Raw genomic sequence first — 56051 nt, 5'->3', positions numbered from 1 at the left:
AAGCTGCCAACCGCATCATGACCGCCATGGAACAGGCCACCGCGCAAGGCATCGGCACCGTGCCGGGGCAGAACAAGACCGATGAAATCACCCGTGCCGTGATGGCAGCGCTGGATTGAGGATAAAGCTATGACAATTGCAATCTCTGACCTTCTGCCCGGTCTCAAGGATGCAGACCTGTTCCGCCAGCAGAGCGTGATCGGCGGCGTCTGGTGTGATGCCTCGACGGGCAAGACCATCGACGTCAGCAACCCGGCCACCGGCAAGGTCATCGGCACCGTGCCGGACATGTCGGCAGAGGACACCCGCCGCGCCATCGAGGCCGCAGACACAGCTTTCCGCGCCTGGCGCAAGGTGCCCAATGGCGAGCGCGCCGCCAGGCTGGAGCGCTGGTTCGACCTGATGGAGGAGCATGCGGATGACCTCGCGCTCATCCTGACGCTGGAGCAGGGCAAGCCGCTCAGCGAGGCCAGGGGCGAAATCACCTACGGCGCCTCCTTCGTGAAGTGGTTTGCCGAGGAAGCGCGGCGCATCGAGGGCGGCATCATCCCGGCCCCCACCAATGACCGCAAGATCCTGGCGCTGAAGGAGCCGGTGGGCGTTTCGGCCATCATCACGCCGTGGAACTTCCCCAACGCGATGATTACCCGCAAGGTCGGCCCGGCGCTCGCCGCCGGCTGCACCGTGGTGATCAAGCCGTCCGACTTCACCCCCTATTCGGCTCTGGCGCTGGCCGTTCTGGCCGAGCGGGCCGGCATTCCGGCGGGTGTCATCAACATCCTCACCGGCCAGCCGGCGGAGATCGGCGCGGAGCTGACCTCCAGTCCGGTGGTGCGCAAGCTGTCCTTCACCGGCTCCACCCGCGTTGGCTCCCTGCTGATGGCCCAGTGCGCCCCGACGGTGAAGCGGCTCAGCCTCGAGCTGGGCGGCAATGCGCCCTTCCTCGTCTTTGACGATGCGGATCTGGACGCCGCCGTGGAAGGCGCCATCGCCTCCAAGTTCCGCAACGGCGGCCAGACCTGCGTCTGCTCCAACCGCATCCTCGTCCAGTCCGGCATCTATGACGCCTTTGCTGCAAAGCTTTCCGAACGGGTGGCAGCGATGAAGGTCGGCGAGGGCCTTGAAGCGGGTGTTGCCATCGGCCCGATGATCAACCGCGCCGCCGTGGAAAAGATCGAGCGCCACGTGGCCGACGCCGTTGCCAAGGGCGCAAAGGTCGCCGCCAGGGCCGCAACGCCGGAAGGCAGCCAGTTCGCCGCCCCGGTGGTGCTGACCGGCTGCACCACGGACATGCAGCTGGCGAGCGAGGAAACCTTCGGCCCCGTCGCCCCGCTCTTCCGCTTCGAGACGGAAGAAGAGGCCGTGCGGATCGCCAACGACACCCCCTTCGGCCTTGCCGCCTATTTCTACACCCGTGACATGGCCCGCGCCTGGCGGGTGGGCGAAGCACTGGAATCGGGCATGGTCGGCCTCAACACCGGCGCCATCTCCATGGCCGTCTCCCCCTTCGGCGGCGTCAAGCAATCCGGCCTCGGCCGCGAAGGCGCCCGCGACGGCATCGAGGAATACCTCGAAACCAAATCCTTCCACATGTGCGGGCTTTGACAAGACCGGAGCGGGCCAACGGCCCGCTCCTTTGGTTTTCAGGGGCGACGAATGCAGCACTACCCTCCGCATTCGTCATGCCATGACTTGATCATGGCATCCATTCCCTGACGCTTCAGACCGGGAAAGGTGCAAGGAAATACAGCAACTACATCAAACGCCACACCGTCATGAAAGGCAACGGCGTGGATGCCATGGTCAAGCCATGGCATGACGGAGAGAGATGGGAGGGCGCTTGAGCAGCACCAATGCGCGCCACATGGGCATTGAAAACCCAGGTCTCAGCTGACCGTTCCGCCGCGATCCGGCCTGGCGAATTCGATCAGATCCCACCGGTTATCCCAAGGGTCGTTCCAGACGGCAATCCTGCCATAGGGTTCATCACGCGGCCCGGCTTCAAACTGCACGCCTTCGGCCAGCATTCGGGTGTAGTCGGCTTCAAAGTTCTCTGTTTCAAGAAACAGCCACACACGTCCGCCCCCTTGTTCTCCTATGGCAGCCGACTGCCTGTCACCCACGGCGCGGGCGAGCAGGATTTCCGTCTCGCCGCCGGAAGGAGCAATCCGGACCCAGCGTTTTCCATTACCCAGATCGGTATCTTCGCGGCATTCGAAGCCTATCCGGAGAAAGAAATTCAGAGCTTCGTCATAATCGGGAACGAGCAAGGAGAAGAGCGCAATACGTCTTGGCATGAAGACAGCCCGTCATTGAGTGATCAAATCTGTCTGCCGATGATTGTCCGAGTCGGCGATTGCCCAAAGACGTTTCTGACGCTGCCAGCACTTCCGTCATTCGCCCCTCTACTCTTTCGTCCTGCCATGACTTGATCACGGCATCCATTCCCTGACGTTTCAGACCGGAAAAGCGAAAGAAAATACAGATAGTTACAGAAAAATCACGCAGCCATGAAAGGCAATGGCATGGATGCCATGGTGAAGCCATGGCAAGACAGAGAGAGACGGTGGGGCACCCGCCCATTACACAGCCGTCACGCAGCCACCGCTGCCGCCATGCGGCGCAACTCTGGCAGCATGGCGGGTTCGTCGGGTTCGACGATTTCAGAGGTGATATCCGCCACGATGGACTTGATGAGGGTGGTCCGGTTCAGCGCAGTCTCTCTGGCAAGTTTATCCAGTTCATCTCGCATTCGGCTGCTGACCTTCATGGAGATGCGTTTCACCGGCTCGTCACGCCAGCTTTTCCAGATTTCCCGCTGCGTTTGCGCATATCCGCACAGCCGCGCCAGAACCTCTGCGTCACTGGCAGCCCGGCGCAGGAAGTAAGTGATCAGCGGCTTGCGCAGGGACACGCCAGCTGCTGGATCAATCCGGTAAGCAGCCAGATCCAGCGCGTCGAGGAACGGTGCGGGCACCATCACCTCCAGAGGCTCGGTGGCAAGGTCCCGCGCATCACGGATGGCAGGCGTGGACTGCGGCGGGATGGCCACGACGGTGCCGCAGCTGTCGCAGGTGGCCGCCATGATCTGCCGCGCCACACCGTGCCCGCTCTCAAAGGGCACGTCATGATAACCGAAGGTCGTTGTCACGATCTGCCGGCAGTGCTCGCACACTGCCTTGCCCTTGTCTCCCGCATGCCAGATCTTCATGTTGGTTACTCCGACAGATGCACGCTGATGAAAACCGTATCGGGGTCGACGAAATAGAACTTCACGTACCAGCCATCGCGCTTGAAGATATGGACCTCAAGTCCGCCGATCTCATGATGTACTGACCTGTGATGGTGCGCTCCGTTACATCTCTCGATGATCCGGATCAGTTGCTCCGGCGATATGCCACCGGTCAGCAGCGCATTCTTGTCCTCGATACGCCCACGGGCCGCGTGCAGATATGTCCCCTCGTGCAAGGCTTTGATAACGCGATGCTTGACCTCCCTGAACTCCATCGCAACCTCAATATACGAGAATTATCGTAAAAAATCAATCCGTATCATTCCCCCCCGGAGAAGATGGGGCACGTCCGTCTGCGAAGCCGGAGAAGACTATAAAAGCAATCAAAGCGTGTATTTCAATTAAATTACCATCCGGCCAAAACCTGACCTGAACGCTCTTCACCACCCCCCTCCGTATTCGTCATGCCATGACTTGATCCTTCAGACCGGAAAAGCGAATGAAAATACAGATAGTTACAGAAAAATCATGCGGCCATGAAAGGCAACGGCGTGGATGCCATGGTCAAGCCATGGCATGACGGAGAGAGATGGAGAGCCGCGAGCAAGCAGGCCTTGGCACAATAAAAAAAGGCAGGCTCGGCGCCTGCCCTTTTCAGTGTCCTGCTTCCCGCCTGCCCCTCACCCGATCATGTCCTTGAACTTGTAGTAAGCCCCGACGAGCGGCAGGAACCAGGGTTGGCCGAGGTGGCCGGGGATGGCGGGCCAGGGGAGGCTGGCCCAGGGGTTGGTGCGGGCGCGGCCGAGGATCTGGTCCGCGATGATCTCGCCCATGTGGGTGGCGATCTGCGCGCCGTGGCCGGAATAGCCCATGGCGAAATATACGCCATCCGCCTCGCCGGCGCGGGGGAAGCGGTCCTTGGTCATGTCGACGAGGCCGCCCCAGCAGTAATCCACCTCGACATCCCCCAGCTGCGGGAAGATGCCTTTGAGCGCGTCCTTGAGGATGCGGCCGCTCTTTTCGTCCGAGGTCTGGTTGGAGGTGGCGGAAAAGCGGGCGCGGCCACCGAAGATCAGGCGGTTGTCCGGTGCCAGGCGGAAGTAGTTGCCCACATTCAGCGAGGTGACGCAGGTGCGGTTGCCCGGCATCACCGACTGCACTTCCGTGTCCGTCAGCGGGCGGGTGGCCAGCAGGAAACTGCCGACGGGCACGATGCGGCGGCGGAAGAAGCCGAAGGTCTTGGGCGTATAGGCACCAGTCGCCAGCACCACCTTGGCTGCACGCACGGTGCCTTTCGGCGTTTCCAGCTCGTGGCCGGCAGCCGTCTGGCGGCGGCCGGTGACAGGCGTGTTCTCGTGGATCTCCGCCCCATGCCGGGCGGCGGCTTCCGCAAGGCCCACGGCAAAGCGGCCCATGTGCATCATGGCGCTCTTCTTCTGCAGCATGCCGCCGTGGAAGATGTCCGAGCCGATTTCCCCGGCAAGCTCGGCTTTGCTCAGCATCGCCGTTTCGGGATCAACCGTGCGGTTGATGGCTTCGAGGTTACGGGCCAGCACCTCGTAATGCTGCGGCTTGGAGGCGAGCTTCAGCTTGCCCGCGCGGCGGAAATTGCAGTTGATGCCCTCCTCCGCGATGATGCGTTCGATGGTCTCGATGCCATCGTCAAAGGCCTTGTACATGGCCTTGGCGGTCTCCACCCCATAGGTGGAAATGGCGCCGGTGAAGCTGTGAGCCACCCCGTTGTTGAGGTGGCCGCCATTGCGGCCCGAGGCTCCGAAGCCGACCGTTGCCGCCTCCAGCACGATGACCCGGCGGCCCTCCATGGCCAGACGGCGTGCCGCGCCGAGGCCGGTAAACCCGGCCCCGATCACCGCAACATCATAGAGGCCCGAAGGGGCGGCCGTGGCGCCGCCGGTGAAGGCGGGCGCCGTATCCTGCCAGTAGGATGCAAATTTCATGGGTCAGCTCCCGGAGCTTGCGCGGATCACAGCCGGATTTCAGATGCCGAACACGCCCGGCAGGTCATAAACACCCTTGATTTCGGTGTATTCGTAGAAGGGGTTGGCCGGCTCGTGCTGGCGGTTGACCCAGACCTTGGACTTGATGCCCAGATCATAGGCGGTCATCAGGTCATAGCGGAAGGAGGACGACACATGGGTGATGTCTTCCGGGCCGCAGCCGAGCACGTCGAACATATATTCGAAGCCGTTCATCTGCGGCTTGTAGCTGCCGGCTTGTTCTGCCGTGATCACCTTGTGGAAGGGCGCGCCGAGCTTCTCCACGTTGGACATGATCTGGCTGTTCATGGCGTTGGAGAGGATGACGAGCGGGATTTCCTTGGCCAGTTTGGCAAGGCCTTCCGGAACATCGGGATGCGGGCCCCAAGTCGGCACTTCATTATAGATGCGCAGTGCGTCTTCCTCGCGGAAGGTGACGCCATTGCGCTTGCAGGTGCGCTTGAGGGAGTTGTGCACCACATCCGCATAGGGCTTCCAGGCGCCCAGCACCTCATCCAGCCGGTAAGCGGAGAAGTCGCGGATGAAGACGTTCATCTTCGCTTCGTCGAGCATTTCGCCATAGATGCGGCGCGCGGCGCCTGCCATGTCGAAGTTGATCAATGTGCCGTAGCAGTCGAAGGTCACGAATTTCGGGCGGAAGGTCATTTGGGTCCCCGTGCTGAAAGTGCCGGAAGGAAGAAGGCTGAGGCAGGTCATCGCTTGCCTGCTGATCTATCCTAGACAGCCTGCAAAAAAGCCCTCGCCGCTTTCGCGCCGTCCCAAAGCACATTCCGCCGTATCACAAGGGCTCCACGGCACCTTATTGCGCAACGGCCATCTGGCGCCCCGGGCCGCCTCCCTCCTCTTCCCGCCTCCGTGGCAGATCATGCTTTTAAGCACCCGGCGAACAGCGGAAGATACCGCCAGCACAGAGGCCAAGGGCGGCAAGTTTGCCCGGATGGGACATAGGCTGAGAACATCACCAGTCTTCCAGCGCAGGTTCACATGCTGACCGATGACACACTGACCATCCAGCCGATGGAACCGGACCACCTCGCCGGGGCACTGCGCCTGTCGCAGGCCGAAAAGTGGCCTCACCGGGCTGAGGATTGGAGCCTCTTCCACAGCCTGTCGAAAGGCGCCGTCGCCATCGAGAATGGCGAGGTCGTCGCAACGGCCCTGACAACGCTCTTCGGCGATGCGGCAACCATCAACATGATCATCGTCGATGGGCGCATGCGCGGGCGCGGCCTTGGCCGCAAGATGATGACCAGCGTCATGAGCCTGATCCAGCCGAAGCAATGGCGGCTGGTGGCAACGAAGGACGGCCTGCCGCTTTATGAAAAGCTCGGCTTCCGTGCAGTGGGCGAAATCTTCCAGCATCAGGGCATCGCCCAGGCACCGGAAAATGCACCGGAAAATGCTCCGGCCCTTGCTGCAGAAGGCGCTGACGGGCTGCATCCCGCCGGTCCTGAAGATGCGTCTGTTCTGGCCCAGCTCGACAAGGCCGCAACCGGCATGGACCGGACCGCGCTGATCAGCGAGCTGTTCCGTCTCGGCCGGATCTTCGTCATCCGCGAGAACGGCCAGATCACCGCCTATGCCGCGCTGCGCCCGTTCGGGCGCGGCGAGGTGGCCGGTCCCGTCATCGCGCGCGATGCGGATCAGGCGCGGCTGCTGTTGTCCCATATCCTGAAGGAATGCGAAGGCCGCTTCCTTCGGGTGGACACGGGCGCCGAGACCGGCCTTGCCCCCTGGCTGGCAAAGCATGGCCTGGCCCATGCGGGCGGAGGGATCCCCATGCGCCTTGGGGCCACCAGCGAAGCTGCCGGCCCGGTTCACACATTTGCCCTCGCCGCACAGGCGCTCGGCTGAACGGACAGTCCGGTGGCCTAAGAGCCGGCCGGAGCAGAAAGGACATTCCCATGCTTGCCAACTCGCTGGTCGAACTCGACCGTGCCCATCTCATCCATCCGGTTGCCAGCTGGCGCGGCCACGAGGCCGCCGGTGTCCGCGTGCTGAAATCCGCCAAGGGCGCCACGGTGACCGACGCCAGCGGCCGCACCCTGCTGGATGGCTTTGCCGGCCTGTGGTGCGTCAATGCCGGTTACGGGCATGAAAGCATCATCGAGGCCGCCACGAAGCAGCTGCGCGAGCTGCCCTATGCCACCGGCTACTTCGGCCTCGGCTCGGAACCGGCAATCCGCCTTGCCTCCCGTCTTGCCGAACATGCGCCGGGCGATCTCAGCCATGTCTATTTCACGCTCGGCGGCTCGGATGCGGTGGACACCACGGTCCGCTTCGTACGCTACTACTGGCAGGCCAAGGGCCAGCCGCAGAAGGAGCATTTCATCTCCGTCGAGCAGGGCTATCACGGCTCCACCACCGTTGGCTCCGGCCTCACCGCCCTGCCCGCCTTCCATGCCGGTTTCGGCGTGCCCTACACCTGGCAGCACAAGATCCCCTCGCACTACAGTTACCGCAATCCGGAGGGTGACAGCCCTGAGGCGATCATCGCGGCCTCACTTGATGCCCTGAAGGCCAAGGTCGCGGAACTGGGCGGCGCAGAGAAGGTCGCGGCCTTCTATCTGGAGCCGATCCAGGGCTCGGGCGGCGTCATCGTGCCGCCAAAGGGCTGGGTCAAGGCCATGCGCGATGCATGCAAGGAGATGGGCATCCTGTTCATCGCCGACGAGGTGATCACCGGTTTCGGCCGCACCGGCCCCATCTTCGCCTGCCTCGAGGAAGGCATCGTGCCGGACATGATGACCACCGCCAAGGGCCTCACCTCCGGCTATGTGCCGATGGGCGCAGTGTTCCTGTCCGACCACATGTATCAGGTGATGGCGGATGCGGCAGGCGCTGCCGCCATCGGCCACGGCTTCACCTATTCCGCCCATCCGGTCAGCGCGGCGGTCGGCCTTGCGGTGCTGGATCTTTATGAAAACGGCCTGTTCGACAACGGTGTGAAGATGGGCAACCTGCTGCAGCAGGGCCTTGCCTCGCTGGCAGACCACCCTCTGGTGGGCGAGGTGCGTGGGCGCGGCATGCTGGCGGCCGTGGAACTCGTCACCGACAAGGCGAAGAAGACGCCGCTCCCCGCCGCCGCCAAGCCTGCCACCCGCATCTTTGACCGGGCGTGGGAGAACGGTCTCGTCATCCGCGCCTTTGCGCAGGGCGTGCTCGGCTACGCCCCGCCGCTGTGCTGCACGGAAGACGAGATTGCCCAGATCGTCGAGCGCACAAAGCTGACGCTGGACCAGACCCTGGCGGACCCGGACGTCCGCGCGGCGATGGCCTGACCCGGTGGCGGTCCTCTACACCTCAGAGGCAAAGCGCGGCGAGATATTCGCCGCGCATTTTGCCGCCGAACTGCCCGCCCTGCCCTTCCACCGCGACAAAGCCCCCGATCCGGCGGCGGTGGAATATCTCGTCGCCTGGACGGCGCCGCAGGATGTCGGCACCCTCTATCCCAATCTCAAGCTGCTGTTTTCGGTGGGCGCGGGCGTCGACCAGCTGAACCTTGCCGGCCTGCCGCCGCAGGTGGGCGTGGTGCGCATGCTGGAGCCCGGCCTTGCCGAGCAGATGAAGGAATATGTGACGCTCGCCGTCCTTGGCCTGCACCGGGACCTGCCGCGCTACATCAGCCAGAAATCCGCCGGCCTCTGGCAAGCGGGACGCAACGTCCCGGCACGAGAGCGGCGGGTGGGCGTCATGGGCCTTGGCCAGTTGGGCAAGGCAGTGCTGGAAGCCCTTGCCCCCTTCGGCTTTCCGCTGGCCGGGTGGAGCCGCAGCCCGCAGGATATTCCGGGCGTCGACACCTTCACGGACCTTCCCGCCTTTCTCGCCCGCACGGATATTCTCATCTGCCTGCTGCCGTTGACGGCCGAGACAACGGGTCTTCTGGATGCCCAGCTTTTCGCGCAGCTGCCGCGCGGTGCGGCGCTGGTTCATGCCGGACGCGGGCGCCAGCTGGATCACGATGCCCTGCTGGACGCACTCGCCAGCGGCCAGCTCTCCAATGCCTGGGTCGACGTGACGGACCCGGAACCGCTGCCCGCAGAGCATCCCTTCTGGCAGCACCAGCAGATTGTGCTGACACCGCATGTCGCCTGCCAGACGCGCGCGGATGATGGTGCAAGGCATGTGATCGCCGGAATCCGGGCGCATCGGGCGGGATTGCCGGTGCCGGGACTGATCGACCGCGCCAGAGGCTACTGAAGCTCCATGCACGGCAAAATGCCATAAAACAGCAGATTGTGCCGAAGCACGATTGGATTCGGAGCATATGCCGCGCAAAAGACCCGCAAACTGATCTGCAGAAATCAAGGCAAAGCATACAAAATGCGAGCCAAGCCCGCAAAACAGACCGGGCCAACAAATTGGCAGAAAATGCCGGAAACCAACCAGAGGACGCCGCAGCTTCTGCGGCAATACGGGACTCAGAATGACGGCACAGCCTCTCGCGTCGTTCCGCTATATGACATTTGATGTCGTCGGGACGCTCATCGACTTTGAAGGCGGCTTAATCTCCGCCCTTTCGCAGATTGCGGCAGATCAGGGCGTCAGCCTCGACGGAGAGGAGGCCCTCGCCCACTACCGCGCTGCCCGCTACATGCCGGAAGCGCAGCTCTTCCCGGATGATCTCGCCCGCGTCTACACGGTCATCGCGCCCAAGCTGGGCCTGGATCCGGACCCTTCGCATGGCGAACGCCTGCGGCAAGCAGTGGCGGACTGGCAGCCCTTTGCCGACAGCGTTGCAGCACTGGCGGAGCTCAAGAAGACCTATCGCCTGATCGCCATGACCAATGCGCAGCGGTGGGCCTTCGAGCATTTCAACGAAAAGCTCGGCTATCCCTTCCATGCGGCTTTCACCACCGATGACACGGGATCGGAAAAGCCGGACCCGGCCTTCTTCGAGCAGGTTTTCCGCTTTGTGGAGCAGGAAGGCGCGGACAAGAACGCGATCCTGCACGTGGCCCAGAGCCAGTATCACGATATCGGCGTCTCCCGCAGCCTTGGCATGACCAACTGCTGGATCGAGCGCAGGCACGCCCAGCCGGGATACGGCGGCACCATCGAGCCCGCGCAGTTCACGAAGCCCGATTACCACTTCACCTCCATGGCCGGGCTCGCCGCGGCCGCGGAGGCCGGACCCTCCTGACAGCCGGCAGGCAGGTTCGCGGCAATAAAAACAAAAAGCCGGGCATATCTACGACAAGGGGAACACTGATGAGCAAATCTGAAATCAACAACTGGACCCGCAACGACGATGCGATGGTCGAGGACGCAATCCGCCGCGGCGCCAGCCGCCGCGACATCATGCGCATGTTCCTTGCCGGCGGCATCGGCCTTGCGGCCGGCGGCTCGCTCTTTGCCCGCGCCACCTCGGCGCTCGCTGCAACCCCGGTCAAGGGCGGCCACTTCAAGGCTGCCGGCTGGTCCTCGTCCACCTCGGACACGCTGGACCCGGCCAAGGCCTCGCTCTCGACCGACTATGTGCGCTGCTGTTCGCTCTACAACCGCCTCACCTTCCTCAACGATGGCGGCACGCTGAGCATGGAACTGGCCGACAGCATCGAAAGCTCGGATGCCAAGGTCTGGATCGTCAAGCTGAAGTCCGGCGTCACCTTCCATGACGGCAAGTCCCTCACCTCGGCCGACGTGGTGTTCTCGCTGATGCGCCACCTCGACAAGGAGACCGGCTCCAAGGTCAATGCCATCGCCAAGCAGATTACGGGCGTCAAGGCCGTTGACCCGCTGACGGTCGAAATCACGCTGGAAGCTCCCAACGCCGATCTTCCGACCATCCTGGCCATGCATCACTTCATGATCGTGCAGGACGGCACCACCGACTTCAGCAAGGGCATCGGCACCGGCGCCTTCAAGCTGGAAAGCTTCGAGCCGGGCGTGCGCTCGCTGATGAGCCGCAACGAAAACTACTTCAAGCCGGGTGGTCCGAACGTCGACAGCTTCGAGTATTTCGCCATCCCCGACGAAATGGCCCGCGTCAGCGCCGTCATCTCCGGCGACATTCACCTCGGCGCTTCCATCAAGCCGCAGTCCATGCGCCTCCTCGAAAGCGCCAGCGGCGTTGATCTGGTGAAGTCCACCGCCGGTAACTACACCAACCTGAACTTCCGCATGGACATGGAGCCAGGCAGCAAGTTCGACCTGATCGAGGGCGTGAAGTACCTGTTCGACCGCGAACTGATCCAGATGGCAGTGATGCGGGGCCTCGCCGAAGTCGCCAACGATCAGCCGATTTCTGCGATGAATGCCTATCACAACGCTGACCTGAAGCCGCGTGCCTTCGACCCGGAAAAGGCCAAGCATCACTTCGAGAAGGCAGGTCTTCTGGGCCAGACGATCCCGGTCGTTGCCTCCGATGCCGCAACCGCCTCCGTCGAAATGGCCACGGTGCTGCAGCAGGCTGGCAGCAAGATCGGCATGAACTTCGACATTCAGCGCGTGCCCTCCGATGGCTACTGGTCCAACTACTGGCTCAAGGCCCCGGTCCACTTCGGCAACATCAACCCGCGCCCGACGCCGGACATCCTGTTCTCGCTGCTCTATGCTTCCAATGCCCCCTGGAACGAGAGCCAGTACAAGTCGGAGAAGTTCGACAGCATGCTGGCCGAAGCCCGCGGCGAACTGGACAACGAGAAGCGCAAGACGATCTACGGCGAAATGCAGGTGATGGTGGCCAACGAAGCAGGCACGGTCATCCCGGCTTACCTCTCCAACGTGGATGCGAAGCAGACCAAGCTGAAGGGCCTGGAGCCGAACCCGCTGGGCGGCCAGATGGGCTATGCCATGGCCGAATACGTCTGGCTCGAAGCCTGACAGTCTGCCAGCATCGAACCGGAGGCGCTTGCCGCCTCCGGTCTCATCTTTCCCTATCTGCAGAGGCTGCCTGAATGTCGGGGCAAATCGCTTTCCTGGTTCTTGGACGGCTCGGCGTGACTATGCTCACGCTGCTGATCGTGTCCTTCGTCGTCTTCGGCGCTACCCTCCTGCTGCCGGGCGATGTGGCGGAGATCCTGCTGGGTCAGGCCGCCACGCCCGAAGCCGTTGCCGGGCTGCGCGAGGCCATGCATCTCGATTCCCCGGCGCTCATCCGCTACGGCCAGTGGCTTCTGGGTATGGTTCAGGGCGATTTCGGCGTCTCCTATGCCAACAACATGCCGATTGGCGACATGATCGGCACCCGTCTTGCCAACACCCTGCGCCTGGCTGCCGTCACCACCACCATCGCCGTGCCGCTGGCCCTGTTTCTCGGCATCACCATGGCCGTCTACAAGGGCTCGCTCTATGACCGGGCCGTCACGACCACCGTGGTTTCCGTCATCTCCGTTCCCGAATTCATGATCGCCACCTTCGCCGTGCTGGTCTTTGCCGTTTGGCTGCGCTGGCTGCCCGCCCTGTCGCTGGCCAATGACGTGAGCAGCTTCAGCCAGCTCCTGAAGGTCTTTGCCATGCCGGTGATCACGCTGACCTGCGTCATCTCGGCCCAGATGATCCGCATGACCCGTGCCGCCGTGATCGACGCGCTGAAGATGCCCTATGTGGAAATGGCGCTTCTTAAAGGTGCATCTCGCAGCCGCATGGTGATGCGCCACGCCCTGCCCAATGCCATCGGCCCGATCGCCAATGCGGTTGCCCTGTCCCTGTCCTACCTGCTGGGCGGCGTGATCATCGTTGAGACGATCTTCAACTATCCGGGCATTGCCAAGCTGATGGTGGATGCAGTTTCCACCCGTGACCTGCCGCTCATCCAGAGCTGCGCCATGATCTTCTGCTTCGGCTTCCTGCTGCTGATCACCATCGCAGACATCATCGCCATTCTCTCCAACCCGAGGCTGCGCAAATGAGCCAGATGCCCGTTTCCTCGCCCCGCTTCGGTTTCCGGATCAACACCACCGGCATCGTTGCTGGACTGATCATCCTGTTCTGGGCGCTCGTGGCCATCGCCGGCCCCTCGGTTGCCCCTTACGCTCCCGGCGATATCGTCGATTTCGATTTCTACGGACCCATCTCGGAAAAGCTGTGGCTGGGCTCGGACTATCTCGGCCGGGACATTTTCTCCCGCATCCTGCTGGGCACGCGCTACACCGTCGGCATTTCTTTTGCCGCCGTCTGTATCGCCTGTTTCTCCGGCGTGGTTCTCGGCATGACGGCGGCCGTCACCGGCGGCTGGTTCGACACGGTGCTGAGCCGCGTGCTGGATGCACTCAACTCGATCCCGTCCAAGCTCTTCGGGCTCGTCATGGTCGCGGCCATCGGCTCGTCCATTCCGGTGCTGATCATCCTGCTGGCCGTCATCTATACCCCCGGCTCCTACCGCTTTGCCCGGGCCCTGGCGGTCAATTGCAACACGATGGATTACGTCACCGTGGCGCGGGCGCGCGGCGAGCGGACGCTGTATCTCATCTTCCAGGAGATCCTGCCCAACATCACCGGCCCGGTGCTGGCTGACCTTGGCCTGCGCTTTGTCTTCATCGTGCTGCTGCTGTCCGGCCTTTCCTTCCTGGGCCTCGGCGTGCAGCCGCCCAATGCGGACTGGGGCTCCCTCGTAAAGGAAAACCTCGGTGGCCTGCCCTTCGGCGCCCCCGCCGTGATTGCACCATGCCTTGCCATCGCCAGCCTGACGATCAGCGTCAACCTTCTGATCGACAACCTGCCAGTCAAGATCCGGGACCGCGCCTGATGACCAAACCTCTTGCCGAAATCCAGGACCTGCACGTCGAAGCCCGCACCGACTCGGGCCGCCGGGTGGAGATCATCAAGGGCGTCAGCCTGACCATCAATCCGGGCGAGATCGTCGCGCTCATCGGCGAAAGCGGGTCGGGCAAGACCACCATCGCCCTCACCCTGATGGGCTACACCCGTGCCGGCTGCAAGATCAGCGGCGGCAAGGTCCTGCTCGGCGGCCAGGATCTGGTGACGATGAGCGAAGCCTCGCGCCAGAAGCTGCGCGGCACGGATGTGGCCTATGTGCCGCAAAGTGCAGCCGCCGCCTTCAATCCGTCCCACCGGCTGATCGATCAGGTCGTCGAGGTAGCCAGCATCCACAAGCTGATGAGCCGGACGGAAGCCCGCGCCAAGGCCGTGGAACTGTTCCGCGCCCTCGCCCTGCCCGATCCGGAAACCATCGGCGAGCGCTATCCGCATCAGGTCTCCGGCGGCCAGCTGCAGCGCCTTGCCGCTGCCATGGCTCTCATCGGCGGCCCGCAACTCGTCATCTTCGACGAGCCCACCACCGCGCTGGACGTCACCACCCAGATCGAGGTGCTGCGCGCCTTCAAGTCCGTCATGCGCAAAGGCGGCATGGCCGGGGTCTATGTCTCCCACGACCTTGCCGTCGTCGCGCAGATTGCGGACCGGATCATCGTGCTCAAGGGCGGTGAGATCCAGGAGGAAGGCTCGACACAGCAGATCCTGCATGCGGCCACCCACCCTTATACGAAAGAGCTTCTGGCCGCGTTCCAGCCGGTGCCCTTCGCCGCTCCTGCGGAGGCTGAGGTGGACATGCCCGTCAAGCGGCCCATCCTCGAAGTCAGCGGCGTTTACGCAGGCTATGGCCCGATCGAACCGACCGGCCTGCCCTTCAAGACCGTGCTGAAGAACGTCAGCTGCAAGCTGGAGCGCGGGCATAATCTCGGCGTCATCGGCGAAAGCGGCTCGGGCAAATCCACCCTCGCCCGCGTCATCGCCGGTTTGCTGCCGCCGGTTCGCGGCCATGTGCAGCTGGATGGCCACGAGGTCGATCCGCGCGCAAGACAGCGCAGCAAGGAAGAACTGCGGCGCATGCAGATCGTCTTCCAGCTTGCCGACACGGCGTTGAACCCGTCCCGCTCCGTCTCCGACATCCTTGGCCGTCCGCTTGCCTTCTACCATGGGCAGAAAGGCGCTGCGCAGGAGGCCCGTGTCAACGAGCTTCTGGACATGGTGCAACTGCCCCGCGCCCTGCGCCACCGCATGCCGGGCGAACTTTCCGGCGGCCAGAAGCAGCGCGTCAACTTCGCCAGAGCCCTTGCCGCCAAACCGGACATCATCCTGTGCGACGAGATCACCTCTGCCCTCGACACGGTCGTCGCGGCAGCCGTGATCGAGCTTCTGAAGGAGCTGCAGCGGGAGCTGGGCCTCTCCTACGTCTTCATCAGCCACGACCTCTCCACCGTCCAGTCGATCTGTGATCAGGTGATGGTGATGCAGCACGGCGAGATGGTGGAGCTTCTGGCCAATGACCAGCTGCCGGGCGGCGCCACGCACCCCTATTCCAAACTGCTTTTTTCCTCCGTGCCGAAACTCGACACCGGCTGGCTCGACAGCCTGCCCGAGAATTTCGCCAGCACGGCGGCCTGAGAGGCTGGGCTTTGGGGAGTACAAGTTCTCGCCGGAACAACTCCGGCGGGAGCGTCCGCACGCTCCTTTCCATCGTCACCCCGGATCGCGCAAGTGCGTCCGGGATGAGTGCGGAGAAGCACAACCAGCGATCTGATCGCCCCTCACATCGGGAAAATCGTCTTCAGCGGCAGGTGGGATTTCACGAAAGGCGACTTCATCACCACGAAGCTGAAATACTTGTCGATACCGACATCCATGTCGATCATCCGCTCCATGATCGCCTGATAATCGCCGATGCTGCCGGTGACGAATTTCAGCAGGTAGTCATAGCCGCCGGAGATCAGGTGGCATTCGATGATCTCCTCCACCTTTTCCGCCGCCTGCTGGAAGCGGTCGAAGTCCATCTTGCGGTGGTTCTTCAAGGTGATTTCGGTGAAAACCGTCAGCGTCGGGCCGAGTTTGGCAAGATCGATCTGCGCCGCATAGCCGGTGATATAGCCCGCCTGTTGCAGCTTTTTCACCCGCATCAGACAGGGGCTGGGCGACAGGTGCACAAGCTCGGCCAGCTCCACATTGGTGATGCGGCCATTTTTCTGCAGCTCGTGCAGAATGCGGATGTCGATCCGGTCCAGCTTCATCATGCCCTCTCGCAATCAGCCGAGAGTAAGCAGAAAATGCCGGATAGGCAATCAGCCAAATTTCCCTGAATACAAAAAGATTTCTCCACGGGACGAACACCTCCCGCCGCCCACGCATCCAGTTTCAGCAGAAAATGCCGCATCATGGCATCACTGCAGTAGCCATGCCTGACAGGCCGCCGCTAGGCTGCAAGTCAAAGGAGCCTTCCATGCGCGTACCTCTACTAACAATCGAAACCGCCGATGACATGCCAGCCGAAGCCGATGTCGTGATCATCGGCGCCGGCATTGTGGGCACCTGCGCAGCCTATTACCTCGCAAAGCGCGGGGTGAAGGTGGTGCTGGTGGAAAAGGGCCGCGCTGGCGCCGAGCAATCCAGCCGCAACTGGGGCTGGTGCCGCCAGCAGAACCGCGATGAACGCGAACTCCCGATGGCGACCCGCAGCCTCGCACTGTGGGATGAGCTTGCCGCCGAAATCGGCCCCGGCATTGGCTTCCGCCGCTCCGGCCTGCTGTATTTGTCCAACAACGAGGCCGAGATCGAGGGCTGGGCGCGCTGGCGCGATTTCGCCCGTACGCAGAATGTCATCACCCACATGCTCACCGCCGAAGAGGCCGCCGAGCGCGGGCGGGCAACGGGCAAGAGCTGGAAGGGCGGCGTCTTCTCCCCGACCGATGGCATTGCCGATCCGGCCAGCGCCGTGCCGCTGATTGCGAAGGCCGCCGAGACCCATGGCGGCCGCGTGCTGCAGAACTGCGCCGTGCGCGGGCTGGAACTCTCCGGCGGCCGTGTCAGCGGCGTCGTGACCGAGCGCGGCACCATCCGCACAAAGACTGCCGTCATGGCGGGCGGTGCCTGGGCCTCCAGCTTCTGCCGCCAGCTCGGCATCCGTTTTCCGCAGGCCTCCGTCCGCGCCTCGATCCTCGCCGTCAGCGAGGCAGCAGGCATTCCGGATGCACTGCACACGGCACGCGTGTCTCTGACCGCACGCAAGGGCGGGCACACGCTCGCCATTTCCGGCCGCGCCCGTGTTGACCCGACCGCGCAGATGCTGCGCTTCGGCACCACCTTCGTTCCGATGTTCCTGAAGCGGCACAAGTCCCTCGCCGTCGGCGGACTTGAGGGCCTGCGCAGCGGCCACGAGAGCCTGTCGCGCTGGCGGCTCGACCGGGAAACGCCGATGGAGCATATGCGCATCCTCGATCCGAAGCCTGATCCGTCGCAGATCCGCGACACGCTGGCCCGTGCCCGCGAGTTGATCCCGGCCCTCAAGGAAAGCCAGGTCACCGCTGCCTGGGCCGGCTATATCGACAGCACGCCGGACGGCGTTCCGGCCATTGGCGAAACGCAGGTCCCCGGCTTCGTGCTTGCCGCCGGCTTCAGCGGCCACGGCTTCGGCATCGGCACAGGCGCGGGCGACATGATCGCCGATATCGTTATGGGCAAGGAGCCGGCGCTCGACGCCAAGCCCTATCATCCCTCCCGCTTCAGCGAGAGTTCCTGGGGCAAGGTTGCCGATTTCTAAGACAGGGCCTGCCTGCCAGAATGGACAGAGCCCGGCGCACAGGCCTGGCCAGTCCGCATCTCTCAGTCTGCGTCATCCCAAGGCGTGATTGACAAGACCGAAGGTGGTGACCGGGCCGCATTCAGGCACGTTGCCCAGGGTCATGGTCGTCACCGTATCGAAAACGCCAAGTCCGGCTTCCTGCAGGAAACGGCGCAGCGGACCGTCTTCAGCTCTCGTGTCCATGCGCAGGAACACACCCTGATGAGCTGCCACATGCGGACGGATGAGGGCAATCGCATCCTCTTCGGTCTCTGCCACGACAGGCCCGATCACACGCCCGCGGCCAAACTCCCGGCTCAGCGCAAAACCGGCCACTTTGCCTTCGCGCAGGATGACCGTGCCCTCGGAGAGCTCGAAGAGCCGCTCGAACACCTGACTGCGGTCTGCGCCATAAGCACTGGCATCAAGAGCAACGATCTCCGAAGCATGCTCGGGGAGCATCGGCACCGCGGTTTCAGGCCCATCAGGCACTTTTACCGCCATGCCCTGATGCTGATAGACGGTCGCCCGGGGAATGAAGCCCAGCGACAGATACAGCCGGTAGGCTGCCTTGGTGGCATTGAGCACCTTGCCACGGTCGGCCGTATCGGCCAGCACGTGCTGCATCAGCCAGGCCCCTGCCCCATGCTCCTGCAGGCGCGGTGACGTGATGACCATGCCGATGGTCGCAAGCTCAGCACCAATGGGAAACCACATGGCAGAGCCCAGCACGCGGCCGATCTCGTCGCGGGCGACATAGCCATGGCCGAGACCGATGGCGAGTTCCCAGTCCTTGGGACGGTGCGGCCAGTTGACGCCAATCGACAGCTCATGCAACCGGGGAATGTCATCCGGCAGCATGTCCGTGCGGGTCACCTCGTAGGTGTCGAGCGTCTTGGTCAGACCGGCCTGCACGCGCTTGCTCCCTCAAGTTGCGGTCAGGACGAGTCTAACAGCTGACGGCGGAATTTCGTGCTATTTCCGGGTGTTATGAAGCAGATTCTGCCACAGCCCGTTCCCTGCCCCAGTCCGGCAACAGCGGACGCGTGGTGTTGCCCTCGATAATGCGCAATCCGATCTCCTGACCCGGACCGGGTGCACTCCTGCGGCAAAGCTGGAGGAGGCAGCAGGCCGCATCGCGCCCAAGCTGCAGGCGCGGCAGATCCAGCGTGGTCAGCCGCGTGCGGATGGAAAAGGCATGCGCGGTGCCGTTGAAGCCGATGACCGACACCTGCCCCGGCACATCGATCCCCGCCTCGAAGAGATAGCGCAGGCCGCCTGCCGCCATCGCATCATTGAGGAAGTGGATCCCTTCCACATCCGGCACGCTTCCCAGCAGCTGCTGGACCAGCAGGTTGCCGCTTTCCACCTGCCGCGGCAAAGTGCCGCCATCCAGAACGGTCAGGCGTGCACCGGCGGCCGACACCTCCGCCGCAAATCCCTTGAAGCGCTCGCGGGCGCATAGATCGGCCTCCAGCTGCGAGCCGACATAGGCAAGGCGCCGGAGGCCCGCATCCAGCAGCCGCCGTGCCGCCATGCGCCCAGCCCCGGCGTGATCAACCCCCACCGCCGCATCAAGACCGGCATTGCGCTGATCCCACATCTGCACCGCCGGCACCTGCCGCCGCTCCAGCAGCACCCCCGCCTTTTCCGTGCGCTGGATCCCGCCCGACACCAGCAATCCTGCGGGCTTCAGCGACAGCATGGTCCGCAGCAGGCTCTCTTCCAGCTCGGGGTCGAAGAAGGTCTCGCCAATGAAGGTCTGCAGCCCCTCCGGCCGCAGCACCCCGTGAATGCCGCCCAGAACCTCCGCATAGACATGATCGCTGATCGAGGGGATGAGAACCGCCACAAGCTTGCTGGTGCGTGAACTGAGCGCACCGGCAAGCGAGTTGGGCACATAGCCCAGTTCGTCGGCCAGCTGCTTGATTCGCGCCCGTGTCCCGGCACTCAGCCGCCCGGTATCCCTGAGCGCCTTCGACACGGTCATCGGGCTGACCCCTGCCCGCACCGCCAGATCGGAAATGGTCACGGGACGCTCTTCCGGAAGAGCTTGACGCTCAAATTTGTTATCGATATCATCCATGGTGGGTTAACGATAACCCAAACGCACAGCCCGTGCAATTTGAAGCATTCCAACTTCTGGGAGGAGGACGGATGCACAGCATAATCCGCCTCATCTGGCGCTCGATCGATCTCATCATGGCGGCGCTTCTGACCGCAATGATTGCCATCGTCTTTGCCAATGTCGTCCTGCGCTATGGTTTCTCCTCCGGCATCCGCGTTTCGGTGGAACTCTCGCGCCTGTGGTTCGTCTGGGTGGTCATGCTCGGTGCTGCGGTCACCCTGCGCCGGGGCGAGCATCTGGCATTGGCTGAATTCGCCGAAGCTGCCTTCCCGAAATACATCGGCCTCCTGCGCCGCGCCTGCTGGCTGGTGATCCTCGTCACCGTGCTGATGCTGTTCTGGGGCTGCATGAAGCAGGCCATGATGAACATGGCCAACATCTCGCCGCTGACAGGCCTACCCTCAGGCCTCTTCTATCTGGCGGGCGTCGTGTCCTCGGTGCTCATGACGGCCATTGCGGTGGTCCGCATCATCAATCCTGACAGCGTGAAGCAAGTCCTTGCGGAGGATGGCGCGGAATGACCCTCATTCTCTTTCTGACCGTTCTGATCGGCGCAATCCTGCTTGGCCTGCCGGTTGCCTTTGCCCTGCTGCTCGCCTCCATGGCCTTGATGCTGCAGATGGATATGCTCAGCACCGACATTCTGGCGCAGAACCTCATCAACGGCGTCGACAACTTCCCGCTGCTGGCCATCCCCTTCTTCCTGGTTGCCGGTGAAGTCATGTCGCGCGGCGGATTGTCCACGCGCATCGTGCGTCTCGCCTCCTCGCTCGTCGGCCACCGCAAGGGCGGGCTTGGCTATGTGGCGATCATGACCTCCATCGTGCTCGCGGGCCTGTCCGGCTCGGCCGTGGCCGATGCAGCCGCGCTCGTCTCGATCCTTTATCCGATGATGCGCGACGGCAATTATCCCGAAGGGCGCAGCCTTGGCCTGCTGGCCGCCGGCGGCATCATCGCGCCGATCATCCCGCCCTCGTTGCCGCTGATCCTGCTGGGCGTTGCGGGCAATATCTCCATCGCCAAGCTGTTCCTCGCCGGTATCGCTCCCGGTCTGATGATGGGCCTGACGCTGGTGCTGGTCTGGAGCTTCATGATCCGCAAGGAAAACCTGGAAGTCCTGCCCAAGGCCTCGGGAGCGGAGCGCTGGAAGGCCTTGAAGGAAGGCATCTGGGCGCTGCTTTTGCCTGTCATCATCATCGGCGGCATCCGCACCGGTGCCTTCACGGCGACGGAAGCGGCAGTGGTTGCGGCGGTCTATGCGATCCTCGTCTCCACGCTTGTCTACCGCGAGCTGACATTCCGCGACTTCCTGCAGGTTCTGATCAGCGCGGGCCGCTCCACGGCCATGGTGATGTTCCTGGTTGGCGCTGCAATGGTCGCCGCCTGGCTCATCACGGTTGCCCAGCTGCCGCAGCAGCTCGCGGCCCTGCTGCAGCCACTGATCGACAGCCCGCGCCTGCTGATGCTGGTCATCATGCTGATCGTGCTGGCAGTAGGCATGGTCATGGATCTTTCACCAACAGTTCTGATTCTCGTGCCGCTGTTCATGCCCGTTATCAAAATGGCAGGGATCGATCCCGTGTACTTCGGGCTCATGTTCATCATGAACTGCTCCATCGGCCTCATCACTCCGCCGGTCGGAACTGTTCTGAACGTCATCTGCGGCGTGGGCCGCGTCCCGATGAGCCGTGCCGTCAAAGGCGTCTGGCCTTTCGTGATCGCCTACGCCCTTCTGCTCGGCCTGTTCATCCTGGTGCCCGAGCTGATCACCGTTCCGGCCCGTTTCATGGGCGGATAACCGTTACCCTGGCTCAACGCCATCATTCTGGGAGGAGTACAGCATGAAGAAAGTCCTGAAAGCCCTTGGCCTTGCCACGGCCCTGACCCTTGCCGCCGTCAGCGCACAGGCACAGACCACGCTGAAGCTGGCGCATGCCGCGCCGGAAACCGATCTGCAGCAGAACCTTTCCGTGTTCTTCAAGGAACAGGTCGAGGCCCGCACCAACGGTTCGGTCAAGGTCAACATTTTCCCGCAAGGCCAGCTTGGCAATGATGCGGCCATGATCGACGGCACCCGTTCGGGCATCATCGACATCGCCATGTCGGGCCTCAACAACTTCACCGGCCTCGTCAAGGAAGCCGGCGTGGTCGAGCTGCCCTTCATGTTCCCGAACCGCGAAATCGCCTACAAGGTTCTGGATGGTGAAATCGGCCAGGGCATCGCCGCCAAGTTCGAGCCGCTGGGCATGAAGGTGCTCGGCTTCCCGGAAAACGGCTACCGCAACATGACCAACAGCCGCGGCCCGATCAAGACCCCGGCTGACCTTGCGGGCCTGCGCATGCGCGTCAACAACTCCAAGGCTCTGAACGACATGTTCACCCTGCTGAGCGCAAACCCGCAGCAGCTGCCGGTGGCCGAACTCTACACCGCGCTGGAAACCGGCGTTGTGGACGCCCAGGACCATCCGATCGGCATCGTTCTGTCCTTCAAGTTCTATGAAGTGCAGAAGTACCTGTCGATCACCCAGCACGCCTACTCCAACCTGGCCCTCGTCATGAACAATGACAAGTTCAACAGCCTCACCGCTGACGAGCAGAAGGTCATCACCGAAGTGGCTGCCGAAGCCGTCGCCATGCAGCGCAAGCTGGCCCAGGAAAAGGAAGCGGCAATGATCGCCGAACTGACCTCTGCCGGCATGACCGTCAACAGCGACATTGACGCCGCCGCCTTCCAGGAAATCGTCCGCCCGGTGTGGGACAATTTCATTGCCGAGAACGGCGACACCCTCGTCAACGCCATCGTCGCCCTGCAGAAGTAATCCGCAGCGCATGAGTGTTCAGAAGGGCGGTCCGGCAACGGACCGCCCTTTTGTATTCGGTGGGAGCCCTGAACTCATCTGTTTTCGTCCTGCCATGGCTCGACCATGGCATCCATGCCGCTCCCCATCCGCACGGCACAGCCTCGAAGGCCAGCACCTTCACGGAGCCCCAATCACACGCACACACTGCTGAGGCGACAGGGAATGGATGCCATGATCAGGTCATGGCATGACGGAGGATGGGGCGAACGCAACAGGAAAAGCAGAAAACCCATTAAAATCAAACCCTTTTGTCATGCCATGGCTCGACCATGGCATCCACGCCGTTCCCCATCCGCACGGCACAGCCTCGAAACCCCGCACCGTCATACAGCCCAATCTCATGCACAACGCGCTGAGACGAAAGGGAAGGGATGCCATGATCAAGTCATGGCATGACGGAGGATGGGGCGGGCGCAGGAGCACAAAAGAAGAAAACCCATTAAAATCAGAATCTTTCGTCATGCCATGGCTCGACCATGGCAGGACGGAGTGTGGGGGCGCCCCAATGCCTTAAACGCTGCTGCCGCGGATCTGCAGGACGGGGGCGATGGCGATGGTCTGACGGGAGATGGTCTTGCCGCCGAGGGCCTCGATGATGATGCCTGCCGCCCGCTCGCCGATCTGGCGCGGATGCGGGTTGATCGTGGTCAACGAGGGCACGGAAATGCCGGCAATTTCATAGTCACCGAAGCCAGCGATGGAAATGCGCTCCGGCACCGGCACGCCCCGGCGCTGGCATTCGGTCAGCGCACCGAAGGCCGACAGGTCCGACACGCAGATGACCGCTTCCGTATCAGGCATTTCTTCCAGCAGGCGGCCCATGGCATTGGCCCCTTCCCGCATGGAAATGGGCGGCACACCGGCGGCAATCAGCCGGCCTGTGTCCAGCCCATAGGCCTTCATGGCCAAGATGAACCCGTTGCGGCGGTCGGTGCCGCGGGTGTCGCGGTCCGCATCCCCGCCGATGAAGGCGATCTTGCTGAGGCCGCGCGCCACGAAATGCTCCACCATGGCCCGCACGGCAGCCTCGTTGGAAAAGCCCACCACATGGCCGATGGGCGCGCGTGGCAGATCCCAGGTTTCGACAACCGGGATCGCGGCGTTTTCCAGCAGCTTGCGGGCACGCGGCGTGTGCCTGCCGCCGGTGACGACGATCGCCTCGGGGCGCCGTTGCAGCAGCTGCTCGATCAGCTGTTCCTCGGCGTGAATGTCGTAATTGGTGTAGCCCAAAAGGATCTGGAGGCCATGATCCTTCAACGTGTCGGAGAGGCCGCCGACCGTTTCGGCAAAGTTGGCGTTATTCAGCGAGGGAATGCTGACGGCGACGAAGCCCGTGCGCTGCGAGCGCAGGTTGGAGGCCGTGCTGTCGAAGACATATCCCAGCTCCTCGGCCGCCTGATGGATCGCCGTGCGCGTTGCCTCCGAGACCGAACTGCCGTCCTTGAAGGCCCGGCTGACGGTCATGGGTGAGACGCCCGCGACGCGGGCGACATCAGCCATCGTGGGCGGTTTGCGGGTCTGGCGCATCGGGGGCCGTGGAGCTGGGGTTACAGTTACCTTCCGGAGTATCCGAAGGGCAGTCCGGCTGGCAAGTCAGCCAGCCAGAACGTGGTCATGTGCCGTGGTGATGTGGTGATGGATGCGGCCCGTGAAGAAGCGTTCCAGCACGGACTCGGTCGCAGCACGCGCCTCGGCCCGGATCGGGCTGGCAAGAGCGGCTTCAACCGTGGCGGGGTCCGGATAGCTGATGGCGAGGATCATCGGATATTCCGGTGCGCCCTCGTCGCGGCTTTCCGCAAAGGTGACACGCACGGCCAGCGCGCCGGGGAAGCCCTTCCACTTCGGCAGGATTTCCGACAGCACGGCCTCACGGAAAGCTGCGTCCTGGCCTTCATGAACCTTGCCCTCGAACAGGGCGTAACGGGTGATCATTCAAAGTTCTCCTGGTTGGGCCCCTTGAAAAACTCCATCAAGGCGGCCTGATCTTCGCCGCCAAGGCCCGCTGCGGTCAGCATGCGGTGCACCTCGGCGCAAATGGCGGTCAGCGGCATGGCGGTGTGGGTCAGGCGGGCGAGATCCTGCGCGCCGTTGAGGTCCTTCACCATGTTGTCGATGCGCCCCGTGCGGCGGTAGTCGCGCGCGGCAAAGCGGGGCATGTATTCCTGCAGGATTGCGCTGTCGGCGCGCCCGCCCTTGAGCGCCTGCGGAATGCGGGTCACCTCCACACCGGCAGCTTCCGCCAGCGCGGTTGCCTCGGCCACGGCCAGGAAGCCAAGGCCGCAGAGCACCTGATTGATCAGCTTGGTGGTCTGGCCTGCGCCCGCCGGGCCCATGTGGGTCTGGTTGCTGGCAACGCTGGAAAGCACCTGCTGCGCTTCCTTCACGTCGGCCTCTGCCCCGCCCTGCATCAGGGTGAGCTGGCCGATGGCCGCCTTCGGAATGCCGCCGGACAGCGGGCTGTCCACCCAGCGCAGGCCCTTTTCAGCCGCATCCGCCGCAAGCTGGCGCGTCGCTTCCGGATCGATCGACGACATGTCGATGATCAGCGTGCCAGATGCCGCCCCTTCCGCCACGCCGCCTGCGCCGAACACAGCGGCCCGGACGATGCGCGGAGCATTGAGGCTGAGGATGACGGCCTTCGCACCAGATGCAGCTTCCGCGGCACTGGCAGAGGCCACAGCGCCCTTGGCCACGAGCACATCCACCTTGGCGGTGTCCAGATCGAACACCTTCAGCGGCGTGCCGGTTTCAACGAGGCGGGCGCCGATGGCACCGCCCATGGCGCCTGCGCCAATCAGCGCAACATGTCCAGTCATGCCTTGATCTCCTCCAGATTCAGCCCCTTGACGATGCCATCCACCAGCGCATCGAGCGGCTGGCTGATGTCGGCGGTCAGCGCGCCCTCGTCCGGCTGCGGCAGTTCCAGCGCCGCAAACTGGCTGTCCAGCAGCGACAGGGGCATGTAGTGCCCCGTACGCTGCGCCATGCGCCCGGCGATGAGATCGCGCGAGCCGGCCAGATGCACGAAGGTCACCGGCCCGCCTGCCAGCGCCCGGATGCGGTCGCGGTAGACCCGCTTCAGCGCCGAGCAGCCGATGATGAGCGGTGCCTTGCCCGCAAGCTCCCGGCCCACCTGATCAAGCCAGGGCCAGCGGTCCTCGTCGGTCAGGGGAATGCCAGCGCGCATCTTCTCGACGTTCGCCGCCGGATGCAGATCATCACCGTCCCGGTAGGCAATGCCGGTGCGGGCGCTGATGGCCTCACCCACGCTCGACTTGCCGCAACCGGCAACGCCCATGAGAATGATGCGGGTGCTCATCACAGCGAGGCCGTGATGCCGCCGTCAACGAACAGCACGTGGCCGTTGACGAAAGAGGCTGCTTCCGAAGACAGGAACACGCAGGCGCCAACCAGCTCCTCGACCTTGCCCCAGCGGCCCGCAGGCGTGCGCTTTTCCAGCCATGCGGAGAAGGCCGGATCGGCCACCAGCGCGGCGTTGAGCGGCGTGTCGAAATAGCCCGGCGCGATGGCGTTGCAGTTGATGCCATACTTGGCCCAGTCGGTCGCCATGCCCTTGGTCAGGTTGCCGACAGCGCCCTTGGTGGCGGTGTAGGGGGCGATGGACGGGCGGGCGAGCGCGGTCTGAACGCTGGCGATGTTGATGATCTTGCCCTTGCCGCGCTTGATCATGTGGCGGGCAACGGCCTGACCCACATGGAAGACGCTGGCAATGTTGGTCTGCAGCAGGCGCTCGAAGGCATCCGCCGGAAAGTCTTCCAGCGGGGCGCGGTGCTGCATGCCGGCGTTGTTCACAAGAATGTCGATGGCGCCATTCTTCGCCTCGAAAGCATCGACGGCAGCGCGCACGCCTTCGTGATCCGTCACGTCAAAGGCGAGGGTTTCCGCACCCGGAATCTGGGCCGCAGCTTCGGCAAGACGCGCCGCATCCCGGCCATTCAGGACCACCTGCGCACCCGCTGCTGCAAGCCCCTTGGCAAGCGCAAGACCGATACCCTGCGAGGAACCGGTTACCAGTGCACGGCGTCCGGTCAGGTCAAATAGCTGAAGGCTCACTCTCTTCCCCTTTGTCAGAAAACCACTCGACAAGTTCGTCTGACCCCGTTTATGTTATCGATAACATTTGATGTCAAGCACGAAGCTTACGGAGACAAGAATGAGCAAGCCCCACCTCCTCCAGGTTGGACCCTACCCGGAGTGGGACCAGATCCCCCTTGATGAAGCCTTCACCGTGCACCGCTATTTCGAGGCGGCGGACAAGGCGGCTTTCCTTGCTGAAGTGGGTCCGCAAATCCGCGGCATCGCCACGCGCGGCGAGCTGGGCGCCAATGCGGAGATGATCGCTGCCTGCCCGAATCTCGAAGTCATCAGCGTCTATGGCGTCGGCTATGATGCGGTGGATCTGAACGCTGCCAAGGCCCGCGGCATCCGCGTGACCAACACCCCGGACGTGCTGACCAATGACGTGGCCGACCTTGGCGTTGCCATGATGCTGGTGCAGTCGCGCGGCATGATCGGCGCGGAAACCTGGGTCAAGGACGGCTCCTGGGCCGCCAAGGGACTTTATCCGTTGAAGCGCCGCGTCTGGGGCCGCAAGGCCGGCGTGCTGGGCCTTGGCCGCATCGGCTACGAAGTGGCCAAGCGCCTTGCCGGCTTCGACATGGAAATCGCCTATTCGGACGTGTCCGCCAAGGACTACGCCTCGCAGTGGGAGTTCATTCAGGACCCGGTCGCCCTGGCTGCCCGTTCCGATTTCCTGTTCGTCACTCTCGCCGCATCGGCTGCCACGCGGCACATCGTCGGCCCGAAGGTGATCGAGGCCCTGGGGCCGGAAGGCATGCTGATCAACATCAGCCGCGCCTCCAACATTGACGAAGAGGCGCTTCTCAACGCACTGGAGAGCGGCAAGCTCGGTTCGGCCGCGCTTGACGTGTTCGAAGGCGAGCCGAAGCTCAACCCGCGCTTCCTCAAGCTCGACAACGTGCTGCTGCAGCCGCACCATGCCTCGGGCACCATCGAAACCCGCAAGGCCATGGGTCAGCTGCTGCGCGACAACCTGACCGCCCATTTCGCCGGCAAGCCCCTGCCGACACCGGTTCTGTAAGGATCACACCCATGCGTGCCATCGTCATTCACGCCGCCAAGGATCTGCGCGTCGAAGAGCGCCCCGAGGAAACCCCTGGCGAGGGCCAGCTGCGCCTGCGCCTTGCCACCGGCGGCGTCTGCGGCTCGGACCTGCATTACTACAACCACGGCGGCTTCGGCACCGTGCGCCTGCGCGAGCCGATGATTCTCGGTCACGAAGTCTCCGCCTATGTGGAGAGCGTCGGACCCGGCGTCACCGGATACACCGAAGGCCAGCTTGTGGCCGTGTCCCCGTCCCGCCCCTGCCGCGCTTGTAAGTACTGCCTGGAAGGCCTGCCGAACCAGTGCCTCAACATGCGCTTCTACGGCTCGGCCATGCCCTTCCCGCACATTCAGGGCGCCTTCCGCGAAGTGCTGGTGGCTGACCAGTTCCAGTGCGTCGACGCAACCGGCCTGACGCCGGGCGAAGCTGCCATGGCTGAGCCGCTGGCCGTGACCCTGCACGCCACCCGCCGCGCGGGCGACATGCTGGGCAAGCGCGTGCTGGTGACCGGCTGCGGCCCCATCGGCATCCTGTCGATCCTTGCCGCCCGCCGCTCGGGCGCGCAGGAAATCGTGGCGACGGACCTCTCCGGCTTCACGCTGGCGCTGGCCCGCAAGGTGGGTGCCGACCGCACCATCAACATGGCGAGCGAACCGGATGCGCTAGCCGCCTACAACGCCGACAAGGGCTATTTCGACGTGCTCTACGAGTGCTCGGGTGCGGCCCCGGCGCTGGCTGGCGGCATCGCGGCCCTGCGCCCGCGCGGCATCATCCTGCAGCTTGGCCTTGGCGGTGACATGAGCGTGCCGATGATGGCCATCACGGCCAAGGAACTGGATCTGCGCGGCTCGTTCCGCTTCCATCCGGAATTCGCCGTGGGCGTCAGCCTGATGCAGAAGGGCCTCATCGACGTGAAGCCGCTGATCACCCACACGGTCGGCCTCGACAAGGCAGAGGAGGCCTTCCTGCTGGCCTCCGACCGCAGCCAGGCCATGAAGGCACAGATCGCCTTTTCCTGACGGGTTCTCCATCCAGCTGCCGCGCCCGGCACCCCACTGGCCCGCAAGGGCCGCCGGGCGCGGTCTCATCTCAACTCAGAACCGCCTCGTCGCGTAAACGCCTTTCTCGCCCACGCCTCAGGTGGTAACGCTACCTGCAATCAGGCCGGACCAACGGCCCGCAGGGACAGGGAGGTTTCATGTCGTTTTTCGAGGTCATTGACCCGGTTTTCCAGACCTACGTCCTCGGCAATGCGCCGGTGAAGCGGATCGCCGCCGGCTTTGACTGGGTGGAAGGCCCGGTCTGGTTCGGCGATGCCGGGCACCTGCTCTTCTCCGACATTCCCAACAACCGCATCATGCGCTGGACGCCGGACGGGGTGACCACCTACCGCGCGCCCTCCAACTATGCCAATGGCCACACCCGTGACCGGCAGGGGCGGCTGATCTCCTGCGAACACGGCACGCGCCGCGTCACCCGCACCGAATGGGACGGCTCGATTACCGTGATCGCCGGCCAGTTCGAGGGCAAGCGCCTGAATTCTCCCAATGATGTCATCGTCTCGCGCGATGGCGCCATCTGGTTCTCCGATCCCCATTACGGGATCATGACCGATTACGAAGGCTTCAAGTCCGAGCAGGAACTGCCCTGCGCGGTCTACCGGGTTGACCCCGACGGCACCATTGACAAAGTGATCGATGATATGGCCTGTCCCAACGGACTGGCATTCAGCCCGGATGAGAGCCTGCTCTATGTTGCCGATACCGGCCGCATGTTCGGTAGCGATCCCCAGCACATCCGGGCCTATGTCATGAAAAACGGCAGACCCAGCGAGGGGCGTGTGTTCCACACGATCCAGCCAGGCTGTGCCGATGGATTCCGGGTGGACGAGGACGGCAATCTGTGGTCCTCGGCTGCCGATGGCGTCCACTGCATCGCCCCGGAGGGCCACCTCATGGGCAAGATCCTTGTGCCGGAACTGGTGTCCAACCTCTGTTTCGGCGGCAGGGCGAAACATCAGCTCTTCATCACGGCGACGACCAGCGTCTACTCCGTGATCCTGAACCGGAAAGGACTACAATGGCCATGACTTCGGCAGAGATCGGGCTCATCGGACTTGGCACGATGGGTGCCGCACTGGCGCTGAACATCGCCGAAAAAGGCTTTCGCATTGCCGTGTGGAACCGCACCACGGATGTGACCCGCCGCTTCCATGCGGAAGCCGGCGATCTGGCCGCAAACGTGGTTCCCACCGAAAGCCTGAAGGATCTGGTGGCGGCCATCAAGCCGCCGCGCGCCATCATCCTCATGGTCCCGGCCGGCAAGGCCGTGGATGACCAGATCGAGGCTCTGGCTCCGCTGCTCGGCAAGGACGATCTGATCATCGACGCGGGCAACGCCAACTTCCACGACACCAACCGCCGCGCCGCCGCAGACCTTGGCGTCCGCTTCATGGGCATCGGCGTGTCCGGCGGCGAGGAAGGGGCGCGTCACGGCCCCTCGATCATGGCTGGCGGCAACCCGGCCGATTTCGAGCGGGTGAAGCCAGTTCTCACCGCCATTGCCGCCCGTCACGGCGACACGCCCTGCGCCACCTGGATGGGCGAAGCAGGCGCGGGCCACTTCGTCAAGGCCGTGCACAACGGCATCGAATATGCCGACATGCAGATGATCGCCGAAGTCTACGGCATCATGCGCGACGGCATGGGCCTTGGCGCCGCCGATGCAGCCGCCATCTTCCAGAAGTGGAACGAAGGCACCCTGCGCTCCTATCTGGTGGAAATCTCCGGCGCCGTCGCCGCCGCCACCGATCCTCTGACCGGCCAGCCGATGCTGGACGTCATTCTGGATGCTGCCGGGCAGAAGGGCACGGGCCGCTGGACCGTCATCGAAGCCCAGCATCTGGGCGCTCCGGTGCCGGTGATCGAGGCCGCCGTGATGGCGCGCAACGTCTCGTCCCGCGTGGACGAGCGCAAGGCCGGTGAAGCGCTCTATGGCGCGGCCCCGCAGAAGCTCGCCGACGCGCCTTCCGCTGACGAGCTGGAGCAGGCGCTCATCGCAGGCAAGATCCTGTGCTATGCGCAGGGCTTCACCATGATGACCGCAGCCTCAGCCACCTTCGGCTGGAACCTGCCGCTGCCGAACATCGCCCGCGTGTGGCGAGCCGGCTGCATCATCCGCTCGGACATGCTGAACGACATGGCCAGTGCCCTGACGGAAGACGCAACGCGCAACCTGATCATGGCGCCGGACTTTGCCCGCCGCATCGAGGCAGCGCTCCCGGCCCTGCGCAAGATCGTCGCCCTCGGCGCGCTCAACGGCCTGCCGGTTCCGGCTCTGGCCTCGGGCCTTGCCTGGTTCGACCTGATGCGCACCGCACGCGGCACCGCCAACATGATCCAGGCCCAGCGCGACTTCTTCGGCGCCCACGGCTTCGACCGCCTCGACGGCAAGGACGCCCACCACGGCCCCTGGGGCCTCTCGGCGTCCTGACAACAAAACTGAACACTGCCCCTCCTTCAGGGGATGGGGCAGTGTTTGACGCCCTTTACAGCTTGGGAGCGCCGCCATTTCGCCATCAAGGCACGGCGGTGCAGCCCCCCTCCCCCTGGTGGCTACTGCATGCACACATCGTGCTTTGAGCCGGAGAGGGTGTGGAGACAGCCAGCAGTCAGGTTGCTCTGGCACAACGTTTCAGCCCCCCTCCCCCTCGTGGGGAGGGGTGAGGGGTGGGGGGAAAGGCCTTTCAGTCCGGCAGAGTATCCATTGCTTCCAGACAGCCGTTCTTCTTGATGTCTCTCCAGGCATCTATCTGTCTTTCATATAGTTTTCAGCTCAGAGCCCCCCACCCCTACCCCCTCCCCACCAGGGGGAGGGGGGCGGCAGGCGTCCTCCCGAAAAGCAAACGCCTCATTGCGGGCAGTTTCCGAACCGGATGTGTGAATCCGGTAGCCCCCACGAGGCGGGAGGAAGCGGATAGCCTCTGCTAAAGACCAGCAGATCCACCCTAACAAGAAGCACGCCCCCCTACGCCGTCTCCCCCGGAACCAGCCGCGTCGGGACAACGGTGATGTCCTGCCCCGGTTCGCCGCGCAGGCGGGCGACGAGGGCTTCGGCGGCGGATTTGCCGATGGCGGTGGCGGGAACAACCGTGGTCGTCAGGCGGCGCGGCAGGACGGAAGCCGCTTCCATGCCGCCCCAGCCGGCAATGCCCAGATCCTCCGGCACGCGGATGCCCCGCGCCTCGCAATAGGCAAGGCCGCCGATGGCCATTTCGTCATTGTGAAAATAGACCGCATCAAGGTCCGGTTCACGCGCGAGCAGGGTTTCGAGCCCGTAGAAGCCCCGGTAGAAGCCGGGGTTGTCGATGAGAATTTCCTTTGCCGCCAGCGGATGGCCGCCTGCCGACAGTGCCGCCTCGAAGCCATCGAGCCGGGCCGAGCTGATCACATCCGAAAGCCCCAGCGCCCCGACATAACCAACCTTGCGCCGCCCCCGCCGCAGCAGGAACTGGCCCATTTCCATGCCGCAATCGAAATGGGAAAAGCCGACCGCCATGTCGACGGGGCTTGTCGTCAGCTCCCACACCTCCACCACCGGCATGGCCGACTGGCGCAGCATCTCGACGGTGCCAGGTGTGTGCAGGCTGCCGGAGAGGATGACGCCGGCCGGCCGCCAGCTCACCACCTGCCGCACCCAGTCCTCTTCCTGCTCCACCGCGTGATTGCTGGCCCCGATCATCAGCTGATAGCCGAGCCGCGACAGGGCGCGGTCCACCCCGTCGAGCACCTGACCAAAGAGGCTTGAACTCAGGCGCGGCACGCACATACCGACCAGTGTCGACGCCTGATCCGAGCCGAAAGCAGCGGCCAGACGGTTGGGCACATAGCCAAGCGTCTCCGCCGCCGCGAGAACCTTCCCGCGCGTTTCCTCGGAAAATCCGCTGCCACCGCGCAGGACGCGGCTCACCGTCATCTTCGACACCCCCGCCACGCGGGCGATGTCATCCATATTGGCCTTGTTCCGCCGGTCCATCATGCTTCCAGACTGCCGCATATGCAGAATATGTTATCGATAACTTTGCGCTTGACAACCCATCTGAGCCGATACACGCTACATAACGTTACCGGTAACTCAGCCGCAAGAGCCGAGACGGAGACATGGGAGGAGACACCGGTATGCAACCGGCACATGATGGTCTGTTTTTTGACCGTATCGTCAAGTCATTTGGCGGCACGCAGGCTCTGCGCGGGGTTTCGCTGAAGGTCGAGCGGGGAGAAATCCTCGCACTTCTGGGCGAAAACGGCGCGGGCAAGTCAACCCTGATCAAGGTTCTGTCCGGCACCCACAAGGCCGACACCGGGACGGTGTCGATCGATGGCGTGCCCTATCATCACGAAGCGGGCAAGGGCGGCCATCAGAAGGTCGCCTTCATCCACCAGGACCTCGGCCTCATCGAATGGATGAGCGTGGCCGAGAACATCGCCCTGGCGCTCGGCTATGTGCGCAAGCGCGGCCGGATCGACTGGAGCGCGACGGAGGTCATGGCCACCGAAGCGCTGAAGCTGGTGGACGCGGATTTTCCGGCCACCGCCCGCGTTGCCAATCTGACGCGCACGCAGAAGTCCCTCGTCGCCATTGCCCGCGCGCTGGCTGCCGATTGCGACTTTCTGGTGCTGGACGAGCCCACCGCCAGCCTTCCGGCTGACGAGGTGGAGCGCCTGTTCAACGCGCTGCGCCCGCTGAAATCCCGTGGCGTCGGCATGATCTATGTCAGCCACCGGCTGGACGAGATCTTCCGCATTGCCGACCGTGTGGCCGTGCTGCGCGACGGACAGATGGCAGGCGTGCGCGCCATCGGTCACACGACGCCAGAAGAGCTGGTGAGCCTGATCGTCGGCCGCAAGACCCGTGAGATCAGCCGTCCGGATGTGCAGGAAGGCCCGGCCATTCTCTCCGTCCGCTCCCTGCTCACCCGGCAGGTGGGGCCTGTCGATTTCGAACTCAGGCGCGGCGAACTGCTGGGCCTTGCAGGCCTGCGCGGTGCCGGTCATGAGGATATCGGCCGTGCGCTCTTCGGCGTCATGCTGCATTCCGGCACCGTGGTGCTGGACGGGCGCACGCCGGATCTGACCTCGCCGATCACCGCCATGGCTTCGGGCATCGGCCTTGTCGCCCGCGACCGGGTGGCGGAGAGCGTCGCCACGGGCCTGACCATCCGCGAGAACGCCTATGTCAATCCGGCGGCGACCGGACGGGGCATGCTGTCGCTGATGAGCCCGCGCAAGGAAGAGGACATGGCGGCGGAAATCGGCCGCCGGGTCGGTCTTTCACCCAATGACCCGGCGCTGCCCATCGAGGCGCTGTCGGGCGGCAACCAGCAGAAGGTCGTCGTCGGCCGGTGGCTGGACAGCGGCCGGCGGCTGCTGATCACCGAAGATCCGACCGCCGGCGTCGATGTCGGCGCCAAGGCCGAGATCTATCATCTGCTCTACGAAGCTCTCGCCAGCGGCATGGGCGTGCTCGTGGTCTCCACCGACTTCGAGGAAATCGCCAACATCTGCCACCGCGCCATCGTTTTCTCACGCGGCCAGGCGGTCGCTGAGCTGAGCGGCGTCGAACTCTCCACTGAATCCCTCATCCAGGCCGCATCGGCCGGTGAAGCTGCCTGAGGCCCCTCATGCCCTCCATCGAATCCAACGCCATCGAACCGACCAAGGATGAACTGCAGGGCATGTCCCTGATGGGCCGGGCCCTGCGCCTTGCGCCCACCTATGGCCTCGTCATCCTCATGTTCGGCCTCATCATCCTGTTCTCGATCCTCTTGCCGAACACTTTCCCGACCATGCTGAACCTGCGGGCGATCCTGTCGGACAAGGCGATCATCGCGCTTCTCTCTCTTGCTGCCATGATCCCCATGGTGGCCGGGCGCATCGATCTGACGGTCGGCTACGGCATCGTGCTGTGGCATATCCTCGCCATCTCGCTGCAGACGGTCTACGGCCTGCCCTGGCCGGTGGCGATCGGCATCGTGCTGGTGCTGGGCATTGCCACGGGCATTCTCAACGGCATCCTCGTCGAGGTCGCCCGCATCGACAGCTTCATTGCAACCCTCGGCACGGGCACCATCCTCTATGCTCTCGCCCTGTGGCACACGGGCGGGCGGCAGATGGTCGGCCAGCTGCCGGATGCCTTCTATGCCATCAACGGCACCTTCATCTTCGGCCTGCCGATCACGGCCTTCTATGTGCTGGCGATCACGCTGGTGATGTGGGTGGTGCTCGAATACACGCCCGTCGGCCGCTACCTCTATGCCATCGGCGCCAACCAGCGCTCGGCCGAACTCAACGGCATTCCGACGCGCAAGTTCGTGATCGGCGCCTTCCTCACCTCCGGTCTGATGACGGCTCTGGCGGGCGTCCTGCTCGCCTCCAAGCTGCGCATCGGCCAGGCCTCGGTGGGTCTTGAATTCCTGCTGCCCGCCCTCGTCGGCGCCTTCCTGGGCTCCACGACGATCAAGCCGGGCCGCGTCAATGTCTGGGGCACCATTGTCGGCGTGATGATCCTCGCCGCAGGCATCTCCGGCATCCAGCAGTTTGGCGGAAGCTTCTGGGTCGAGCCGCTGTTCAACGGCACCACCCTGCTCATCGCCATTGGCATCGCGGGCTATGCCCAGCGCAAGAAAGGCGCAAAGTCCCGCTGACCCTTGATGACACTCAGCAACCGGGAGGAAAACGACATGCTGAAACGTCTCTTGACTGTAACCATCCTGCTGGCCGGCACCACGCTGGCAGCCCATGCAGACGCCGTCTCCGACGCCATGGCGGACGTGCAGAAATATGCCGGCCAGAAGACCACCTGGGACGGCCCCACCTCCGGCCCGAAGGCCGCAGAGGGCAAGACCATTGTGGTTCTGGCCGCAGACATGAAGAACGGCGGCGTCCTCGGCGTCACCAAGGGCATCCAGGAAGCCGTGTTCATGATCGGCTGGAACGTGAACGTGCTGGACGGCGCAGGTTCCATCCAGAGCCGCGCCGCCGCCTTCGGCCAGGCCCTTGCCCTCAAGCCGGATGGCATCATCATCAACGGCTTTGATGCGGTGGAACAGCAGGCAGCCCTCGATCAGGCCAAGGCCGCAGGCATTCCGATGGTCAGCTGGCACGCCAGCCCGGTCATCGGCCCGGATCCGGAAAACGGCATCTTCGCCAATGTCTCCACCGACGCCATGGAAGTGTCGGCGGCTGCGGCCAAGTGGGCCTATGCAGATGCAGGCGGCAAGCCGGGTGTGGTGATCTTCACCGACTCCACCTATGCCATCGCCATCGCCAAGGCCGACAAGATCAAGGAAACGATCGAAGAGCTCGGCGGCACCGTGCTGGAATATGTCGACACGCCGATTGCCGACACCTCCAGCCGCATGCCGACGCTGACCACCGCCCTGCTGCAGAAATACGGTGCAAGCTGGACCCACGCGCTGGCGATCAATGACATCTACTTCGACTTCATGGGCCCGAGCCTTGCCGCAGCCGGCATCCCCGGCGACGGCGCCCCGAAGGCCGTTGCGGCCGGTGACGGGTCGGAAAGCGCCTACCAGCGCATCCGCTCCAGCCAGTATCAGGCCGTCACCGTGGCCGAGCCGCTGAACCTGCAGGGCTGGCAGCTGGTGGACGAACTGAACCGCGCCATGAACGGCGCCGAATGGTCCGGCTACACCTCGCCGCTGCATGTGGTGACGAAGGACAACATCTCCTTCGACGGCGGTGACCGGAACATCTTTGATCCGGGCAATGGCTACCGCGAGGAATACGGCAAGATCTGGGGCAAGCAGTAAGCCTCTGAAGACGTAGGTTGATGGCAAAGTAAGTTCTTATCTCTTTCGTCATGGTCGGGCTTGTCCCGGCCATCTGCCAGTCAACAATTTATGCAGATCCTCGGCACAAGGCCGAGGATGACGATGGAGAGGTTGCTGCCCTGTCAGCAGTTTGAGCCTCTGAAGCCAAGTCGCTTCTGACATAACTAGCGCCGGTGGGGTCCGCTCCACCGGCGCCGTTGTTTTTGCTGCGCACAATTTTTCAGGGCTGACGCCTTGCGCCCCCAAATCGTTATGTTATGTCGTAACGCAACTCAAACCCAAGTGAGGTCTGCGATGCGTTACCGTTCCAACCTGAAAACCTTCGCCCTGGCGATGGCTCTTTCCAGCACCCTGCTTTCAGGCACCGCCTTTGCCGCCGATGACAGCATCGACGTGGCAGGCCCCTTCGAGATCAAGGGCGCAGACCCCTCACTTTCCGGCAACATCTTCCTGGCCATGGACGTGGCCGAAACCCTGGTGAACACGGATCAGGACGGCCACCTGACGCCGGGCCTTGCCGCCAGCTGGGCCGTGGAAAACGATGGCCTCGTCTGGCGTTTCAAGATGCAGGACGGCGCAACGTTCCATGACGGCACCCCGGCGGATGCGGCTGCGGCGGCCAATGCGCTCAACATCGCCCGCGCCAAGCCGGGCCTCTTGCAGCGCGCGCCCATTGACGCCATCGAGGCGGACGGTGCGGACCTCGTGGTGAAGCTGGCAGAGCCCTTCGCCGCCCTGCCCGCATTCCTCGCCGAATACCGTTCGCAGATCCTTGCCCCGGCCTCCTATGGCGCCGATGGCATGGCAACCTCCGTCATTGGCTCGGGCGCCTACAAGATCACCCTGCTGCAGGCACCGGGCAAGATGGAAGCAGACCGCTTCGATCAGTACTGGGGCGGCCCGGCCAAGATCGGCAAAGCGACCTATAACTCCGTCAGCCGCGCCGAAACCCGCGCACTGATGGCCGAAAGCGGCGATGCCGACTATGTGCTGAACCTTGATCCGGCCTCCGTCGCCCGGCTGAAGGACAAGGACGGGCTGGACGTGCGCTCCGTGCCGATCCCACGCTCGCTGCTGGTCAAGGTCAACGCGGCCAACCCGAAGCTCAACACCGTGGAAGCCCGCAAGGCGCTGAGCCTTGCCATCGACCGGGAAGGCCTCGCCATCGCCGTGCTGCGCTATCAGGCCGGCGCCACCCAGCTGTTCCCGCCGTCCGTGGGCGACTGGCACAACCCAGCCCTTGCCCCGCTCGCCTATGACCCGGAAGCCGCTGCCGCACTGCTGGCAGAGCTGGGCTGGAAGGCCGGCTCCGATGGCATTCTCGAAAAGGACGGTGAGCGCTTCACGCTGGAACTGCTGACCTATCCGGACCGGCCGGAGCTGCCGCTGGTGGCTGCCGTGCTGCAGCAGCAGCTGCAGGAAGTGGGCATCGAGCTGACGATCAACTCCACCAACTCCTCGGAAGTCCCGGCCCGTCACAATGACGGCTCGCTGGAGCTGGCACTGCTGGCCCGCAACTTCGCCCTCGTGCCGAACCCGATCGGCACCCTGTTGCAGGATTATGCCCCCAATGGCGACTGGGGCGCGATGAACTGGCAGAACGCCGAAATCGCGGACCTGCTGAAGTCCATCGGCCGCAACGGCGGCAGCGCAGAGCAGTTCGCCACCGCAACCACCATCCTGCAGGAAGAGCTGCCGGTGCTGCCCATCGCCTGGTACCAGCAGAATGCCGCCATCTCCGGCAAGCTGCAGGGCGCGATCCTTGACCCTTACGAGCGCAAGCTCGGCCTGAAGGATGCGAGCTGGAAGAACTGATGTCCTCTCCTTCCCTTGCAACGCGTGCGGGCCGCCTTTCCGGCGGCCTTGCCATGCGGGCTGCACAAGCGGTGCTGGTGGCACTGCTTGTCGGCATTCTCACCTTCCTGATGATGCAGAGCCTTCCCGGCGACATGGCTTACCGGATCGCTGCCGGACGCTACGGCTATGACATGGTGAGCGCCGCCGCCGCCGATGCCGTGCGGCAGGAGCTGGGGCTGGATCGTGGCCCCGTCACCGCCTTCCTCATCTGGATGCGGGATCTGGCCACCTTCGACCTCGGCAAGTCGCTGATCTCCGGCGAGCCGGTGTGGCACGAAATCCGCCACCAGCTGGGCGCCAGCGTGCAGCTGGCCGGCGCGGCCATCGTGCTTTCCCTGTTCATGGGCCCGCCGCTTGGCATTCTCGCCGGGTTGAAGCCGGGCGGGATGCTGGACCGGGTGCTGCTGACGGTTTCGGCCGGCATCCGCGCCCTGCCGCAGTTCCTGCTGGCGCTGGTCTTGATCCTGCTCTTTGCCGTGCAGCTCGGCTGGCTGCCCGCCGCCGGGCACGGCAAGCCGGCGCATTTCGTGCTGCCCGCGGTCACCCTCGCCCTCGGCCTTGCCGCCTTTTCCGCCCGCGTGACGCGGGACGTGATGGCAGGCGTTGCCAAGGCCCCCTTCTACCAGTTCGCCAGAACCAAGGGTCTCAGTGATGGCCAGATCCTGCTGCGCCACGGCCTGCGCAACATCGGCGCGCCGGTGCTTGCCTTCCTCGGCATGCAGTTCGTGACGCTGGTGGAAGGCGTCGTCATCGTGGAAAGCATCTTCGGCTGGCCCGGCATCGGCCATGCGCTGGTTCATGCCATCTTCGGACGTGATATCCCGATGGTGCAGGGCACCGCGCTGGTGCTGGGTCTCGGCTTCGTGCTGCTCAACACGCTGCTGGATCTCGTCATCCAGCGCATCGATCCGCGGAGGGCCGCCTGATGGACATCTCCGCAGTGCCGCAGCAGGGGCGCGGTTTCCGCCCCCTGCCCTTCTGGGCCGGGATCGTGCTCGTGGGCCTGCCCGTGCTTCTGGCCATCATCGCACCGATGATCTCGCCGCTGAGCCCGGTGCGCCAGAGCCTGAGGCTGGCGCTCGCCGCCCCCGACCTGGCCGCCCCCTTCGGCTATGACCATCTGGGCCGCTCGCTGATGGCCCGCCTTGGCGAAGCCCTGCGCCTGTCGCTGACCGTGGCAGCGGTCAGTGCTCTCAGCGCGGCAGCCATCGGCCTTGCCCTTGGCGCCACCGCCAGCCGCAAGGGCGGCATGACCGACCGGCTGCTGACGCTGCTGGCCGATTCCGTCATGGCCATTCCCGGCCTGCTGATCGTGCTGATGGTGGGCGTCATCGTGCCGAACAAGCCGCTTGCCTTCTGGCTCGGCCTGACGCTGGTTCTGTGGGTCGAGTTCTTCCGCCTCGCCCGCGCCGCCTCACGGCCGATCTTTGCCTCTCCGGCGGTTCAGGCCTCCGGCCTCCTCGGCTTCGGCAAGGCCTATGTCTTCCGCCGCCACGTCTGGCCGGAACTGGCGCCGGTGATGCTGACCTCCACCGCCTTCGGCATGGCCACCTGCATCATGACCATTGCCGCACTCGGCTTCGTCAGCGCCGGCGTGCGCCCGCCCACCCCGGAACTCGGCCAGATGATGGTGGAACTGATGCCCTATTGGCGCGAAGCGCCCTGGGCGCTGCTGCAGCCGGTCGCCGCCATCTTCAGCCTCATCCTTGGCCTCAACCTGATCGCAGGCTCGCGCGCATGACACATTCCGTTTCCATCCGAAATCTGAGTGTCCTGGCGGGCAAGGACGTGCTCGTGCAGCCCGTGTCGCTGGAGCTGCAGCCCGGACGGCCGCTGACGATCCTTGGCGAAACCGGCTCGGGCAAGAGCCTGCTGTTGCAGGCCGTGCTCGGCACCCTGCCGGAGGGCCTCACCGCCACGGGCGAAGTCGTGTTCGAGGGACAGCGCTTTGCCGCAGGCGATGCGGATGCCATCCGCCCCCTGTGGGGCCGGCTTCTCGCCATCCTGCCGCAGGAGCCCTGGCTTGCGCTCGACCCGCTGATGCGCGGGGCGGAGCAGATCCGCGAGACCCATGCTCTTGTGGGCGGTGCCGCCGAGGCGCGCGCCATGACGGCAGAAGATCTTTCAAGCCTAGGTCTCGCCGGTTCCGGTGCCAAGCGCCCCTATGAGCTGTCCGGCGGCATGGCACAGCGGCTGGCCTTTGCCGTGGCGCGTGCCGGCGGCGGACGGCTGATCTTTGCCGACGAGCCGACCAAGGGGCTGGATGCCGCCCGGCGTGATGACGTGGCGCGCATGCTGCTGCAAGGCCTTGGCACGGATGGCGCGCTGCTGACCATCACCCATGATCTGGAGCTTGCCCGCCAGCTGGGTGGCGATTTCATGATCATGAAGGAAGGGCAGATCACCGATCAGGGCCGGACGGAAGACCTGCTCTCGCCCGAAAGACCGGCCTATACGCGGAAACTGGCGCAGAGCGACCCGCTGCACTGGCCAAAGCGCGCCTCTACCCGCAAGGACGGAACACCTGTCCTGACCGCAGAAGGCGTGGCCGCCTCGCGCGGCGGGCGGCGGCTGTTCTCCGGCGTCAGCCTCACCGTTCACCCGGGCGAGATCACCGGCATCACCGGCCCCTCCGGCTGCGGCAAGTCCACGCTGGGGGATATTCTCATCGGCCTGATGAAGCCGGACGAAGGCCGGATCGAGCGCAAGACAGCATCAGGACGCCCGCTGTTCCAGAAGCTCTATCAGGACCCGCCCGCCAGCTTCCCGCGCCATTCCACCATGCAACAGCTCGTCACGGACCTCATCCGCCTGCACAAGCTGGACCGCCGCCGCGTTGCCCCCCTCATGAAGCAGCTGGGCCTCGCAGACCGTTTGCTAACCCGGCGGGCTGACGAGATTTCCGGCGGCGAGCTGCAGCGCTTTTCCATGCTGCGGGCACTGCTGCTGGACCCTGTCCTGCTCTTTGCCGACGAGCCCACGTCCCGGCTCGACCCGATCACCCAGAAGGACACCATCACCCTGCTGACGGACATCGTGGCCGGACAAGGCCTGGCGCTGATCCTCGTCAGCCATGATGCAAATCTGGTGGGAGCCATCGCGGACAAGACGGTACGGCTGGCGGCAGCAGAGTAAAGGCAAAGCCTGCGAAGAAACGAGAGGGACGCTCATCCGGGCGTCCCTTTTTTACTGTAAGAACTACGGAAGATAGAGGTGTTTGCTCCGCTTTGCGCGCAAATAGCGCAAAATAGCGTCACTCCGCAGCGAAGTGCGGAATCCTTAAGTAGCAACACTCACTTTAAAATAGTGGGGATGAATAACGGCCAATTCAAGGCCGGTGGTCAGGAGGAAACCATGGAGTACATTCAGTCATTCTTCGGCTTGATTGACAATTTGACGTGGGGATGGGCGCTCATTCCGATCCTCGTCGTGTTCGGTGTGTTCATCACCATCATGTCGGGCTTCGTGCAGTTCGAGTTTTTCGGGCGCATGTTCCGTGTGCTCGGTTCCAATGCCAACAACTCCGATCCCAACACCATCTCCGCACGTGAGGCCCTGCTTGTCTCCGTCGGCGGACGCGTGGGCGGCGGCAACATTGCCGGCGTGGCCGTGGCCATTACCCTCGGCGGACCGGGCGCCGTGTTCTGGATGTGGGCGATCGCCCTCTGCGGCATGGCCACCAGCCTGATCGAGTGCACCCTTGCCCAGCTCTACAAGAACAAGGAAACCGACGGCAGCTTCCGCGGTGGCCCGGCCGACTACATCCGCCGCGGTCTTGGCCAGCGCTACAACTGGCTCGCCATCGTTTATGGCATCTGCCTGCTGGCCTCCTTTGGTTTCGGCTTCAATGCCTTCCAGGGCAACACCATGGTCGGTGCCGTGCAGGACTCCCTCGGCATCGACCGCATGTATTCCGCCTTTGCCATCGCAGCCGTCACCGGCCTCGTGATCTTCGGCGGCATCAAGCGCATTGCCAAGGCGGCCGATGTTGTCGTGCCGGTCATGGCAGTCGGCTACATCACGCTGGCTCTGGTCATCATCCTGCTGAACATCACCGAAGTGCCCTCGATGCTGCTGCACATCGTCCGCTCCGCCTTCGGCTTTGAAGAAGCGGTGGCTGGCGGCATGGGTGCGGCCATTGCCCAGGGCCTGCGCCGCGGCCTGTTCTCCAACGAAGCCGGCCTCGGCTCGGCTCCGAACGTTGCGGCCACCGCGCTTGTCCGCCATCCGGTCAGCCAGGGCATCACCCAGTCGCTGTCGGTGTTCATCGACACCATCCTGATCTGCACCTGCACGGCGCTGATCATCCTGCTGGGTGACGTCTACGTGCCGGGCGCGCAGGGCATCGACGGTGTGGTTCTGACGCAGCAGTCGCTGGTCAGCCATGTGGGGGAATGGTCCAAGTATGCGCTGACGCTGGCAATCCTGCTCTTCGCCTTCTCGTCGATCATCTACAACTACTACCTCGGCGAAAACGCACTGGCCGTCGTCACCCGCTCCAAGCCGGCCGTCTTCGTGCTGCGCCTGCTGATCCTCGGCGTGGTGTTCCTCGGCGCCGTCGCTCCGCAGGCAACCTCGGTGTTCTTCTTCTCCGATCCGATGATGGGCCTGCTGGCGCTGGTCAACCTGATCGCCATCATCATGCTGTTCCCGATCGCCATGCGCGTTGTCGATGACTACCGGGCACAGCTGAAGGCAGGCGTTGCCCGCCCGATCCTCGATCCGGCCAAGTTCAACGACCTCGACCTCGACCGCAAGGCCTGGGACCCGAGCATCTGGAAGTAATCCGGATAGAAGCCTCATGGGCCGCCAACTGGCGGCCCATTTCACATCCCCTCCATTGTTGTGAGAAAGACCGATGCAACAGCAGATGCGCATCGAAGAGGACAGTCTTGGCCGCATATCCCTGCCGGCAGACTGTGTGTGGGGCATTCACACCGCCCGCGCCATCGAGAACTTCCCGATTTCCGGCATTCCGCTCAGCGCCTTCCCGGAGTTTGTCCGGGCGCTGGCCTGGGTGAAGAAGGCGGCCGCTGCCGCCAACCTTGCCCTCGGCGTGCTGCCGCAGGCAAAGCATGACGTGATCGCCTCCGTCTGCGACGAGGTCATCGCAGGCCACCATCACGAGCATTTCCGGGTGGACATGATCCAGGGCGGGGCCGGCACCTCGACCAACATGAACACCAACGAGGTGATCGCCAACCTTGGCCTCATCCGCATGGGCTACCGGCCGGGCGACTATGCCCAGCTGCACCCCAATGACGATGTGAACAGGTCGCAGTCCACCAACGACGTCTACCCGACGGCCCTGCGCCTTGCCATCGTCAGCCAGTGCGAGGCCTTCCGTCAGGCGCAGACGCGCCTTGCCGGCGCCTTTGCCGGGCGCGCCGAAGCCTTTGCCAATGTGCGCAAGATCGGCCGTACCCAGCTGCAGGATGCGGTGCCAATGACCCTCGGCATGGAGTTCGCCGGTTTTGCCGCGACCATCCGCGAGGACATCGACATCATCGGCCGCCTGTCGGAGCTGCTGCTGGAGGTGAACCTTGGCGGCACCGCCATCGGCACCCGCGTCAACACACCGGACGACTATGCCGAACGGGCCGTGGAGGAACTGTCAGCCGTCTGCGGCATGAAGGTGAAGCTTGCAACCGACCTTGTGGAAGCCTCATCCGATGCCGGTGCCTATGTCACTTTCTCCGGCGTGCTGAAGCGCATTGCAGTGAAGCTGTCGAAAATCTGCAACGACCTGCGGCTTCTGTCCTCCGGTCCGCGCTCCGGCTTCAACGAGATCCGCCTGCCGCCGATGCAGGCCGGCAGTTCGATCATGCCGGGCAAGATCAATCCAGTGATCCCGGAAGTGGTCAATCAGGTGGCCTTCCAGGTGATCGGCAACGACCTGACCGTCACCATGGCCGCCGAGGCCGGGCAGCTGCAGCTCAACGCCTTCGAGCCGGTGATCATCCTCAACGTGCTCCAGTCCATGCGCATCCTCATGCGCGCCATGGACACGCTGAACGAGCGCTGCGTCAGCGGCATCGAGGCCAATGTGGCCCAGTGCGAAGGCATGCTGGAGAACTCGCTGGTGTTGGCCACCATGCTGGTGCCGCACATCGGCTACGCCAAGGCCGCCAAGGTGGCCAAGATCGCACTCTCCGAGAACGCCAGCGTCACCGAAGCCGCCGTCAAGCTTGGCTTTGGCACGGCGGAGGAAATCACTGCCATGCTGCAGTGATACGGCAAGGGGCGGTCCAAGCCCACCCAGCGCCGCCCCTTGCCACCTTCGGGAGACACACAAAACCCGCCGCCGCTTATGGAGCGGCTGGTGTTTTGTGTTTCCCCGCTTTGGCGCTAAGATGGAGAAAGGCAGTTCTCAGGACGAGGATCGCATGGCGAGCATAGACCGGGACACCCAAAAGGCAGTCCGCAGTTTTCTGGCGCGGATTTCCGGCCATTATGATCTGGCTGGCGCCATCATTTACGGCAGCCGAGCAAGAAGCACGCACCGTCCGGACAGTGATGCTGACGTTGCAGTCCTTCTACGGGGCAGCCAAGGGCGCTTTCTGCCAGTCAAGCTGGACATGGCCGACGCCGCCTTTGATGTGATGCTCGAAACAGGGATACTCATCTCCCCTCTGCCAATTGCACTGGAAGAATGGGAGCATCCGGAGACACATTCTAATCCTGCCCTGCTGCGCAACATCGGCCGGGAAGGTGTCCGCCTGTGAAAAGCAAACGGTTGACGCCTGAGATACTGATGGCGAAAGCGCAAACAGCATGTACCTCCGCACAAGCGCTGCTGGCGCTTGGCGACACCGACGGCGCAGCCAATCGCGCCTATTACGCGATGTTTGACGCAGCTCGGGCCGCACTTCTGTCCTCAGGCGCACAAGTGGACCCGGAAATCGGGCGCACCCACAGCGGCTTGATCGGCGCTTTTGGCTCTCACCTCGTCAAAACAGGCCTTGTCCCCAGAGATCTTGGGCGGCAATTAAACCGTGCACACGAGATACGGCTGGTCGCCGACTATACAGATGGCTCAGTTGAGCTTTCAGATGTTCGTGAACTGGTCCGTCAGGCCGCTCAATTTGTTGCAGCAATGCAGATTGCGTTCCTGCCGGGCGCGACCCCAACTGACTGACCGAAACCGGCCCGGCTTTTAACCAGACAGATTTCAGTCCCGGATCACTCCCCTCAATTCAGCCACAGCCGCACCAGCGCGGCTTCCGGCGTTTCGAGGCCGCCGTTTTCGACACCGCAGGACCACAGGCCGGCTCCCGCGGCATAGCCGCCGGGGATGAGGCCGCCCTGCTCGCACTGGCTGACGGCGCGGATGCGCTTGCCGGAGGCCACGGCATCGCGCAGGGTTCCAAGAACCTCCTCGCAGGACATGGCCGTACCCGAGCCGAAGACGCGCAGCACCGCCCCGTCCAGTTCGGCAAGCGCCGCCCGCAGCATCGCGGCGGGCAGGCCCGGTGACAGGGAGAGGACAGCGATGCGCCGGTCCTCGAAGCGGCGGCGGGCGGGCAGGCCCGGCTTCAGCTGCGGCGTGGCGCGGAAGGCATCGGCATCCTGGCTCTCGTGTTTCACCAGCCCTTCGGCGGGCATCAGCTTGCCGTTGAAAGCCAGCCACACGCCTTCACCCGGCTGAAAGGCTGCGCCGATGGCAAGATCGAGATTGCCTTCCGCGTCACCGCCGTGATGCAGCGGCACCATGGAGCCGCACAGCACCACATGCCGGCCAAGCCCCGCCAGCGCCTGCGACAGGGCCGCGCCCGTGAAGGCCATGGTATCGGTACCGTGGGTGATGATCACCGGCGCACCGGGATGGGCCTCGATGGCATCCAGCATCTCGTTCCAGTGAGACGGGCCGACGTTTGAACTGTCCAGCAGCGGGGTAAAGACGTGGGTTGCCAGCACCGCACCTTCCGGCAGGCGGGCTTCCAGCGCCTCTTCCACGATCCCTGCCATGGGCGCAAGACCGTGCTCGGTGTCACCCATGCCGATGGTGCCACCCGTATGAATCAGCAGAAGTTCCATCACGCTGCTGCCCGGTGATGCTCAAGCGCAAGGCCGGCCAGCGCGGCAGCCACCGCATCCGTCACGTCGATCAGCGTCTTGCCCTGAACGGGACGGGCGATCAGCGGCAGTTCGGTACAGGCCAGCAGCACCGTCTGCGCCTCCATGGAAAGAACGATTTCCTCCAGCCGGGGGGCAAGCGAGGCATCCGTGCTGCCAAGGCGCTTCACGTCGTGAATAAGGCTCTGCAGTGCCTGCGGCTCGGCCGGGGTCTCCAGATCAAACACCGGGGTCAGCGTCGCATAGGCGGAATACTCGTCCAGTGCGACAACGGGCGCTGCGCCCAGAAGCCCGACACGGCCGGAGCCGGAGCGCCGGATTTCGGAAGCCACCACGGACTGGAACGACACCAGCCTTGCGGAAACACCCATCTTGGCCAGCAGCACCTCGATCTTGGGCGCAAACCAGTTCAGCGTGTTGCAGGCAATGGCGAAAGCATCGACCTGCGGCGCGATCTGCCGCACGGCGCGCTCCATCGCGGCCCAGACGGCATCCTCGTTTTCGCGCAGGTCCATCGACAGGCCGAGTTCCGGCTCGGACACGGCGACAAGACGCGGCGCATCAAGGTCGCCGCGGAAACTGCAGCCCATCATGTCCTGGGTATGGCGCAGGATCTTGGCCCACATGTCGAGACCGGCCTCAGGGCCTGATCCGGTGATGATGCCAAGGGTGTAAGCTCTCTGGTTCATGGTGTTCCCCCTTTTCCCAGATGGTGCAACCCCGCAGTTTCCTTGACAATTCGGCACTCATCCACTAAGTGGTGCACTCTTGTGCATTTTTAGCATCAAAGAGCGCAAATGGACGAAATCGCCGAGAACCTTCGCCTGCTCTGCTCCTACCGCCCTTCCATTTCCCATGTCGGGCGGGATCTCGGTATCAACCGCAGCCAGCTGAACCGCTATCTGGCGGGCACGTCGACGCCGCGCACGGCCTTGATGCGCAAGATCTGCGATTACTTCGGCGTCGAACCCTACGAGATGATGCTGCCGCACAAGGAATTTGCGGAGATCGTCCGCATTCGCGGCCTCGGCAATGACACGGTGACGCGGCGCCTGCGCCAGCATTTCGACCAAGTGATGACGCTGAGCGATGCCCGCGTACAGAACCTGACCGGCATGTTCTATGAGTATTACTACTCCATGTCGCAGAAGGGCAAGATCATACGGGGGCTCATCGTTTTCACGATGGAAGACGGGCACATGTTCTACCGGCGGCTGGAGCGCATGGGCCAGCATGACCGCCCCTGCCTGCGCCACTACCGCTATCAGGGCGCTGCGCTCCTCACAGGCGACCGGGTGTTCATGTCCGATTATGAATACAGCGCCGGCATCGAGCTGACACAGACCATCCTCTATCCGGATTACTCCCTGCGCTGGACGCGCCTGCACGGGGTGAAGCTCGGCGTCTCCGCCGACCAGATCCACATGCCCTGCTGCGTCCGCGTCTATCTGGAGCGCACGCCCGCACGGCTCAATGTCACCGGCGCCCTGCGCAACTGCGGCCTGTTCCAGCCCGAGGACCCTGAGATCCCCCGCCATGTGCTGGAGATGGTCGACAACACCCAGTCCGGCCCCTTCACCTTCGACGCCTACAGCAGGCGGTGAGCCTTACCAGACCTCGGTTTGCCTCACAGTTCCCGCCAGCCAAGCCCCTCTTCCACGGAACCACCGCGCGGGCGGTATTCGGCGCCGATGGGGGTGGACCAGCCGAGGGCATCGATGCGGGGAAGGAGCCAGCGGTAGTCCAGTTCACCCCGGTCAGGCTCGCCCCGGTCGGGCACGGCGGCAATCTGGATATGGCCGACATGGGGGAGTGCTGCCTCAAGCCGGCGCAGCACATCGCCCTGCTGGATCTGGATGTGGTAGCAGTCAAACATCAGCTTGAGGTTCGGCGCGCCCACGGCAGCGATGATGGCCAGTGCCTGATCGGCATTGCTGAGGAAGTAGCCCGATGCATCGTGACGGTTCAGCGGCTCGATCAGGATGGTGAGCCCGTGCGGTGCGGCAAGTTCTGCGGCATAGGCGAGATTGGCGCGGAAGGTGGCTTCGGAAGCCTCCGTCACCGGGGCCTTGCCCGCCATTACATGCACGGCGCCGCAACCAATTGCGGCGGCATAGGTGATGGCCTCGCTGATGGCGGCGCGTGCCTCCGCCTCACGGCCCGGAAGGGCGGCAAGGCCGCTGTCACCGGCGGCAACATCCCCCCGGCGGGTGTTGAGGCCCAGCATCTTCAGGCCGGTCTCGTGCAGCGCGGCCTTCACCTCTTCGGCAGGCGTTTCATAGGGCCAGTGGCATTCCACCGCGTCGAAGCCGGCGGCCTTTGCGGCGCGGATCGCCTGCGGCAGCGGCAGGGCGGACCACAGAAAGCCGAGATTGGCGGAATAACGCGGCATCAGTCCCACTCCACATTGAATCTCGTCACCAGACCGCGGATCTGCGCGTCCGTGAGCCGCTTCGGATTGAGCCCGCGCGTCAGCAGCGCCAGCTTTGCCGTCTCTTCCAGCTCCTCGATGGCATAGACGGCGGATTCCAGATCCTTGCCCGCCACCACGGGGCCGTGATGGGCCAGCATGACGGCGGAGCGCTTGCCCGCAAGGCCACGGATGGCATCGCCCATGGCCGGATCGCCGGGCATGAAATACGGCAGCATCACCACCTTGCCCAGCTTCATCACGCCATAGGCCGTCAGCGGCGGCAGCATGTTGTCCGGGTCCGTATCCGGCAGCAGCGACAGAGCCACCGAATGGCAGGAATGGAGATGCACCACCGCCCCCGCCGTGCTGCGGGTTTCATAAAAGGCAGAATGCAGCGGCATTTCCTTGGTGGGCTCATCCCCGCCGATAAGGCGCCCGCTGGCATCAAACCGGCTGAGGCGGGCAGGATCAAGACTGCCCATGGAGCTGCCGGTGGGTGTCACCAGCAAGCCGCCATCTTCCGTGCGCACGGATATGTTGCCCGAAGACCCGCCGGTGAGGCCGCGTTCGAAGATGGAGCGGGCCATGGCGCAGATCAGTTCCCTCAGGCGAGCCTCGCTGCTCATGCCTGCCCCTCCAGCCGCCTTGCAGCCTTGGCGAAAAAGTCTTCCGCACCGAAGTTGCCGGATTTGAGCGCAATGACAAGCCCGGGGCCCGCCCGCATGGCGGGAACACCCGGATCAATCTCCGGCCCGATTTCCAGCGTGCCGAGCTTCAGCCCCTCCACCACGGCGCCGGAGGTTTCCCCGCCCGCGCTGATCAGCCGGGTGACGCCGCCTGCCACGAGGCAGCGCGCCAGGTCCGCGAAGAAGCCTTCCAGCGCGGCGGCGGCCTTGTCCTTGCCGTGCCGCTCCTGCACGGCGCGCACACGGACGGGATCTGCGGAGGAATAGGCAAGCGGCAGCCCCTCCTGCGCGAGGCACCAGTCCGCCACCGCCTGCGCGGTCAGTGCCCCGGCGATCACCTTGTCCGCGTCGATCTCGAAAGCCGGGTTTGCCGTCTTGTGGGCGGCAACCTGCTTCTGCGTCATCACCGAGCAGGAGCCGCAGACGGCTGCCGTCCGGCCCTCACCCTGCCCCCGCCAGCCGGACGAAGCCCCGCTGATGAGGCCCGCCTTGCGGAAGTTGGCCGGAAGCCCCATGGCGATGCCGGAGCCGCCGGTCACCAGCTTGCGGCTGGCCGCTGCCTCGCCGATGGTCATCAGATCTCCATCGGACAGGGCATCGACCACGATCAGCCCGCGCCCTGCTCCGCTCTCGCGCTGGAGCGCAGCCGCGACAGCAGCCGCACCTTTGGCCACCTCCGCGTAGGACACGTGACCGACGCTGCCCTTCACCTGACGCGCAAGCACGCGGCGGATGTCCGGGTCGGTCATGGGCGTGAGCGGATGGTGCTGCATGCCGCTTTCGCTGAGCAGCCGGTCGCCGACGAAGAGATGCCCATGCACCAGCGTGCGGCCCGTGGCCGGGAACACCGGGCAGAAGATCACCGCATCCTCCCCCAGCGCCGCTGCCAGCGCCTCGGCCACCGGGCCGATGTTGCCCTCATCCGTGCTGTCGAAGGTGGAGCAATATTTGAACAGGAACTGGCGGCAGCCCTGCGCCTTCAGCCAGTCCAGCGCCTTCAGCGACAGGGCCACAGCCTCGGCGGCAGGGATGGAGCGGGACTTGAGCGCCACAACGCCGGCTTCCACATCCGGCGCGGCGGGGGCATCCGGAACGCCGGTATATTGCACCGTGCGCATGCCCTGCTTGGCCAGCGTGTTGGCCAGATCACTGGAGCCGGTGAAATCGTCGCCAATACAGCCCAGCAGCATCATGCGCCTCCCGGCAGGATGAGCCCGGCGTTGCGGGCATAGACCTTGGCCACCGCCGCATCATCCTCGCCACCAAGGCCCGAGCCTGCGGCGGCCATGAACTGCTGCAGAGCAGCAGCCGTCAGCGGCGCGCCAAACCGCGCTTCTGCGGCAATGCCCAGCACGATACCGAGATCCTTCGGCCAGATATTGATGGCCGAGCGGGGAGTATAGTCGCCATCGACCACATGCGGCGCGCGGTTCTCGAACATCCAGGAGGTGCCGGCGCATCTGGAGATGACCTCGACAATGCGGCCCGGCTCCAGCCCCTGCGTCATGCCGAAAGTCAGCGCCTCGCCCATGGCAGCGATATGCACCCCGGCGAGAAGCTGGTTCACCGCCTTCATGGCCGAGCCTGCGCCCGGCTCGCTGCCGAGGTCAAAGACGGTTTCGGCCATGGCATCGAGCGCAGGCCTTGCGCCTGCGAAGGCTTCCTGCGAGCCCGAGGCCATGATCGACAGCTTGCCCGCCGCCGCCTTGGCCGCACCGCCGGAAATCGGCGCATCGAGATAATGCAGCCCGAGGCCCGCACAGCGCGCTGCCATGTCCCTGGCAAAGGACGGGGCCACGGTGGCGCAGGAGATGATGGTAGCACCCTTGCGCATGCGGGCCACCCAGCCATCGGCGCCAAGGAGCACCGTTTCCGTCTGCGCGGCATTCAGCACCACGACGACCAGCACATCGGCCAGCGGAGCCGTGTCAGCGGCGCTCGCCGCCTGCCCGCCCTCCGCCACCAGCCGGGAGACGGCGGCGGCATTTACATCCGCCCCATGTACCTTGTGACCGGCCCGCAGCAGCGACTGCGCCATGCCGTAGCCCATCGAGCCAAGCCCCACGACCGCAACATTCAGAACCATGATCAGGACCCCATGAAGATTTCGACCGGCCACAGCGTGATCGCCGGAATGTAGGTGATCAGCATCAGGCAGCAGAACACCACCAGCACGAACCAGATGAGCTGCGGAATGATCTTTTCCAGCGGGATCTTCGCCACGGCGCAGGCCGCGAAGAGATTGACCCCGAGCGGCGGCGTGATCATGCCGAGCGCCAGATTGACGACGACCACCAGGCCGAAATGCACCGGGTTGATGCCGAAGCTGACCGCCACCGGCGTCAGGATCGGCGCCAGCACCAGAATGGCGGCGGACGTCTCGATAAACATGCCGACAATCAGCAGCAGCACGTTGACCGCCAGCAGGAAGGACCAGGGTTCGGAGAACACGGTCTTGATCCAGTTCGCCACCTCGCCCGGCAGGCCGGAGCGGGCGATGAGGAAGGAGAACAGCGCCGCCGCGGAGATGATCAGCATGATGGTGGTGGTGGAGATCACCGTCTGGCGCAGGATGCCCGGCAGCGCCTTCAGCGGCAGTTCCCGGTAACAGATCATGCCGACAACAATTGCACAGGCCACGGCGGCAACGGAGGCCTCCGTCGGCGTGAACACGCCCGCATAGATGCCGCCGATGATGACGAAGGGCACCAGCAGCGCCGGCACCGCATTGACAAAGGCGGGCCACAGCGCCTGCCGGTCGTCGCCATCATGGGTGCCGATGCCGCGCAGGCGGCAGATCACCAGCACCGTCACCATCAGCGCGCTGGCCACCAGCAGGCCGGGGCCGAAGCCTGCGATGAAGAGCTGGCCCACCGAGGTTTCCGTGGACACGCCATAGAGGATGAGCGGAATGGACGGCGGGATCAGAACGCCGAGTTCGGCAGAGCTGGCCTGAATGGAGGCAGCCAGCGGCTTGCCATAGCCATGCTTCACCATCGCCGGGATGAGGATGGAGCCGATGGCAAAGGTGGTGGCGACGGAAGAGCCGGAGACGGAGGCGAACATCATGCAGGTGAGCACGCAGGAGCAGGCCAGCCCGCCTTGAATGCCGCCGACCAGCGCCTTGGCCAGTTCCACCAGCCGCCGCGAAATACCGCCTGCGGACATGAGATTGCCCGCAAGGATGAAGAGCGGGATGGCCATCAGCGGGAAACTGTCCAGCCCGACAAACATGCGCTGCGCCACCAGCAGCAGCGGCAGATTGCTGCCAAACTGAATGCCGGCAATGGAGGCAAGGCCGATGGCAATGGCAATCGGCACGCCCATGAAAAAGAAGATCAGCAGCGAGACGGCAATGACGGCATTCATCCCTGCGCTCCTTCCACAGGCGCTTCACCCGGCAGGCCATCCCGTGCGGCGCGCAGCATGGCGCCGAGGATGGCAATGCAGGCAAACACGGCCCCGACCGGCAGCGCCGCATAGACCCAGGCGATGGAAATCTCGAGGGCCGCGAGCGTCTGGCGCATCACGCGCCCGGTCATGTTCCAGCCCTGCCAGAACAGGATGACGAAGAAGACGAAGGAGAGCAGCATCGCCAGTTGATAGAGCGCAAGGCCAAGGCGGCGCGGCAGCGACCGCTGGACAATCTCCATCGAGATCATCGAGCCGCTGCGGATGGCCCCGGCTGCACCCAGGAAGACGCACCAGATGATCGCGGAACGGGCGGCAACTTCCGACCAGGTGGAGGGCGTGCCGAAGACGAAGCGGGTCGTCACCTGATACAGCGCCATGACCGTGGCGATGACCAGAAACGCCATCGCCAGCCGCAAGGCCGTTTCCGACAGGATTTCATCGATTTTGAGGAAGAAGGACATGATGACGCCTCACCCGGACGGAAGGGAACGGGCTGCCGGCGCATAACGGCCGGCAGCCCGCCGGGGTGTCTTGAGAGCAGCCTGGGCTCACCCGGACCGCTGGAAAAGCCTTACTGCACGGCGCGGATGCGCTCGATCATCTCCGGGCCATACTGGCTGGTGTAGATCTCGTAGGAGGGCTCGGCGATCTTGGCGAAGGCTTCCTTGTCGACGGTCATGGTCACTTCCATGCCGTTGTCCTTCATCAGCTGCACGCCCTCGGCCTCCTGCTTGTCCACTTCGGCACGGGTGGCCGCGACAGAGGCCTTGGCCGCTTCCATGAACCAGCCGCGCTCTTCCTCGCTCAGGGCATCCATGCGGATGGGCGAAGCCAGCACGATGGCCGGGGAATAGACGTGGCCGGTGAGCGAGATGTGTTTCTGCACTTCCCAGAACTTGGAGGCGGTGATTACCGGAATCGGGTTTTCCTGCCCGTCCACCACGCCCTGCTGCAGGGCGGCGAAGACTTCCGGGAAGGCCATCGGCGTCGGCGCGGCACCCATGTCGGTGAAGGCCTTCATGTGCACCTTGTTTTCCATGGTGCGCACCTTCAGGCCCTTCAGGTCATCGGGACCGGCGATGGCATTCTTGGAATTGGTGATGTGGCGGAAGCCGTTTTCCGACCAGGCGAGGCCAACGAGATTGTTCTCGCCGATCTTGGCCAGCAGCTCCTGCCCGACTTCGCCGTCCAGCGTCTTGCGGGCATGATCATAGTCGCGGAAGAGGAACGGCAGGTCGAGGGCATAGACCTCCGGCACGAAGTTGCCGAGCGGGCCGCTGGACGTGATCACCACGTCGATGGAGCCGATCTGCAGGCCCTCGATCATGTCACGCTCGCCGCCGAGCGTGCCGGCCGGCGCTTCCTTGCCGGTGTATTTGCCGCCGGACAGCTCTTCCAGCTTGGCGATGAAGGCGCGGGCACCCGCGCCATAATGCGACTGGGCGGAAATGGCATGGGCGACGGTGATGACTTCCTGCGCCTGGGCAGCACCTGCGGTGAGCGCCAGCGCGCTGGCAGCGATCATCAGATTCCTGAAATGAAACACGGCGGTTTTCCTCCCTGATTGCCTGCCCGGACCACCGGACAGACGCGCCCCGCCTTTCCGGCCGGGCAGACCTGATCTGACAAGCCCGGATGACATCACGGGCCTGCGCGCCGGACCTCCCAGACCGGCATGGATGAAACGGTAGTTCAGGAATGACAGCGCTGTCAATCCATCAAAGCCGATCAAATGCACACCATGCTTTCAGCGGATAACCGCCAGTTTCCGCAAATTCTCCGCATGACAGCGCTAATCATTTCTGCCACTCTCCGCCCATCAGCCAATCCAGTGCGGATGATGCAGCATGAAGCGTGTGAAGCTCAGTCAGGTGGCGGAACTGGCCGGTGTCAGCGAGATCACCGCCTCGCGAGCGCTGCGCAATGGCGCCAATGTCGCCCCGCAGACGCAGAAGAAGGTGGCGGAAGCGGCCCAGCAGCTCGGCTATCTGCCCAACCGGATTGCCGGATCGCTGGCGGGAGCTGCCTCCAACCAGATCGGCGTCATCGTCCCGTCCCTCACCAACAACGTGTTTCCGCAGGTTCTGCAGGGCCTCGAAAGCCGTCTGACCGCCGCCGGATACCATACGATTCTCGGCGTCTCCGACTATCTGCCGGAGCGGGAGGAGGTGATGATCCGCACCATCCTTGCCTGGCGCCCGGCTGCGCTCGTCATCGGCACGGCGGGCCTGACGGACACCAGCCGCAAGATGCTGGAGCAGGCGGACGTGCCCATTGTCGAGATCATGGATTGCGACATCGAGCCCATCGACATGGCTGCCGGCATCTCGCAGGTGCAGGCTGGCAAGGCGCTTGGCTATTATCTGACGGGCCGGGGCTATGAGCGTCTCGCCTATATCGGCCACGACCTTGAGGCCGACCGGCGCGCCGGCAAACGGCGCGAGGGCTTCCTTGCCGCCGCAAGAGAGACCGGCGCCACCATCACCGCGGAACTCACCGCCCCCGCCCCTTCCTCCGTGGCGCTCGGCCGGGACCTGACCGCCCGGCTGCTGGCAGAGGCCCCGGAACGGCCGCAGGCGATATGCTATTCCAACGACGACATGGCCGTCGGCGGCATCTTCCACTGCATGGCGGCAGGCCTTGATGTGCCCGGCGATCTTGCCATCTGCGGCTTCAACGGCCTCGACATTGGCCAGCAGCTGCCCTGCCCGCTCACCACCATCGAATCCGGCCGCACCGGCATCGGCGAACAGGCCGCCGCCATGATCCTCTCCCGCTTCCAAGGCACCCCCACCCCCACCCGCCTCGACACAGGCTTCCGGTTGTTGAGAGGGGCTTCAGCGTGAGGGGGATGG

General features: G+C 64.2%; 54 protein-coding genes (1 of these 54 running past the window's edge). 31 read left to right on the top strand and 23 right to left on the bottom strand.

Annotation, left to right across the window (positions count from 1 at the left end):
• Window positions 1–119, top strand: partial view of a tartrate dehydrogenase gene (locus AC0CMF_RS23105; protein WP_058899104.1) — the 3' portion only. The gene continues 916 nt to the left of window position 1, outside the view; 119 of the gene's 1035 nt are visible here — the last part of the coding sequence; the start codon falls outside the window, past its left edge; the stop codon is at window positions 117–119.
• A 10-nt stretch (window positions 120–129) separates the two neighbouring features.
• Entirely contained in the window at window positions 130–1605 is a 1476-nt protein-coding gene (locus AC0CMF_RS23100; RefSeq protein ID WP_374630816.1) for an NAD-dependent succinate-semialdehyde dehydrogenase, read from the top strand.
• Between the two features lie 281 nt (window positions 1606–1886).
• Here the strand turns inward: AC0CMF_RS23100 and AC0CMF_RS23095 are convergent, their stop codons facing one another.
• The 5 genes from AC0CMF_RS23095 to AC0CMF_RS23075 form a co-directional block, all read right to left on the bottom strand.
• Entirely contained in the window at window positions 1887–2297 is a 411-nt protein-coding gene (locus tag AC0CMF_RS23095) for a VOC family protein (RefSeq protein ID WP_050474802.1), read from the bottom strand.
• 296 nt (window positions 2298–2593) lie between these two features.
• On the bottom strand, window positions 2594–3211 hold the full coding sequence (locus AC0CMF_RS23090; protein ID WP_122520718.1) for a hypothetical protein: 618 nt from the start codon (window positions 3209–3211) through the stop codon (window positions 2594–2596).
• A gap of 5 nt (window positions 3212–3216) precedes the next feature.
• Window positions 3217–3507, bottom strand: a complete 291-nt coding sequence (locus AC0CMF_RS23085) for a hypothetical protein (RefSeq protein WP_122520719.1) — start codon at window positions 3505–3507, stop codon at window positions 3217–3219.
• Window positions 3508–3912: 405 nt separating this feature from the next.
• Window positions 3913–5190: an NAD(P)/FAD-dependent oxidoreductase gene (locus AC0CMF_RS23080; protein ID WP_374630819.1), complete on the bottom strand. Its 1278-nt coding sequence runs from the start codon at window positions 5188–5190 to the stop codon at window positions 3913–3915.
• A 39-nt stretch (window positions 5191–5229) separates the two neighbouring features.
• The gene (locus AC0CMF_RS23075) at window positions 5230–5895 is read right to left on the bottom strand and encodes a haloacid dehalogenase type II (RefSeq protein ID WP_050474851.1); all 666 of its coding nucleotides are present in this window, start codon (window positions 5893–5895) and stop codon (window positions 5230–5232) included.
• Between the two features lie 342 nt (window positions 5896–6237).
• Between AC0CMF_RS23075 and AC0CMF_RS23070 the strand changes: the two genes are divergently transcribed.
• The 8 genes from AC0CMF_RS23070 to AC0CMF_RS23035 all read left to right on the top strand — a co-directional run bounded on the left by AC0CMF_RS23070 (window position 6238) and on the right by AC0CMF_RS23035 (window position 15597).
• Window positions 6238–7104 (top strand): GNAT family N-acetyltransferase, encoded by an 867-nt coding sequence (locus tag AC0CMF_RS23070; RefSeq protein WP_374630841.1) that lies wholly within the window; start codon window positions 6238–6240, stop codon window positions 7102–7104.
• Between the two features lie 50 nt (window positions 7105–7154).
• A complete protein-coding gene (locus tag AC0CMF_RS23065; protein WP_374630821.1) occupies window positions 7155–8531 on the top strand; it encodes an aspartate aminotransferase family protein in 1377 nt (458 codons plus the stop codon).
• A gap of 4 nt (window positions 8532–8535) precedes the next feature.
• Window positions 8536–9450: a 2-hydroxyacid dehydrogenase gene (locus tag AC0CMF_RS23060; protein WP_374630823.1), complete on the top strand. Its 915-nt coding sequence runs from the start codon at window positions 8536–8538 to the stop codon at window positions 9448–9450.
• A gap of 226 nt (window positions 9451–9676) precedes the next feature.
• Complete coding sequence (locus tag AC0CMF_RS23055) at window positions 9677–10393, top strand: HAD-IA family hydrolase (protein ID WP_374630825.1); 717 nt, start codon at window positions 9677–9679, stop codon at window positions 10391–10393.
• Between the two features lie 68 nt (window positions 10394–10461).
• Window positions 10462–12075 (top strand): ABC transporter substrate-binding protein, encoded by a 1614-nt coding sequence (locus AC0CMF_RS23050; RefSeq protein WP_374630827.1) that lies wholly within the window; start codon window positions 10462–10464, stop codon window positions 12073–12075.
• A 74-nt stretch (window positions 12076–12149) separates the two neighbouring features.
• Window positions 12150–13103: an ABC transporter permease gene (locus AC0CMF_RS23045; RefSeq protein WP_058899095.1), complete on the top strand. Its 954-nt coding sequence runs from the start codon at window positions 12150–12152 to the stop codon at window positions 13101–13103.
• Window positions 13100–13939: an ABC transporter permease gene (locus tag AC0CMF_RS23040; RefSeq protein ID WP_058899094.1), complete on the top strand. Its 840-nt coding sequence runs from the start codon at window positions 13100–13102 to the stop codon at window positions 13937–13939. Before AC0CMF_RS23045 ends, AC0CMF_RS23040 begins: the two co-directional genes overlap by 4 nt.
• Entirely contained in the window at window positions 13939–15597 is a 1659-nt protein-coding gene (locus AC0CMF_RS23035) for an ABC transporter ATP-binding protein (protein WP_374630830.1), read from the top strand. Before AC0CMF_RS23040 ends, AC0CMF_RS23035 begins: the two co-directional genes overlap by 1 nt.
• A 143-nt stretch (window positions 15598–15740) precedes the next feature.
• Here AC0CMF_RS23035 and AC0CMF_RS23030 read toward each other — a convergent pair whose 3' ends face one another.
• The gene (locus AC0CMF_RS23030) at window positions 15741–16217 is read right to left on the bottom strand and encodes an Lrp/AsnC family transcriptional regulator (protein ID WP_050474792.1); all 477 of its coding nucleotides are present in this window, start codon (window positions 16215–16217) and stop codon (window positions 15741–15743) included.
• A 209-nt stretch (window positions 16218–16426) separates the two neighbouring features.
• Here AC0CMF_RS23030 and AC0CMF_RS23025 point away from each other — a divergent pair, with 209 nt between their 5' ends.
• Window positions 16427–17743 carry an NAD(P)/FAD-dependent oxidoreductase gene (locus AC0CMF_RS23025; protein WP_374630832.1) on the top strand — a complete coding sequence of 439 codons (1317 nt, stop codon included), beginning with the start codon at window positions 16427–16429 and terminating at the stop codon, window positions 17741–17743.
• Window positions 17744–17815: 72 nt separating this feature from the next.
• On the opposite strand, the gene AC0CMF_RS23020 is transcribed toward AC0CMF_RS23025, so the two are convergent.
• Both AC0CMF_RS23020 and AC0CMF_RS23015 read right to left on the bottom strand, forming a co-directional pair.
• A complete protein-coding gene (locus AC0CMF_RS23020) occupies window positions 17816–18679 on the bottom strand; it encodes a GNAT family N-acetyltransferase (RefSeq protein ID WP_050474790.1) in 864 nt (287 codons plus the stop codon).
• Between the two features lie 73 nt (window positions 18680–18752).
• Window positions 18753–19796, bottom strand: coding sequence for a LacI family DNA-binding transcriptional regulator (locus tag AC0CMF_RS23015; RefSeq protein ID WP_374630834.1), 1044 nt, complete (start codon window positions 19794–19796; stop codon window positions 18753–18755).
• A 125-nt stretch (window positions 19797–19921) separates the two neighbouring features.
• Here AC0CMF_RS23015 and AC0CMF_RS23010 point away from each other — a divergent pair, with 125 nt between their 5' ends.
• From AC0CMF_RS23010 to AC0CMF_RS23000, 3 genes are read left to right on the top strand one after another with little or no spacing between them, the layout of a single operon-like run.
• Window positions 19922–20413, top strand: a complete 492-nt coding sequence (locus AC0CMF_RS23010) for a TRAP transporter small permease (RefSeq protein WP_050474788.1) — start codon at window positions 19922–19924, stop codon at window positions 20411–20413.
• Complete coding sequence (locus AC0CMF_RS23005; protein ID WP_050474787.1) at window positions 20410–21690, top strand: TRAP transporter large permease subunit; 1281 nt, start codon at window positions 20410–20412, stop codon at window positions 21688–21690. Before AC0CMF_RS23010 ends, AC0CMF_RS23005 begins: the two co-directional genes overlap by 4 nt.
• A gap of 43 nt (window positions 21691–21733) precedes the next feature.
• Window positions 21734–22711 (top strand): TRAP transporter substrate-binding protein, encoded by a 978-nt coding sequence (locus tag AC0CMF_RS23000; protein WP_050474786.1) that lies wholly within the window; start codon window positions 21734–21736, stop codon window positions 22709–22711.
• A gap of 552 nt (window positions 22712–23263) precedes the next feature.
• Here the strand turns inward: AC0CMF_RS23000 and AC0CMF_RS22995 are convergent.
• The 5 genes from AC0CMF_RS22995 to AC0CMF_RS22975 all read right to left on the bottom strand — a co-directional run bounded on the left by AC0CMF_RS22995 (window position 23264) and on the right by AC0CMF_RS22975 (window position 26827).
• On the bottom strand, window positions 23264–24280 hold the full coding sequence (locus AC0CMF_RS22995; RefSeq protein ID WP_058899089.1) for a LacI family DNA-binding transcriptional regulator: 1017 nt from the start codon (window positions 24278–24280) through the stop codon (window positions 23264–23266).
• 66 nt (window positions 24281–24346) lie between these two features.
• Complete coding sequence (locus tag AC0CMF_RS22990) at window positions 24347–24685, bottom strand: hypothetical protein (RefSeq protein WP_058899088.1); 339 nt, start codon at window positions 24683–24685, stop codon at window positions 24347–24349.
• A complete protein-coding gene (locus AC0CMF_RS22985; protein WP_058899087.1) occupies window positions 24682–25569 on the bottom strand; it encodes an NAD(P)-dependent oxidoreductase in 888 nt (295 codons plus the stop codon). Before AC0CMF_RS22985 ends, AC0CMF_RS22990 begins: the two co-directional genes overlap by 4 nt.
• Window positions 25566–26072, bottom strand: a complete 507-nt coding sequence (locus AC0CMF_RS22980) for a gluconokinase (RefSeq protein ID WP_082675968.1) — start codon at window positions 26070–26072, stop codon at window positions 25566–25568. Before AC0CMF_RS22980 ends, AC0CMF_RS22985 begins: the two co-directional genes overlap by 4 nt.
• Window positions 26072–26827, bottom strand: a complete 756-nt coding sequence (locus AC0CMF_RS22975; RefSeq protein WP_058899086.1) for an SDR family oxidoreductase — start codon at window positions 26825–26827, stop codon at window positions 26072–26074. Before AC0CMF_RS22975 ends, AC0CMF_RS22980 begins: the two co-directional genes overlap by 1 nt.
• Window positions 26828–26927: 100 nt before the next feature.
• Between AC0CMF_RS22975 and AC0CMF_RS22970 the strand changes: the two genes are divergently transcribed.
• The 4 genes from AC0CMF_RS22970 (at window position 26928) to gndA (ending at window position 31391) form a co-directional block, all read left to right on the top strand.
• Window positions 26928–27875, top strand: a complete 948-nt coding sequence (locus AC0CMF_RS22970; RefSeq protein ID WP_058899085.1) for a 2-hydroxyacid dehydrogenase — start codon at window positions 26928–26930, stop codon at window positions 27873–27875.
• Between the two features lie 11 nt (window positions 27876–27886).
• Window positions 27887–28918, top strand: coding sequence for an L-idonate 5-dehydrogenase (locus tag AC0CMF_RS22965; RefSeq protein WP_058899084.1), 1032 nt, complete (start codon window positions 27887–27889; stop codon window positions 28916–28918).
• Between the two features lie 179 nt (window positions 28919–29097).
• A complete protein-coding gene (locus AC0CMF_RS22960; protein ID WP_058899083.1) occupies window positions 29098–29988 on the top strand; it encodes an SMP-30/gluconolactonase/LRE family protein in 891 nt (296 codons plus the stop codon).
• On the top strand, window positions 29979–31391 hold the full coding sequence (gndA, locus tag AC0CMF_RS22955) for an NADP-dependent phosphogluconate dehydrogenase (protein WP_371328660.1): 1413 nt from the start codon (window positions 29979–29981) through the stop codon (window positions 31389–31391). Before AC0CMF_RS22960 ends, gndA begins: the two co-directional genes overlap by 10 nt.
• 534 nt (window positions 31392–31925) lie before the next feature.
• On the opposite strand, the gene AC0CMF_RS22950 is transcribed toward gndA, so the two are convergent.
• Entirely contained in the window at window positions 31926–32936 is a 1011-nt protein-coding gene (locus AC0CMF_RS22950; protein ID WP_208982798.1) for a LacI family DNA-binding transcriptional regulator, read from the bottom strand.
• Between the two features lie 140 nt (window positions 32937–33076).
• Here AC0CMF_RS22950 and AC0CMF_RS22945 point away from each other — a divergent pair, with 140 nt between their 5' ends.
• The 11 genes from AC0CMF_RS22945 to AC0CMF_RS22895 all read left to right on the top strand — a co-directional run bounded on the left by AC0CMF_RS22945 (window position 33077) and on the right by AC0CMF_RS22895 (window position 45745).
• The gene (locus AC0CMF_RS22945; RefSeq protein WP_058899082.1) at window positions 33077–34570 is read left to right on the top strand and encodes a sugar ABC transporter ATP-binding protein; all 1494 of its coding nucleotides are present in this window, start codon (window positions 33077–33079) and stop codon (window positions 34568–34570) included.
• An 8-nt stretch (window positions 34571–34578) separates the two neighbouring features.
• Entirely contained in the window at window positions 34579–35601 is a 1023-nt protein-coding gene (locus tag AC0CMF_RS22940; RefSeq protein ID WP_058899081.1) for an ABC transporter permease, read from the top strand.
• Window positions 35602–35637: 36 nt separating this feature from the next.
• Window positions 35638–36729, top strand: coding sequence for a substrate-binding domain-containing protein (locus AC0CMF_RS22935; protein WP_058900689.1), 1092 nt, complete (start codon window positions 35638–35640; stop codon window positions 36727–36729).
• A 315-nt stretch (window positions 36730–37044) separates the two neighbouring features.
• On the top strand, window positions 37045–38565 hold the full coding sequence (locus AC0CMF_RS22930) for an ABC transporter substrate-binding protein (RefSeq protein ID WP_058899080.1): 1521 nt from the start codon (window positions 37045–37047) through the stop codon (window positions 38563–38565).
• Window positions 38565–39533: an ABC transporter permease gene (locus tag AC0CMF_RS22925; protein ID WP_058899079.1), complete on the top strand. Its 969-nt coding sequence runs from the start codon at window positions 38565–38567 to the stop codon at window positions 39531–39533. Before AC0CMF_RS22930 ends, AC0CMF_RS22925 begins: the two co-directional genes overlap by 1 nt.
• A complete protein-coding gene (locus AC0CMF_RS22920) occupies window positions 39533–40348 on the top strand; it encodes an ABC transporter permease (RefSeq protein ID WP_050474775.1) in 816 nt (271 codons plus the stop codon). Before AC0CMF_RS22925 ends, AC0CMF_RS22920 begins: the two co-directional genes overlap by 1 nt.
• Window positions 40345–41742 carry an ABC transporter ATP-binding protein gene (locus tag AC0CMF_RS22915; RefSeq protein WP_058899078.1) on the top strand — a complete coding sequence of 466 codons (1398 nt, stop codon included), beginning with the start codon at window positions 40345–40347 and terminating at the stop codon, window positions 41740–41742. The genes AC0CMF_RS22920 and AC0CMF_RS22915 overlap by 4 nt, the downstream gene beginning before the upstream one ends.
• A gap of 219 nt (window positions 41743–41961) precedes the next feature.
• Window positions 41962–43392 carry an alanine/glycine:cation symporter family protein gene (locus AC0CMF_RS22910; protein WP_472482477.1) on the top strand — a complete coding sequence of 477 codons (1431 nt, stop codon included), beginning with the start codon at window positions 41962–41964 and terminating at the stop codon, window positions 43390–43392.
• A 73-nt stretch (window positions 43393–43465) separates the two neighbouring features.
• Complete coding sequence (locus tag AC0CMF_RS22905; protein ID WP_058899076.1) at window positions 43466–44839, top strand: aspartate ammonia-lyase; 1374 nt, start codon at window positions 43466–43468, stop codon at window positions 44837–44839.
• 154 nt (window positions 44840–44993) lie between these two features.
• Complete coding sequence (locus tag AC0CMF_RS22900; protein ID WP_050474771.1) at window positions 44994–45332, top strand: nucleotidyltransferase domain-containing protein; 339 nt, start codon at window positions 44994–44996, stop codon at window positions 45330–45332.
• Between the two features lie 29 nt (window positions 45333–45361).
• On the top strand, window positions 45362–45745 hold the full coding sequence (locus AC0CMF_RS22895) for a HEPN domain-containing protein (protein ID WP_186391321.1): 384 nt from the start codon (window positions 45362–45364) through the stop codon (window positions 45743–45745).
• Between the two features lie 53 nt (window positions 45746–45798).
• Here AC0CMF_RS22895 and AC0CMF_RS22890 read toward each other — a convergent pair whose 3' ends face one another.
• On the bottom strand, window positions 45799–46644 hold the full coding sequence (locus AC0CMF_RS22890; RefSeq protein WP_094463304.1) for an asparaginase domain-containing protein: 846 nt from the start codon (window positions 46642–46644) through the stop codon (window positions 45799–45801).
• Window positions 46644–47372 (bottom strand): aspartate/glutamate racemase family protein, encoded by a 729-nt coding sequence (locus AC0CMF_RS22885; RefSeq protein WP_050474769.1) that lies wholly within the window; start codon window positions 47370–47372, stop codon window positions 46644–46646. The genes AC0CMF_RS22890 and AC0CMF_RS22885 overlap by 1 nt, the downstream gene beginning before the upstream one ends.
• Window positions 47373–47480: 108 nt before the next feature.
• Between AC0CMF_RS22885 and AC0CMF_RS22880 the strand changes: the two genes are divergently transcribed.
• A complete protein-coding gene (locus AC0CMF_RS22880) occupies window positions 47481–48287 on the top strand; it encodes a helix-turn-helix domain-containing protein (RefSeq protein WP_050474768.1) in 807 nt (268 codons plus the stop codon).
• 23 nt (window positions 48288–48310) lie between these two features.
• Here AC0CMF_RS22880 and AC0CMF_RS22875 read toward each other — a convergent pair whose 3' ends face one another.
• From AC0CMF_RS22875 to AC0CMF_RS22845, 7 genes are all read right to left on the bottom strand, one after another.
• Window positions 48311–49075, bottom strand: a complete 765-nt coding sequence (locus AC0CMF_RS22875; protein ID WP_374630989.1) for a hydroxypyruvate isomerase family protein — start codon at window positions 49073–49075, stop codon at window positions 48311–48313.
• On the bottom strand, window positions 49075–49722 hold the full coding sequence (otnC, locus tag AC0CMF_RS22870) for a 3-oxo-tetronate 4-phosphate decarboxylase (RefSeq protein ID WP_122520745.1): 648 nt from the start codon (window positions 49720–49722) through the stop codon (window positions 49075–49077). The genes AC0CMF_RS22875 and otnC overlap by 1 nt, the downstream gene beginning before the upstream one ends.
• Window positions 49719–50972 (bottom strand): 3-oxo-tetronate kinase, encoded by a 1254-nt coding sequence (otnK, locus tag AC0CMF_RS22865; protein ID WP_374630990.1) that lies wholly within the window; start codon window positions 50970–50972, stop codon window positions 49719–49721. Before otnK ends, otnC begins: the two co-directional genes overlap by 4 nt.
• Window positions 50972–51868: an L-threonate dehydrogenase gene (ltnD, locus tag AC0CMF_RS22860; protein WP_374630992.1), complete on the bottom strand. Its 897-nt coding sequence runs from the start codon at window positions 51866–51868 to the stop codon at window positions 50972–50974. Before ltnD ends, otnK begins: the two co-directional genes overlap by 1 nt.
• A gap of 2 nt (window positions 51869–51870) precedes the next feature.
• Entirely contained in the window at window positions 51871–53151 is a 1281-nt protein-coding gene (locus AC0CMF_RS22855; RefSeq protein WP_058899073.1) for a TRAP transporter large permease, read from the bottom strand.
• A complete protein-coding gene (locus AC0CMF_RS22850; protein WP_123194949.1) occupies window positions 53148–53657 on the bottom strand; it encodes a TRAP transporter small permease in 510 nt (169 codons plus the stop codon). The genes AC0CMF_RS22855 and AC0CMF_RS22850 overlap by 4 nt, the downstream gene beginning before the upstream one ends.
• Window positions 53658–53767: 110 nt before the next feature.
• Entirely contained in the window at window positions 53768–54742 is a 975-nt protein-coding gene (locus AC0CMF_RS22845) for a TRAP transporter substrate-binding protein (RefSeq protein ID WP_244274594.1), read from the bottom strand.
• Between the two features lie 301 nt (window positions 54743–55043).
• Between AC0CMF_RS22845 and AC0CMF_RS22840 the strand changes: the two genes are divergently transcribed.
• Window positions 55044–56042: a LacI family DNA-binding transcriptional regulator gene (locus AC0CMF_RS22840; protein ID WP_374630995.1), complete on the top strand. Its 999-nt coding sequence runs from the start codon at window positions 55044–55046 to the stop codon at window positions 56040–56042.
• Window positions 56043–56051 lie beyond the last annotated feature (9 nt).

The sequence above is a fragment of the Pannonibacter sp. CBAS1226 genome (assembly GCF_055685825.1).
Note: the sequence above shows the minus strand (reverse complement) of the source record. Positions and strands in the feature narration are given on the sequence as shown.

Excerpts from the sequence above, each read along its gene's own strand:
- AC0CMF_RS22995 (WP_058899089.1), bottom strand. The coding sequence starts at position 24,280 with ATGCGCCAGACCCGCAAACCGCCCACGATGGCTGATGTCGCCCGCGTC.
- AC0CMF_RS23090 (WP_122520718.1), bottom strand. The coding sequence starts at position 3,211 with ATGAAGATCTGGCATGCGGGAGACAAGGGCAAGGCAGTGTGCGAGCAC.
- AC0CMF_RS23005 (WP_050474787.1), top strand. The coding sequence starts at position 20,410 with ATGACCCTCATTCTCTTTCTGACCGTTCTGATCGGCGCAATCCTGCTT.
- AC0CMF_RS23010 (WP_050474788.1), top strand. The coding sequence starts at position 19,922 with ATGCACAGCATAATCCGCCTCATCTGGCGCTCGATCGATCTCATCATG.
- AC0CMF_RS22850 (WP_123194949.1), bottom strand. The coding sequence starts at position 53,657 with ATGTCCTTCTTCCTCAAAATCGATGAAATCCTGTCGGAAACGGCCTTG.
- AC0CMF_RS23030 (WP_050474792.1), bottom strand. The coding sequence starts at position 16,217 with ATGAAGCTGGACCGGATCGACATCCGCATTCTGCACGAGCTGCAGAAA.
- AC0CMF_RS23000 (WP_050474786.1), top strand. The coding sequence starts at position 21,734 with ATGAAGAAAGTCCTGAAAGCCCTTGGCCTTGCCACGGCCCTGACCCTT.
- AC0CMF_RS22940 (WP_058899081.1), top strand. The coding sequence starts at position 34,579 with ATGCCCTCCATCGAATCCAACGCCATCGAACCGACCAAGGATGAACTG.
- AC0CMF_RS23050 (WP_374630827.1), top strand. The coding sequence starts at position 10,462 with ATGAGCAAATCTGAAATCAACAACTGGACCCGCAACGACGATGCGATG.
- AC0CMF_RS23045 (WP_058899095.1), top strand. The coding sequence starts at position 12,150 with ATGTCGGGGCAAATCGCTTTCCTGGTTCTTGGACGGCTCGGCGTGACT.
- AC0CMF_RS23025 (WP_374630832.1), top strand. The coding sequence starts at position 16,427 with ATGCGCGTACCTCTACTAACAATCGAAACCGCCGATGACATGCCAGCC.
- AC0CMF_RS23055 (WP_374630825.1), top strand. The coding sequence starts at position 9,677 with ATGACGGCACAGCCTCTCGCGTCGTTCCGCTATATGACATTTGATGTC.
- AC0CMF_RS22970 (WP_058899085.1), top strand. The coding sequence starts at position 26,928 with ATGAGCAAGCCCCACCTCCTCCAGGTTGGACCCTACCCGGAGTGGGAC.
- AC0CMF_RS22905 (WP_058899076.1), top strand. The coding sequence starts at position 43,466 with ATGCAACAGCAGATGCGCATCGAAGAGGACAGTCTTGGCCGCATATCC.
- AC0CMF_RS22875 (WP_374630989.1), bottom strand. The coding sequence starts at position 49,075 with ATGCCGCGTTATTCCGCCAATCTCGGCTTTCTGTGGTCCGCCCTGCCG.
- AC0CMF_RS22965 (WP_058899084.1), top strand. The coding sequence starts at position 27,887 with ATGCGTGCCATCGTCATTCACGCCGCCAAGGATCTGCGCGTCGAAGAG.
- AC0CMF_RS23075 (WP_050474851.1), bottom strand. The coding sequence starts at position 5,895 with ATGACCTTCCGCCCGAAATTCGTGACCTTCGACTGCTACGGCACATTG.
- AC0CMF_RS22900 (WP_050474771.1), top strand. The coding sequence starts at position 44,994 with ATGGCGAGCATAGACCGGGACACCCAAAAGGCAGTCCGCAGTTTTCTG.
- AC0CMF_RS22930 (WP_058899080.1), top strand. The coding sequence starts at position 37,045 with ATGCGTTACCGTTCCAACCTGAAAACCTTCGCCCTGGCGATGGCTCTT.
- AC0CMF_RS22980 (WP_082675968.1), bottom strand. The coding sequence starts at position 26,072 with ATGAGCACCCGCATCATTCTCATGGGCGTTGCCGGTTGCGGCAAGTCG.
- AC0CMF_RS23085 (WP_122520719.1), bottom strand. The coding sequence starts at position 3,507 with ATGGAGTTCAGGGAGGTCAAGCATCGCGTTATCAAAGCCTTGCACGAG.
- AC0CMF_RS23080 (WP_374630819.1), bottom strand. The coding sequence starts at position 5,190 with ATGAAATTTGCATCCTACTGGCAGGATACGGCGCCCGCCTTCACCGGC.
- AC0CMF_RS22855 (WP_058899073.1), bottom strand. The coding sequence starts at position 53,151 with ATGAATGCCGTCATTGCCGTCTCGCTGCTGATCTTCTTTTTCATGGGC.
- AC0CMF_RS22895 (WP_186391321.1), top strand. The coding sequence starts at position 45,362 with ATGGCGAAAGCGCAAACAGCATGTACCTCCGCACAAGCGCTGCTGGCG.
- ltnD (WP_374630992.1), bottom strand. The coding sequence starts at position 51,868 with ATGGTTCTGAATGTTGCGGTCGTGGGGCTTGGCTCGATGGGCTACGGC.
- AC0CMF_RS23040 (WP_058899094.1), top strand. The coding sequence starts at position 13,100 with ATGAGCCAGATGCCCGTTTCCTCGCCCCGCTTCGGTTTCCGGATCAAC.
- AC0CMF_RS23035 (WP_374630830.1), top strand. The coding sequence starts at position 13,939 with ATGACCAAACCTCTTGCCGAAATCCAGGACCTGCACGTCGAAGCCCGC.
- AC0CMF_RS22945 (WP_058899082.1), top strand. The coding sequence starts at position 33,077 with ATGCAACCGGCACATGATGGTCTGTTTTTTGACCGTATCGTCAAGTCA.
- AC0CMF_RS22960 (WP_058899083.1), top strand. The coding sequence starts at position 29,098 with ATGTCGTTTTTCGAGGTCATTGACCCGGTTTTCCAGACCTACGTCCTC.
- AC0CMF_RS23065 (WP_374630821.1), top strand. The coding sequence starts at position 7,155 with ATGCTTGCCAACTCGCTGGTCGAACTCGACCGTGCCCATCTCATCCAT.
- AC0CMF_RS22920 (WP_050474775.1), top strand. The coding sequence starts at position 39,533 with ATGGACATCTCCGCAGTGCCGCAGCAGGGGCGCGGTTTCCGCCCCCTG.
- AC0CMF_RS22985 (WP_058899087.1), bottom strand. The coding sequence starts at position 25,569 with ATGACTGGACATGTTGCGCTGATTGGCGCAGGCGCCATGGGCGGTGCC.
- gndA (WP_371328660.1), top strand. The coding sequence starts at position 29,979 with ATGGCCATGACTTCGGCAGAGATCGGGCTCATCGGACTTGGCACGATG.
- AC0CMF_RS22910 (WP_472482477.1), top strand. The coding sequence starts at position 41,962 with ATGGAGTACATTCAGTCATTCTTCGGCTTGATTGACAATTTGACGTGG.
- AC0CMF_RS22880 (WP_050474768.1), top strand. The coding sequence starts at position 47,481 with ATGGACGAAATCGCCGAGAACCTTCGCCTGCTCTGCTCCTACCGCCCT.
- AC0CMF_RS22915 (WP_058899078.1), top strand. The coding sequence starts at position 40,345 with ATGACACATTCCGTTTCCATCCGAAATCTGAGTGTCCTGGCGGGCAAG.
- AC0CMF_RS22925 (WP_058899079.1), top strand. The coding sequence starts at position 38,565 with ATGTCCTCTCCTTCCCTTGCAACGCGTGCGGGCCGCCTTTCCGGCGGC.
- AC0CMF_RS23100 (WP_374630816.1), top strand. The coding sequence starts at position 130 with ATGACAATTGCAATCTCTGACCTTCTGCCCGGTCTCAAGGATGCAGAC.
- AC0CMF_RS22935 (WP_058900689.1), top strand. The coding sequence starts at position 35,638 with ATGCTGAAACGTCTCTTGACTGTAACCATCCTGCTGGCCGGCACCACG.
- AC0CMF_RS22950 (WP_208982798.1), bottom strand. The coding sequence starts at position 32,936 with ATGATGGACCGGCGGAACAAGGCCAATATGGATGACATCGCCCGCGTG.
- AC0CMF_RS22890 (WP_094463304.1), bottom strand. The coding sequence starts at position 46,644 with ATGGAACTTCTGCTGATTCATACGGGTGGCACCATCGGCATGGGTGAC.
- AC0CMF_RS23095 (WP_050474802.1), bottom strand. The coding sequence starts at position 2,297 with ATGCCAAGACGTATTGCGCTCTTCTCCTTGCTCGTTCCCGATTATGAC.
- AC0CMF_RS22840 (WP_374630995.1), top strand. The coding sequence starts at position 55,044 with ATGAAGCGTGTGAAGCTCAGTCAGGTGGCGGAACTGGCCGGTGTCAGC.
- AC0CMF_RS22990 (WP_058899088.1), bottom strand. The coding sequence starts at position 24,685 with ATGATCACCCGTTACGCCCTGTTCGAGGGCAAGGTTCATGAAGGCCAG.
- otnK (WP_374630990.1), bottom strand. The coding sequence starts at position 50,972 with ATGCTGCTGGGCTGTATTGGCGACGATTTCACCGGCTCCAGTGATCTG.
- otnC (WP_122520745.1), bottom strand. The coding sequence starts at position 49,722 with ATGAGCAGCGAGGCTCGCCTGAGGGAACTGATCTGCGCCATGGCCCGC.
- AC0CMF_RS22885 (WP_050474769.1), bottom strand. The coding sequence starts at position 47,372 with ATGAACCAGAGAGCTTACACCCTTGGCATCATCACCGGATCAGGCCCT.